Raw genomic sequence first — 44,820 nt, 5'->3', positions numbered from 1 at the left:
CCCTACAACCCCAACGCCCAGCACCATGGCCGCACCCCAGCATGTTCCGTTTGTGACGGTGGAAGACGAAGACGACTGGGTTATCTCGTTCGCCCTGGGCCCCCGAGGGGCCGACCGCCTCACCCTGGTGCGCACCCCCCACCTCGAATTCATGCTGCGGCCCGAGCAGCGCGGCGTGTCGGTAGGTGCCGAGGCTGGCCAGCGCCCCGCCCTGCTGGTCGCGGTGCAATGGGGCCACAAATGTGTGGACGTAGTGTCCACCGCCAAGCGCTACAGCCTGGACATCAGCAAGGTGGACAACGCCACCCGCAACGCGGCGCTGCGCGTGCTGGGCAAGATGAACTTTGACCAGCGGTTTCAGCTGGCAGAAGCTTGAGGACCGAGGGTTTAATCGTTCAAAGCGACGACACGCCAAGTACCCCTGCCCCACGCTACCGCCACCGCGCCAAGCGTTCGCGGCTCGCGCACGGAAATCAGCGCATCATCTGAAAAAGCGCCGTGGTGATGGCCACCTGCGATTCATCCAGCGAAGTCACTGTGGTGGACCCAAATGCCATCCGGTCATCAATGGGCCAGGCTTGGCCATTGAGTTCAGCGATGGAGTTGGCGAAGGAGATATCGCGCCAGCGCCCAAAACGCGCGTCACTGCGTCCGTCGATCTGCTGGTCCAACGCAGCCGCCAAGGAAAACGTCACACCACGGACCACCATGATGTTGCGCTTGCGAGATACAAACACGCCCCCTGTGGCGCCAGGCTCAGCCCAGTCACGGCTTTGAAAACACACCCGCACTTCCTGCGGGTTCCCATTGCTGTCCAGATACACATAGCGGTCCTGCTGGCCCTCGGTACGGCCCGTGGGCAGGCGAATACCGGCGGCCAGAAATGCATTGATCATGTCCGCACCACACAGCTCTGTACCAGGCGTGGCAGCGTTTCCATTGACCTGCCCTGTGGGCGCGGTCGGGTTGTCACCGGGTGGGTAACCCACACCGTTGAAGAAACCTTCATAAGCGAGTTGCCAGCCCTGGATGAAGTCGGTGGAAAGCCGCTGATTGGCGGCAGAACGCTGCAAATCACGACCAACAGCAACGGCACCCAGCAACAAGCCGATCACGATCAGAACGACGCTCAGCTCGAGAAGCGAAAAACCACGTTGTCGACGCGAGGCAGCGCCGTGAGGGTGAATGTGAAATGGGGTCATGGTGCGTCACTCAGTAAACGTCGGTCATCAAATTCATCAGTGGCCAATGGCGTCAGCCCTCAACGCGTTGGTATTAATGTCTCGTGACAATTCGGTCATTGCCGTCGTGCGTGTCGCGAAGCCATCAAAAACATCCTCAGCTTCTGCAAGAGAAAGCGCAGCATCCACCACAGCGGCCGCAGCCGCAATATCGCTGGCCACGGCCAATCCGATGCCCACAGCCGCCAGTGCTATCTGAAACGCACGAGCGCCCACAGACATGGTGGTATCTGCCACGGCGGACACCATCTCCTTCGCGGCATCTAACGACCCAGCAGCTGCAGAAAGCGCTCCGGCCGCCGCCGCGGCAACATCAGCACGAGCCAGTACCACAGCGATGTAGAGTTGATCACGGTAGTCGTACATGGCACGCTCCATCACAAAAGCTCCCGTGGCTACGTTGAAATGAGCGTGTGAAATGGCGGACAACGCTGCCCCACATTGCAACTCTGCAAACAGCTCGGTATGACTCGCGGCCAGCACGATGTCATCGTACTGTTCGGTTACAGCCTGACTGGGCGAAGCGAAAGTGGGGTCAGCGTTGGATGCAGTGGCATTGGCGCCATCAAACGCCTGGCCATTGCCTTGGGCGTCCAACAGACCTGGCGCGGCGATCACGAAAGCGGCGGTGCGCCGGGTTGCTCCAACCTGGGTGGCCAACCGGCCAGAAGGAGCCACCAAAGCATCGCTGGCGGTGTTCAGCGCCAGGCAAATGTCAATGAGATTGACCGCATTGACTACACCCAATGGACAGGCCGGGTCACCGGCAGCATCGCAGGCTGGGTTCAGTGGTGCCGCATCGTTGCCAGACTGGGTAACTCCCAACACGCTGTTCAAGCTGGACAGCACTTCCGGAATGGGAGGCGCGTTTGGGTTGGGGGCCGCTGTGTGGTTCTGGGGTTTGGGAGATGGGGTGCGTACACGCAGCGGGTTCATCCGGTCGCGAGCCACCGCAAGGTCCCGGTCCGAAGGAGCTGCAGCCATCGTAGCGCCTGAAGGCTCGCGGTATACGCCGTACCGCAAACGTCCCGCCTCAGGGCGCGGAAGGTTCAACGTACGCCAAGGGAGATAGCCCACCTGGCGAATCGCTGCCCCATCCGTGCAGGACTCCACGCCATTAGCATCCGCAGCCGGGCATGGCAACCTGTAATGAGAATGCAGATAACCCAGCAGTGCCTGGCGCGACTGCTGTTGCGCGTCCATTTGCACAGCCGCCACGCGATGCCGCTCAGACAACTGCCAGAAGATGACTGCACCAGGCAATATCAGACCCAGAGCCAACAACACCAGCGACAGCTCGACCAGTGTGAAACCCAGCATGCGGTGTCTCATGGGTTAAGCCCTTTCTCATCCAGCCGGTTCGCCGCCGTCAGCGCTTGGGTAAAAGTTTCAAACACCTCGATCACATAAGCCCGCGACGCGAGTTCCTTGTCTTTGGAGTCTTGCAGCGCCTTCTCGGCCTCACGGAGATCGTCCGCCGCAAAACCCAACTCAACAGCTGCAGCTGCTACATTGGCCACGGACAAAACCAGCCCGAAAATCGTGATCCCTTCGGTGTTGGCAGCGGAAGCGATGGCCAGTGCCGCGCTGCCAGCAGCGAGAGCAGCGTTCATGGTCGCCATGATGACGCCCGTTTGTGCGGCCTCCAGGGCTGACTGTGCCTGCTCAATATCGAACACTCGCAAAGACCAGTATTCCTGCACCACTCGCACGTTGTCATAAGCGGTGTAGGCCCCCTGCGCGGCAGCCTGCATAGCCCCCAGACGCGACACGCACCCAATGCGGGACGCAAGGTCGCCCGCGCCAACAGCCACGGACAGATCATCGAAATTGCTGTCCTGCGCGCGTCCGGGCATGTCGAATCTGAACCCCGCTGCACCTCCCGGCACATTGCTGCCCTCAAACACGCCATTCACCCCCGGGTGCGCGATCACAAACGCGACCGGAATACTTGCGGTGAGATTGCCCGCAGTGAGGACACCCGCCGCCGTGGGATTGGCCGCAAGACGGCGCACCACACGGCACCAGTCAAGGCCATTGATAACGGCGCGCCTGCCATTTGCTGCCGTGATGGTGCCCGTCAACGCGGCTGCAGCAGCGTTGACGCCCGCATCGGTTGACAAAGCCAGCACCGGAATAGCGGGGGTGTAATTGATGTTGAGATCAGGGGAAGCGGAGGCCGTCGGCGCACTGGCGAGATCCAGCGAAGCACCGCGATTGACGCCATAGTGCAACTGACCCAAGCGACTGGGTAACCCCAGAGTGCGCCACGGCAGCAGGACCGCAGCAGCGCTGGTGTTGCCACAGTCTTCTGTGCCATTGGTGCCGGATGCGGCGCAGGGCAGCCGATGATTGGCGAGCACAAAGCCTTCCACCGCTGCTTGGGCTTCAGTCAGCTGCCCCATGATGGCAGTGCGATCCATAGGAGCACGCGTGTCGGCCACCCATCGCCACGTGATGATGCCAATCACCCCGACGATTGCCATGGCAACGCCCAGCTCCACCAGTGACAACCCTGTCTGGCGCAGGCGCGAAGGTAATTGCGCGTCCGCTCTCATGAACATCATCGCGTCCCTCCCTTGCGATCTACATCCGCCAAGATGGACTCGGCTTGCTCGGGTGTCATGGGCACTACGGCCGAGCCCGTGGCGTTGCAGGGCGGCGGGTTATTGACACGGTTTTGCGCCTCCAGCAACCGGGCATCGGCCGTGGCCTTGCGATCTTGCGCTGCCGCCAGACGTTGATTCAAAGCATCCAGCTCTTTTTGCAGCTTGACGGGTTTAAGGTACTTGGCGTCGGTGCTCGGGCTGGTCATCGCGCCCAGTCCAAAAAGGTCGACCAGCGCGGAGCCCAGTTGGCCCACGCTGTTGATATTGACGTCGCCAGCCTGACAGGCGGTCGTGCATCCATAGGCAACCACGGCCCCGCTGCTGTTGTAGATGTTGTAGCGGGCCGTGCCGTTGACAAAGTTTGAAATGGCACTTTGGTAGCTCGTCTGCGCCGTGGAATAGGCAGCGCTGGCAGCCGTTTGCGCAGCAACGGCGTTGTCCAGTGCCGTCTGTGCGCTGGCCAGTTCAGCCACAGCTTTGTCTCGCACGGCCGTCAGGCCGGCTACATCACCAGCCAATTTGCGCTCCGCATCCTTGCCGTCACGCTCATTCTGAAGGTCTGTCTTGTTGGGCGGATTGGTGGCAATGAGCAAGTCCAGTGCAGCAATCTCGCTATTCAATCGGGCGAGAGTGCCCGGTATGTCTGCCAGCATTGCGTTGTACTTGGCGACCTCGGCCGCCCAGCGATCACGCAGCTGCGTAGCCTGCGTGACCTTGGAATCGGCGGCAGCGCTGGCGTACGATGTACTGCCCCAGGTACCGGCAGCAGCCAGCAAGGTGTTGAGCAATCCGTCGATCTGCGAACTGGCTTGGCCATTTCGAATCAGGCTGGTCAGACTGGTGACGGCGGCAGTTCGCTGCGCGATGGCGGTATTGAGTTCTGCCGTCTTGTTGTTGACAGCCGTAGTCGCGGCGGCCAGTTCGGCATTGGCATCCGTCACCTCCTGCTGCGCGATGGACAGCATGAGGTTGTTCACCGCCGGATCCATGGGAGGGCATATATCGTTAGCCGTGGCACTACTATCGGCCAGCGTCAAAGCTGTACCGGCAATGCCAGCCGCCACTGCATTGGCAACCACGGCAAGACCGTTGGCGATGATGACGCCCCCCGCCAGCCCAATCGCTACCGTGTGCTGGGGTGCGGCCGCACAGGCATTGACCGCCAACCCCAGCGACGCCGCACAGATGGCCCACTCTGCGGCGGCGTTGCCAGCATCAGAAGCCCCCTCTGCCACGGCCAGGGCAATCTCCAGAGACGTCATGATGGCCGCCAAAGTGCTGAAGGCAACCGAACGACGGGCAGACGAGATGTTGTCGGCACGCATCTCAGCTACGTCTCCGGCCACATCGTGGGCCAGAGCTACTGTGTTGATGGAATCGATCAAAGGGCGGCAATGAAAAGCCGACAGCAGGCTGTCGTAAGACCGCTCCAGCACGATGTCGTTGTACCCCGCCAGGAGCGAACGCCGGTTCGGGTCTTCCATGCGGTTGACATTGGCTGCGGCATTGGAATTGGCGCCGTCAAATAGATCACCGTCACCATCCGCATCGTTGTTTCCCGGATGGGCCAGCGCATAGGCGATGGCGCGCGGGGTCGGTGCATTGACTTGAGCCATGGTGGGTAACATCGTCGCCCTGCGGCCGGTGTCAAGCCTTTGGCACAGGTCGGTCAACGTGAGGATGTCCGCTGGGTAAGGAGCTCCGCGCATGGCGAAAAAGCCGTCGGCTCCGTCGCTGTACTCGAGAGGAGTCCACGTGTCCGTCAGCATCGTGAGGTCGTTGGCACCACCTTGGCGCTGAACGAGGTAGCGCAACTGCCCCACGTCCACTCCGGGGTCAACGCCTGCCATGCGAAGGGTCGCCGTTGGCAGCCATCCCTTTTGGGTAGCCGGTGCACCGCAATCCTGCAAACCGTCTCGATCAACGTCTGGACACGGCAAGCTGCGGGCTACAGTGGCATAGGCAATCAACGCCTGATCAGCCTGTGCCAGGGCCTGACGTTCCTGGCGGGACGAATCCAACGCGGAACGTTCGCGCCATTGAAGGTAGCCCATCGTAGCAAGTCCGGACATTACTGCGATGAGCAGCATCACTTGCAGCAGGCCAAATCCGCCTGCGCGGCGTGCAGCGCTTCGGAGCGGCAAGGAGAGACAGGTCGTAGACATCGGCAGCATGAAAGTGAAGGAGGGGATTGCCGTCAAGGCAGGCTCTTGCGCAACCACCCTGCCAACTGCGCAGGTGACTCCGCGATCACCACGTCATCCGACGCAAACCGCAGCGGCGCTGAAGGGCTCGCTGCGCACAAACTGGTGAGAGTGTGAGGGGCATCCAGGCGGTTCCCGTCGCCATCTTTGTCCTGAAGTGGCACCACCACCCAGTACGCTACAACCATTACACGATTGGCAGCGCAATCAATGGCTCCCGCCGCACCGCCGTCACCTGTGAGATACGTGCGCGCTGACGACACTGGCTTAGTAGACGCATTGTTCAAAGCAACGATCAAGTCGGTGATGTCCCGATGCGTGGGCGCACCCAGCGAATCACCCGTTCGCTCCAACTCCACAGCCAGATCTGCGTCTTGCGCAGGCACGGCGAGGTTCGCTTCTCGGAAAATCGAATAGCGGGCACGCAGTCGATCCGTGGGCAATTCGAGACCGACGCTCACATAAGGAAACCAACCCAGCTGGACCCCTGATGCACACACTCCACTGCTCAGCGCCTCATATCCGTCAGGCGTGCTCGCAGGACATGGAAGCCGCCCATTGCGCAGCGCAAATGCCCGCAGAATCGACTGCAATTGCTCTGCCTCGGCTCGGCCACGTTCGATTTCCTGTTGTTCGGATACCGTCACGTACCCACTGAAAGCCGCCCAAGTCATTAGCCCCGCTACCACGAGCGCGATCGCCCCTTCGACCAGGGAAAACCCCCTCTGCGTGGCACGCTTGTGCAATGCGCCAGAGTAAGAACCACTGGAACTCATGGAGCTTTTACCTCAGGCGTGGGCTTGGGCATGAAGGCCTGCATGGCCTTTGCTTCCGCAGCCACGCGCTCGCCTATTGCACGCATTTCGGCGAGGATGGCTTCCTGTCGCGCTGCATCCTTGGGGGCCTTGCTTTTGGTGAGGACTTGCAGTTCTGCGTTGAGTTGCTGCAGTTTTGCGTTCTGGTCCAGCATCGTCCGCAGCGACTGGAAATAACGCGGATCGAAGCTGGGGCCGGACAAGGCCTCCAATTCATCCACCAACGCCCGCATTTTCTGCGGCGATGCCTGCGCCCCTTGAGCACTCAGCGCCCTGAATTCCGCGCGCACTTCCGCCAGGCGGCGGCGGCGGTCCTGCCTTGCCAGGTCTGCCTGTGGAATGCTCTGTGCTGTGTCCGGAGCCATGGAAGCCGCTGGGGCTGACGGCACGATCCGGGGGCTCGTCGTGCGAGGTGGTATTCCACCGACAACTGGCTCGGGATGCTTATCAGTTATCCATACACCGACGGCGATCGCGACCAACAGCAGCAGTCCTAGACTCGCACCTACCAAAACGGGCTTACGCATTCAGTCTCCTGCCCAGCAGAACGGGCAGGCCTCACCAGCGTGAAAACTCTCAAACAAACCTATGCCAGAAACAGGGGTTGGAATGTCTGCGCGAAGTGACAACAAAGAACGTGACATCAGCCGCCTCCCATACTTTGAGTGACCGACTGCCGCACCAGGTCGTAAACAGGCAACAACAGCGCAACGATCAGAAAAAGAAACAAGCCCCCTGCAACCAGGATGATCAGAGGCTTGAGGATTTCCGCGAGCGACTTGACCAACACCTCGAGGCGCTTGCGATAGTCCGCTGCAAGGTGAGAGAGCTGCTGATCCAGGCTACCGGACTCTTCCCCCACTGAAATCATGCGCACTGCCATGGCGGGAAAACCGCCTACGCGCCGCATCGATGAGGACACGGACTCCCCGCGCGAAACCGATTCCGCCACATGGATGAGACGGGTGCGGTAGTAGCGGTTCTTGGTGGCCCGCCCCAGAACGCGCAGGCTGGACACCATGTCTACCCCCGCACGTACGAGGATCGAGAGATGCTCGGTGATATGTGCCATGCCGGAAGACACCAGCAACGTACGAGCAATCGGCAAACGGTGCATGAAGGTATAGGTTGCAAGCTGGAATCGCTCGGACCGCCTGAAGGCAATGACGCCGATCGACACCACGATGACCGTGACCAGCAGCACCCAGGGCAGATGGGTGGACAGCAAGTTCGCAAAGGCCACCAGCCCTTCTGTGATGGGTGGCAGTTTCGCCTGCAGCTGCTTGAACAGGCGCGCCATGTTGGGCACAACGTAGTAGATCCAGAAGATGGCGACGCCAATGATGGAGGCGAACACAAACGCCGGATAGATCAGAGCAGTCTTGATATCGCGCCGGATATTGATCATGCGCTCCACGTGCTCCGCGGCTTCGCCCAGCATGCGGTCCAGAGTACCTGTCTGGTCCCCGATGGAGATGAGGTTACGCACCGTCTCAGGGAACACATTGGGGTGCCGGTTGAAAGCTTCGGTCATGCCCACACCCGCGTTCAGGTCGTCCAGCATGTTGCGTGCAACGGACGCCATGGCAGGGTTGCCAACACTATGGCTTTCTTCCACCAGGGTGGTCAGCGCATCGAGGGCGGGAACGCCTGCGCGCATCATGAGGCCCAGGTCGCGAAGGAAGCCCGCAAGGTCTTCGCCACGCACTTGCTTTCGGAACAGATGCAACAGCGCATCGGCCACCACTGCAAGCCAGGCAGGAAAACGCCAGAGGCTGATCACCGTGCCGTCAGTGTCGGCCTCCAGCCGCATGCGAGCCGATAAGTCGCGCTTGACTGCCAGGCGCAACAGACCCGAGCGCACCCCGCCATGGGGCAGCAGTACGCGGTAGTAATAAGTGTTGAGATTGGCCATGCAATGCTTCCGCCAAAGCGGCTCAGTCCTCGCCCACGGTGCGGAGGATTTCCTCCATCGTGGTCTCACCTGCCAACACGCGGTGTCGCGCCAACGTCAAGATGGGGCGCATGCCCGCTGCCAGTGCGCGTTGCCGCATTTCGGCCCGCGTGGCATCAGAGGCGATGGCGTCCGCCAGATCACGGTTGACCACCAGCATTTCGTACACCGGCAGGCGGCCCAGATACCCCGTGTCGCGGCAGTGATGGCAGCCGGCACCATGGAACACCTGCAGCATTTCGCCCGCAGCGCCCTGCCCCAGCCAGCGGCGCTCATCGTCAGTCGCAAGACGTGGCTTGGCGCAGTGTGGACAAATGCGGCGCACAAGGCGCTGGTTGATCACTGCCACCAGGTTTTCGGCAATCGTTTCCGTGTCCACGCCCAGCAGCTTGAGGCGAGGCATCACCCCAAAAATGCTGCCCACGTGCAAGGTCGACAACACCAGGTGACCTGTAGAGGAAGCGTCCAACGCAGCACGAGCAGTCTCAGAGTCCCGGATTTCGCCCACCAGGATGATGTCGGGGTCATGCCGAAGAAAGTGCCGCATGGCATTGGCGAACTCATAGCCCGCACGGCGGTTCACTTCGGTCTGGCAGGCGACCGGGACGCGGTACTCCACCGGGTCCTCCACGGTCAGCACATTGCGCTCAATCAAGGGCTGCATGCGCAGCGCGGCATGCAGCGTCGTGCTCTTGCCTGAGCCGGTAGGGCCCGTGATCAGGATGAGGCCGTGCGGACGCGAGAACGCCTTGGCCATGACAGCAACATCCTCCTCCAGAAAACCGAGGTCTGCCAGCTTGTCCAGGTTGCTGCGTTCGGGCAAAAGGCGCAGCACCATGCGCTCGCCAAATTCAGAGATCAAGGTGGAGACACGGATGGTGAAGTTGTGCTCCATCACCTGTGCCGTAAAGCTACCGTCCTGGGGCAGGCGCTGTTCGCTGGCATCCATGTCGGCCTGCAGCTTGACGTAGACCACCAGGCGGTCCAGGGCCGGCGAGAGCGCGAACACCGGACGCAAAACACCGTCTACGCGCAGCAGCACCGAACGGCTACGCGCCGTGGGCGCCAGATGGATATCCGTCGCCCGTTCGCGCACCGCCAGGTGGAGCATGTGTTCCAGCAAACGGGCGGGGCTGTAAGCACGATCTACGTCGGCTTCAAGCTTGCGGACCTCGCTCTCTATCAGGCGTGCCGGCGGGTGCTCTGCGAAGTAATAGTGCTGCTGGATGGCCTGGGCAACACTATCGAATTCACCTTGGAAAAAATGGCATCCCTTGCCCAGCTTGCGCTGCACAAGTTCGGTCACCGTATCAGGCTGTGCGTCGCCAAGCACTACCTCGATCAGGCCCTCGTCGTTTTCCCGCACAGGCAGGAAGCCATAAGTCAGGCACAACGATCGGTTAAAGATGCCGGCTACGGCCGTATCGGGCTCCGGCATTTCATCGGCGTTGACAAAGCGCAGTCCGCGCTGGCCAGCAAGCTGGCGTGCGACCTCGTTGGCACTTGCGAAACCCAGCTCCACCAGAAGGTTGCCCATAGGCACCTTCTCGATCTTCTGTTTTTGCAACACATAGTCGATGGCGACTGCAGACACAAGGCCGGCATTGACCAATGCAGCGCCCAGGGAAGGACTCTTGTCACGCAGCACCGCCAGGCGATCCTCGGCCGTAGGGCCTGCGGGCTGCAACTGGCCCGAGGCCTCTAGCAATGATTCAGCGGGGGGATGCATCCTGATGCTCCAGAAGTAAGAAGGTCAGTTCGTCGGGCTTGCCAGTCGGCGGCAGACCCTGCTGCAGTTGAAAGCGGGCGAACGCCTCTCCAGTCTTCGAACCAAAAAAACCGTCGTCAGGCTCACGCTTGTCCAGAAGGCCCATGCCCTTGAGCTTGCCCTGCACCTTGCGCGTGACCTGCTCGGCGGCCTCGATATTGCGCGTGTTGTTGCGACTCAGCCATGCGACCCAGGACTCCTTGTCCACATTGAAGCGGCACAGGCGAGTCGACGGTTTCAGGCTGTCGGCCATGCCATCGGGCAGGCGGTAAACATGCACCACCTCGTCAGCAGCAGCTGCCGCCTTGAGCTGGTTTTCACAGGCTTGGCGAGCAGGTACCGCAGCCGCAGGCTGCGCCTTGGGTGTCGGTGCAGTCGCCACGAAGGCGGTCGCAGAGCTGCCATTGGGCGGTAATGCTGAGGCCTCGCCCGACACCGTTGGCCGAACTACCTCGGGGGCGGGAGCTGCCACCACGGGGGCTGCTGGCGATACATGCTCGCTGGGTTGGGTAGCCAACCCCCAGCTGGCCAACGCGACTGTTGCTGTCGTGCCCGCCAGCAGGCCAGCGAGCACCCAGGCCTTGCGACCGCGATGGCCACCAGTCACCTTGGCCATCGCTGCGGCTTCATCCCCCAATGCAGGCAGATCGGCCACCGCACGCTGAACCAGGGGCTCGGTCACCACAGATGCCCTGGTACTCGCCAAACCGTACAGACAACGGTCCAGCACCAAGTGAATGCGTCGCAGGTTTCCCTGCGTGGCGCGGTGCAAAACGTCCGCTGCGGCAGGTTCGATGGAGAGACGCCCCTCTGCGCCCGCAGCGTTCACACGAAAATCGAAGTAACGGGTGACTTCATCCTTTTGCAGACCCGACAGCCGAGCGTGTTTGATGATGCGACTCTTGAGCTGACGCAACTCCGGCGTCGCCAGGGTTTCCTCCAGCTCGGGCTGTCCGACCAGCAGGATCTGCAACAGCTTTTCCTGGCCGGTTTCCAGATTGCACAACAAGCGCACCAGCTCGAGCGATTCCACACTGAGGTTCTGCGCATCATCGATCACCAGCAAGCTGATCTCGCCTGCCTGGTGCCCCGCGATCAGGAACTCGGTCAGTCGCGCCAGCCCCTGCTCTACGGAGTCCGAAGGCGGCAAACCGAAGTCAGACTGTATGGCAGACAACAGAGCACTGTCTTGCAAAAAGGTGTTCAGGATCAGCGCGGAGTGGCAGTTCTTGCCACTGAGGGTGTCCAGCAGGCGCCGCACCAGAGTGCTCTTGCCCAGCCCCACTTCTCCTGTCAGAAGAACAAAGCCCTTGCGCGCCTCGATGCAGTGCACGATCTCCGCGAAATCCTCCTCCAGCCGAGGCGTGAAGAAGTACGAACCCGCATCCGGCGTCGGCGGAAACGGGTTGCGTGACAACCCCAGCGTGGCATAGATGGAATTGGCCGTCATTGGCGTGCAGCAGGGGTGAACTGGGCCAATGCGGCCCGCAACGCAGCCGAATCTGGTTGCAGTCGCGATGCGGCATCAAGGGTTGCGCGGGCTTCTTCAGTCTTTTGCTGGCGCGACTGAATGCTGGCCAGGTTGATGGCAGCTTCTTCATCGCCAGGCAGCCGCTCAAGGATGGCGCGATAACCGTCTGCAGCAGCAGCATCGCGGCCGGCGCGCAGGTCAAACCAGGCTTGCGCGCGCAACAGTCCCAAAGACCCTGCCGGCAGACGCTCCTTCAGCGCAGCCAATTCACGTTCAGCATCGGCCGTACGCGACTCTTTCATGGCGGCGACGAAACGGGCAAAGCGCAGCTCCACCGGAGTGTCATCCACGGCCGGGGTCGTCGCCACTGCGGGCGCAGCCGCCGTATTGGAGCGGTTGGCACCATGCGCCTGTCGCATCGCACTGCTGCGGGTCACCGCGGCGGGTGCGGGCGTAGCGACATCACTGCGTGGGCTGGTTGCCACGACCACCTTGGGCGCAGCAACCTCCATGGCAACAGCCGGAGCGGGAGTCGCTGACTGCACGGGCGCAGCTGCGGGAGCAGCCACAGCGACTGCGGGAGCTGGCACGGCAACAGGCGCAGGAACTACCGGTGCAGGAGCAGCAGCCATGGCAGAGTTGGCGGCCGCAGCAGGGTCAGCAGCGGATACCGTCACTGGCGTTGGCGATGCCGCAGCAGGCGCAGCCGTTTCAGCGACGGGCGAAGCGACCGCCACCGGGGCTGGCGTTGCAGCGGGGGCCGGACTTGGCGCAGCAGCCATCGGCGGCGGCAGTGCCTTGGGCTTCATCTGGGTCTGCCAGACAAACCACCCCAGAATCCCCGCCCCCAATACGACGGCGAAAGCCAGCATGGCATCCAGCCATGCAGGACGGCCACGCACCGCCGCCTTGGAAGCCCTTGCCATGGCAGGCTTGGAATCTTGAGGCGCATCCATGGATTTCAGCGCGTCGTGGATGAGGCTCATAGCACACGCACCCGCAAGACGATCACCAGCTCACGGCTTCCGTGCACTTTGTTCTCATTGCCGAACAGCTTACCCAGCAAAGGCACGTCAGACACCCCAGGTGCTCCACGGTCGTTATTGGAGCTGCGCTGGTCGATCAACCCCCCGACCACCACCACGTCGCCATCGCCCACGTTCAAGGTCGTGGTCAGCCCCTTGTAGCTCACCTTGGGAAGGGAGACGAGGTTGTCTCCCCCCACAGCCACCAGTTGCAGGCTGGCAGGGTCGACATCGCTCTGCATGGGATTCAGCAACAGCTCGATGCGGCCATCGTCACGGACCATGGGCAGCACCCCCACCATGACACCGGAGAACACGGTGTCAGTCTGTACGCTGGAAGATGTAGTGGACGCACCGCCACCAGGAACGGTTTGCGTGGATGCGGACTGCGACACGTAGCGCGAGCTAGTGCCCACGGACAGCAATGCAGGCGTGCCGTTGCGCACTTGCACGTTGGGATTGGACAGTACCTTCAGATTTCCGTAGGAGCGCAGTGCGTTGATCACAATGCCATAGTTGCTGCCTTGGTAAGACATGCCCAGTGCAGGCCCAGCCACGCTACCGATCAGCGCTGCGGGGATGGAAATGGCCCGCGAAGGGTAGCCCGTGCCGGCATTCGGCAACGTACCCGAGCTGCCACCCAGCTGCATGGGCGACGAACCAAAGCCTGCCGCCAGACGGCTGCGCAAGGACGTCCAGTCCACACCGAACTCGAAGTTGTCAGACAGCTGTACATCGATCAGCTGCGCCTCGACATACACCTGCTTGCCCAGCACCTTGTGCACCTGGGCCAACATCTTCTCGACGGCGCGCATCTTGGAGGGACGGGCTTTTACGTACAGCGTGCCAGTCATCTTGTTCAATGTGAAGCCGCTGTCTTCATTCATCGTGGCCAAGGGCGCTTGCGGCAACTGGGCGGGACGTGTTGGGTTGGCCCCACTCCCAATCCAAGGCGACGAGGACGAGCCCGGGGTCGTCATGGTCAGGTTCTGCTGCTGCATTTGCTGCTGCTGGGCCAGGCGGTCTTGGTGCGAGTCACCCAATACCGACTTGAGGGCGGTTTCGATTTCCAGGTACGGATCCGTACTTCCGCCGCCAGAGCCCGACATGGTCAGGCTGCCCTGTTGGGCACCCGATCCGCCGCCCCCGCTGCTTCCACTCCCGCTTCCGCCCCCGCCGCCCGAATTGGAGCTGCCGAAAACGTTACCGCCAGAGCCCATCTGGATGCTGGTCTTGGTGTTGAGAAAGTTCAATGAAAAGAACTTCTCCTCGGTAAGGTTCACGCGCAGCGTATTGCCACGGAATTCGCCAGCCACGTCATAGGTGCGCAGCACTTCGTTGAAGCCTTCACGCAGTGTCACCTGGCGCAAGTGCATGTCGGCAAGCTGCCCGCCCTTCAGCACATTGGGATCAACGATCAAGTTCAGGTTTCCTGCGTCGGCAAACGCACTCAAGATCTGGCTGATGCTGGCTCGGGACATGGCCACATTGATCAGCTTGCCTTCCAGCGGATCAAACACCGGGGCCACCGGAGCGATGACCGGTGCCGCTGCCGTCTTGTTGATTTCGGCCAGCAACATCTGCTGATGTACCAGCAAACGCTGGGCCTCTTGCGCAGCGTGCTCGCGCATCTGGTCTGCTGCAGTGGTATCTGGCGGCGGGAGGCTGGAAGCGCTGCGGGGCGAAGGGCTGGCGCAACCAGCCAGCACCAGGGCGGCACATACCAGCGCCAATGGCTTGAAAAATGGAGGATTGTTCATGTCGCTGTCCTTGGCGCTACTAGCGTGATTTCTTGAAATGGTCATGAGGAGAAGCCAACGGGAGCCCACAACGCGATGCACACGTCGAACCGCGAGTCACGTTGTCTGTCTGCTGCCGGCGGGCCTTCGTGGTCATGGCAAGCTCTTGATAGGGCCAGGTTGTCCGCCCGGCAGACCCGAGCGGAACTCCTGGGTATTAATGCTTGCCAGCGATCCGTCGGGCCAGCGCAGTGTTCCCACCCGCAGTTCCCCCTGAGGCAGCGTCAAAGTCTGACGACCCAGCCGCTCGGTAACCACCGCCTCGCTGGGGCGCACCTGCACAACACGCCCACCGCCCTCCAGCCGTGCACCCTGGCGTGCCAGTTGGCCGTCAATCACCACAGACTGCCGCTCAGAGGCCAGATCGTCCAAATGCAATGACAGGGAGCGGCGCGGCATTTGCACACTGCCCACCACATCACTGCCAGGCACTGGCAGCGCGATCAGACGCTGCGGATCGGTGCCTGCCGCCATCGTCTGCGCCTGGATGCGAGACATGGCGCCAAAGGCCTCGGTCACGCGCTCCTGATCCGTGCGCAAAGCGGCTGGCAAGGGCGCCAGCTCCACGGTCATGGGACGCATCGACGGAGTGCGCGCTTGAGTGAGCTGAAACACGCCATAGAGCCCCCAGCCGAGCAAAAGAATGGCAAGCCCATTGAGAAGTAAAGCCGCGTATTTCATGGTTTCACATTTCCTGGAGCAGCTGCATTGGCCACCAGCTCATACGAGAAAGAACCTGGCAGCGTGAAGGTGGGATCCACTGCCCGGAGCGTCCAGCCAGCCGCTGCCATCTGGGAGACCCAGCGTGTCACAGAAGCCGAGGCACCGGGTGCGACCACGCCGTCTACACGGAAGGCTTTTTTACCGGGTTGTGCACTCCCTAAAGAGCTCGTCGTTTCCAGACGTACTCGCTGAATCCGAATGTCCTTGTTGGAGGCAGCTTTCAACACTGCCATGAACGCCACTGGGTCATGGCGCGCGCCCTCATCCAGCGTGCGCGAGAACTCGGCCACCGGCAGCAGCTTCCCCGGAGCTTCCACCAACGACACCGTCTGGATTCGGCTTTGCAGCGCCTCCAGCTCAGCGCGCTGGTTCATTCCCGCATTGCGCTGCTGATCCGCCAGTTGCCCGACCAGCGCGCCCACGATGGCCAGAACGATGCCGACGAGCGCCGTTACCACGGTGATAGGAGCCACCCAGCGCTCGGCACGCCACGCCACCCGCTCCAGACTAGGATTCAGTGCATGGCGGCCTGCAGCCTTGCGCGCCAATGTCGGCATCACGGTATGTACCCGCTCAGCAGCCAGCGTCATCTCTTGCGCATGCATGATCACTGGCGCCCCGCCCACTACGCTGCGTACAGCTGCGAGGCAGGTGTCTACATCCGCAGGCTGCGTAGACCACAGCGTGCACCACTCCACAGCCTCCGCACCCAGCCGCATCAACAAGGTACTGTGGTTGCTGGTCAGCACCTGGGCCGCACTGGCCATGGCAGATGGCCCAGAACCCAGCGCCTGGGTAGAGCCAAAAACCATGCCTTCTTCGGATTGCACAAAACACATCAGCCGCCGCTGGGACAGCACGACGCGCGCACTGCCAGACGCCACGCCGTCACACAGGAGCCCGCCAGCCATCATCACCAGGCAATGGTCGTCCTGCTCCTTGGCCCATTGCGTGCAACGCTGCCACAGATCCAGCGAAATCGCCGAGAAGAACACCTGAAAGCCGCCCGGCAATTTGACCAGCCGGTGCACCACGACATGGGCCGCGCCTTCGACGAGGCCTTGCGTGCGCACACGCTTTTCAACCAAAGCGGCTGCGTATTCGGTCTTGCCCTCGAAACGCCAGACGTCGGTATAGACGTCGTCCATGTCCAACACCACCAGCGCGCTGTGGGTCAGACGCGGCCATGCAGGAACTTCTTCTACCTGATGCCCGTGGCAGTGCAGCCAGCCGGAACTGGCGACGCGATACACATGTTCAGCACTCATGGAGTCACCTTCGGCGATGGAGAGACAGACGCCGTCTGAAAGTGCAGCGTGCCCGTGACACCCAGCAAAAGCCCTTGGTCGCCGGGCGTCGGGGGTTGGAACAGGCTGGCTTCAGGCGACACAGTAGCGATCTCGAAAACATCAGCCACGAAGATCTGCCCTGCTCCGCCACGGCCCAGTTCACCCAGGAACTGAGCAGCCTCGACCCGCGTCGCGGGGGCTACGGCCCGGCGTAAGCGACGTTCACCCCATTGGGACGGGTCAAAGCCCATGCGTTCCACCTGTTGGGAAACGTCTTTGATAGAACGCACCAGTTGCTCGCGCCGCTGCACTTCAGGCACAAGACTGCGGGCGCTTTCGAGCCCCTGTTGCAACTGAGCGAATTGCTGGCGCTCCCAAGCCAGTTGCTTGAGACCGCGCTGCGCCAACCAGGCTCCACCGCCGAGCAGGGCAGTGGCCAGTGCCAGACAGGCCAGCTTGAGCGTACGGGTGCCGTTCAATTACTGCTCCATGATCCAGTGGGCGGTCAGCAAGATGACCTGGTCTTCGTCGAAGGTGCGGCCCCCGGCCGTGCCTCCCGCGTTACCAGCGGCATTGACTACGGGCGAGCGCGCATCACTGGTGTTCATCTGGGTGCTGTTGCCGCCCACATTGATGGCAACGCCCTGCGTGTTGTTGGCCTCCCACTGGGTGCCGGGTGCATTGGCTTCGGTGGATGCCGTCTGCTGTGGGCGGCCCTGGATGCGGAAGCGGCCTTCGCGGGAATCCGGCTTGCCATCGATCACCTGGTCCATGAAACGCGCAAGATCGGGCGTCAGTCCACGAATCACCATGACGTTCCCCGCCCCGCTTGCGACGCCCGCGTTGTTGAACTGGAAGCAAACTTGCAGCTCAGCCGGGTTGCCATTGGAGTCGATGTAGAGGAAGCGGTCTTCGTGTCCTTCACCACGGCCAGGGGGCATACGCACACCAGCACGGGTCATCAGTTCGCGCAGGTTCAGTGTTGCCAGCGTAGTGTCGCCAGCACCGACCGTGTCTGCAGCGTAGCCCTGGCCAGAGCAGATTTTGCGACCACGGTCTGTGAAGCTGGCTGGAATGCCGGGAACAGCCATGGAACCCGCACGCGTACAAGCGTTGCCGCCGTTGATAGAGGTTTCAGAGCCATCCACCATGTAGGTTGGCGCCTGCTGGCAATCACCCACCACCACGCCGGTTCGCTGGTAGTACTGGTCGTAGGCCATCTTCCACTGATAGGCAAACTTGTTGACGGCCTTCTGGTATTCAGCATTGCGCTGGACGTCCTTGGCGATGGCCACGGCACCGATGATCAGGCCGATGACGGCCAGCACGATAGCCAGCTCAACCAGAGTAAAACCTTGCTGGACCTTGCGGCCCAGCCCACGAAACGAATGCATCTTTTTCATTGAAACCTCCGACGAGGGGAATAAGTTGTGTAAAGGGTCAAGGGTGGAAGGGCTCAAGCCACATCACTGATTCATGCGATAGATGGCCGTGACGATGGCGATCTGGTCTTCGTCAAAAGCGCGATCATTGGTCGTGCCGATCTGGTCACGGTTGGAGGCTTGCCACTCCTGCCCCGGCGCATTGGGATTGGTGCCACCAGCGTTGTTCAGCACGCCCTGGCGACGGAAACGGCCTTCACGCTCGTCCGGCTTGCCGTCGATCATTTGATCCAGCGCGCGTGCCAGGTCAGGCGTCAGGCCGGTGATGACCATCACGTTGCCCATGCCATCACCCGCTGCATTCGCGGCTGAGCCATTACCGAGCGGCACGTTCCACTGGAAGCACACCTGGACTTCTTGCGGGTTGCCATTGGTGTCCAGATAGACATAGCGGTCTTCCAGACCTTCCGCACGGCCGGGAGGCATGCGGATACCGGCACGCGTCATCAGGGCGCGCAGGTCAGGATCCGTACCAGCGGTGAATCCTCGCGTCATGCCCTGCCCTGCTGCCGCACGGCAAATGGCGTTGGGCGGGGTGACACCGGTCATGTCGCGGCCAGAGCGTGTACCAGCTGCCAGAAAACGCTCGCCGTTGACCATGTTCTGAGGTGCAGTCTGGTTGTCTCCCAGCACGACGCCCGTGCGCTGGTAATACTGGTTGTACGCCTGCTCCCACTGGTCAATGAACTTGTTCTTGATCTTGGTGTACTCGGCGTTGCGCTGCACATCCTTGCCGATGGCCACGGCACCGATGATGAGACCGATAACTGCCAGCACAACCGCCAGCTCGACCAGCGTGAAACCCTGCTGACGCGTTGATGGCGAGCGGCGGGCCAGGTTCTTGAATACTTGGTTCATGATGTTGTTTTCCTCGCCCTGATTACTGGTTCATCTTGTAGATGGCGGTCAGGGTGATGACCTGCTCTTCGTCACGGGTGTTGCCCGCGCCGGTGGCCGTGGTGGCGCCTGCGCCGCGGCCGAAGGAGTTATTGGCAGACCATTCCACACCAGGCCCATTCGGCGTGCCGTTGGCAATTCCCCGCAGGCGGAAGCGACCTTCTTGCGCGTCAGGCTTGCCATCAATCATCTGGTCCAGCATGCGTGCCAGGTCGGGAGTCAGGCCAGAGATGACCATGACATTGCCCGAGCCCTCGGGTGTCGTGGGTCGGTTCCACTGAAAGCACACCTGGATTTCCTGCGGCGAGCCGTTGGTATCGGTGTAGACATACAGGTCTTCCTGCCCCTCTGCACGACCAGGCGGCATGCGGATGCCTGCGCGCGTCATGTAGGCACGAAGGTCATTCACATTGACCGTAAAAGGAGAGTCTGAGCGCATGGTCCCGGCTTCAGGATTGCGCGAGCAAACGGGGACTGGCTCGGAGCCAACTGCGACCAGTGCAGCCATGTCACCACCCGAAGTGGGAGAACCCGCTGCTGCCACATAAGCAGTCCCGTTCACCATGATGCGGGGCGCCGTCTGGCTATCGCCCACCACCACGCCGGTGCGCTGGTAGTACTGGTTGTACGCCTGCTCCCACTGGTCAATGAACTTGTTCTTGATCTTCGTGTACTCGGCATTGCGCTGCACATCCTTGCCGATGGCCACGGCGCCGATGATCAAGCCGATGACGGCCAGCACAACAGCCAATTCCACCAGGGTAAAACCACCCTGCGTCGCTCGGGAACCGGGAGAACAGTGTGCGCGCCGAGCAGGCAGGACGGAGAAAAGTGATCGCATGATTTCCTCAGGCGTTGAAAGAAGAGTGAGCGCGGAGATTACTAAACGTAACGAAAGTAAACAATTAAAAATTGGCGTCAGCGATCCACGCGTTTTGCATCCCTCAACTGCCTTGCGGCACTGCTGGCAACGCTTGCTTGGTGGCGTCCGACCCGCATCCCATCCATCCATTTTTTTGATATGAATCAATGGCTTACTGCCACTCTTTGTTTAATCACCAACTTCAAAAGATGGTGCGCAAGCATCGCGCAAGTGCCCTCGCTTAGCCATAGTGCGTATGTATTAGTGACACAACAGCAACAAAAACAAACAATTAGTCACCATTTCCAATAGCTCAGAGCTATTGGAAAAATAAGGGTTTTCCTGGCTCGGAAATTGAGGACATTCGGAGCTTGACGCTAGCCTTGGCATGGGGACTGGTCGAGCACAGACAGGTGTACGAAGCCGCTCCGCAACGTAAGCTTGATTCAGCCAACCCAGAAGACTCCGCCGAAGGTCGGGATGGCGGTTATCGCGGCAACCCAACCTTCGGAGGGATACGCGACGAGCGCCCTCCGTCCAGGGCTGCGGCCCGTGCAGCCTAAATCAGAGTCGCATGCGAGTTGTGACCCTTATCAACGCTGTTTCATCGCTTTGATCGCAGGGCTACAGCTTCCATGCGCCGCGACGCGAGCGTTGCTCAGCGCAATGACGTCCACTTCTGCTCACTGGCAGCAGAGGCCAACACCCGCTCGATAAATTGCACCCCACGCGCCCCGTCTTCCACACGCGGGTAGTCGGCGTGCAGCGAGTCGGCCGCCGTGCCGGCCTGCCGCGCGCGGATGTCGGCAGCAACACCCAGGTAGACGTTGGCAAAGGCTTCGATGAACGCCTCGGGGTGCCCCGCAGGGATGCGCCCGGCGCGCCGCGCCGATTCGCACAGCCACGGTGAGCCGCGCGTGAGGATGCGGCGCGGGCCGTCCACCGGCGAATGCACCAGCTGGTTCGGCTCTTCCTGCCGCCAGGTGATGGTGCCCAGCGTGCCGGACACCTGCAGGCGCAGGTCGTTCTCCAGCCCGGCTGCCACTTGCGATGCCACGATGAAGCCGCGCGCGCCGCTGTCGTAGCGCAGCAGCAGCTGGGCGTCGTCGTCCAGCCTGCGCCCGGCGCCAAAGGTGGTGAGGTCGGCGCACACCCAGGCGGGGTGCTGTGCGGTGACGGTGGCGGCCAGGTTTTCGGCGTGTGATCCGATGTCGCCCAGCGTGCCTGCGCTGCCGCTGCGCGCCGGGTCCAGCCGCCAGTCGGCCTGCTTGTTGGCGCCGCCCTCTTCCACGGCTGTGGCCAACCAGCCCTGGTTGTATTCGACGGTGATCTTGCGGAGCAGGCCCAGCGCACCGCTTTGCACCAGGTGGCGCGCCTCGCGCACCATGGGATAGCCGGTGTAGTTGTAGGTCACGCCGAACACGGTGCCGGCTTTCTTCACGGCGGCCACCAGCTCGTCGGCCTGCGCGCGGGTGTGCACCAGCGGCTTGTCGCACACCACATGGAAGCCCGCCTGCACAAACGCCAGCGCCACCGGGTGATGCACATGGTTGGGGGTGACGATGCTCACCAAGTCGATGCGCTCATGCGCCGGGCGGCGCAGTTCGTCGGCCAGCAGGTCCTGCCAGCTGCCGTGGTTGCGGGCGTCCGCCAGGCCCAATTCGGCGCCGGATGCGCGGGCCCGCTCGGGCGATGACGACAGCGCGCCCGCCACCAGTTCAAACTGGCCGTCGAGCGCCATCGCCTTGCGATGCACCGCACCGATGAACGCGCCGTGGCCGCCGCCGACCATGGCGTAGCGGAGCTTTTGGGGACTGGACATACGAAACGCCTTTGCTCGCTGTGTGTTGTTGTTATCGGTTTTATGGACGGAGCGCGGCTAGGCCTGCTTGTCCCGCGCAAACACGGCGTCAAACGCACCCGCCGCCGGCTTGAAATCCAGCCGCTTACAGAACGCCGCGCTCTCCGTGGCGCCGTGCACGCGGTCCATGCGGCTGTCCTCCCACTCCACCGAGAGCGGGCCCTGGTAACCAATGTCGTTGAGCGCAACGATGATGGATTCGAAATCGATCATCCCGCGCCCCACGCTGCGAAAGTCCCAGTTCCGCCGCGCATCGCCAAAGCTGGTGTGGCCGCCGAAGGTGCCCACCGTGCCGTCGCCCTTGCCCCACCACACGTCCTTCATGTGGGCGTTGTAGATGCGGTCGGCAAACTGGCGGATGAACTTGATGTAGTCCACGCCCTGGTAGGCCAGGTGGCTGGGGTCGTAGTTGAAGCCGAAGCGCTTGTTGCCGCCCACGGCTGCAATCGCGCGCTCGGCCGAGGCGATGTCGAACGCGATCTCGGTGGGGTGCACCTCCAGCGCGAAGTTGATGTCGTGCGCTTCGAACACATCGAGGATGGGGCCGAAGCGCTTGGCGAAATCAGCAAAGCCCTTGTCCCAGTACGCCTGCGTCGTGGGAGGGAACGCATAGATCGAATGCCACACCGACGAGCCGGTGAAGCCCGTCACCGTCTTCACGCCAAACTTCGCGGCAGCGCGCGCCGTGTCTGCCAGCTCGCTAGAAGCGCGCTGGCGCACACCCTCGGGCTCGCCATCGCCCCACACATGGGGCGGCAGGATGGACTGGTGGCGCTCGTCGATCAGGTCACACACTGCCTGGCCCACCAGGTGGTTGCCGATGGCAAAACACTGCAGGCCGTGCTGGGCCAGCAGTGCGTGTTTGTCTTTGACGTACTGGGGCGACGACAGCGCCTCCTGCACGTTGAAATGGTCGCCCCAGCAGGCCAGCTCCAGGCCGTCGTAGCCCATGCTTTTGGCCAGGGGCGCGAGTTGCGCCAAAGGCAGGTCGGCCCACTGGCCGGTGAAGAGGGTGACGGGTCTTGGCATGGCGGCTCCAAGGGGCGGGGGTTGCAGATGCATGGCGGCAAGCAGCTATTATTTCGATAGCTGCTTGCGCTTTATGAATAGGCGCTAGCTGCCTATTTGGTTCAAAAAAACCATCAGAATGGAGAGTCGGGGAAGTAGAAGTCCTTCGCCGTTTCCTTGGTGATCAGCACCGACGGAATGATGGTGTTGGCGGGCAGCTTTTCGCCCTTGATCCGCGCCTCGGCCGTGAGCTTGATCGAGTCGTAGATGAACTTGGGGCTGTACGACACGTTGGCCTGGATGAGCGGGTTGCTGCCGTCCATCAGCGTCTTGATCATGCCCTTGGCACCCGCGCCGCCGAACACCAGCTTGATGTCCTTGCGCTTGGCCTGCTCGATGGCCTTGAGCACGCCCACGGCCATGTCGTCGTCGGCGGCCCACACAGCGTCGATCTGCGGAAAGCGCGTCAGGTAGTCCTGCATCACCTTGAAGGCGTCGTCGCGGTTCCAGTTGGCGTACTTGGCGTCCAGCAGCTTGATGCCGGGGTGGTTCTTCAGCACGCTGTTGAACGCGTCCATGCGCTCGTTGTCCAGCGTGGTCGCAATGCCGCGCATGGCCACCACGTTGCCCTTGCCACCCAGCGCTTTGGCGATGTACTCGGCCGGAATCTTTCCGAACGCGGTGTTGTCACCGGCCACATACGCGTCCTGCGCGCTGGTGTCGGTCAGGCCGCGGTCCACCACCGTCACGTACACACCCTTGGCCTTGACCTGGGCCACGGGCTTGGTCAGCGCAGCCGATTCAAACGGGAAGATGACCAGTGCATTGATCTTGTTGACCGTGACCAGATCCTGCAGCTGGTTGGCCTGCTCGGGCGCGCCACCTGCTGTCTTGACGATCACCTGCAGGCCGGGGTGCGCCTTCTCCAGGTCTTTCTTGGCCTGGTTGGCCCAGTACACGATGCCGCCGGTAAAGCCGTGCGTGGCCGAGGGAATGGCCACGCCCACCACCGTCTTGTTGGCCTGCGCCATCGCGGGGGCGGCCAATGCGAAGGCGGCGGCGCCCACGGCCGTGAGGGCCAGGCGGCGGGTGAAAGAAAGTTGGCTGTTCATGCGTTGTCTCCTGTTGCTTTGGAATATGGCCAAGAAAGCTGGCCGGCTGGGGAACACGAAAGTCAAACGACCTACCGAGAAAACCAATCCAGAAAATCCATCACCGTTTTCCGCGCTGCATGAACGCTACGGCAATGATCACGAAGCCCTGCACCGCCGCATTCAGGTACACGCTGATGATGCTGGTGAGGTTGAGGATGTTGCTGATGACCGAGAGCAGGATGGCGCCCACCACCGTGCCGGTGATGCTGCCCGCCCCGCCCTTCAACACCGTGCCGCCCACGATGACGGCGGCAATCGCCTCCAGCTCCCACAGAAGCCCAGTGGTGGGCGATGCGGAGCCCAGGCGCGGCACATAGAGCAGCGTGGCAATGCCCACGCACACGCCCAGCAGCATGTACGTGAGGATCTTGATCTTGTGCACATCCACCGCCGCGTACTGCGCCACCTGCTCGTTGGAGCCGATGGCCTGCACATAGCGGCCATAGGCCGTGCGGTTCAGGATGACGCCCCCGACCACTGCCACCAGCAGGAAGATCCACACGGGGATCGGCACGCCCAGCAGATTGGCGTAGTACACCGGGCTGTAGATGTCCGACAGATCGTTCTCCAGCGTGATGGCCCCGCCGTTCGAAAAGTACGTGAGGTACGCGCGGAAGATGCCCAGCGTGCCCAGCGTCACGATGAAGGGCTCGATGCGCCCCTTGGTGATGAGCAGGCCGTGCACCAGCCCGAATACCGCGCCCAGCACCACCGCCAGCAGCATGCCTACCACCACGGCCGCCATCGGCGAGCCCAGCACGGGGGCCATCGCGTTCATGAACAAGATGACCGAGCCTGCGATCAGCGCCGCCATCGACCCCACAGACAGGTCGATGCCGCCCGAGATGATGACGAAGCACATGCCCACCGCGATGATGCCGATGAAGGCCGTGCGCGTGAGCACATTCATCACGTTGTCGTAGGTGGCGAAGTTGCTGTTGAGCAGCGTGCCCGCAATGCACAGCAGCACCAGGCCGATGACCGGGCCCAGGCCGTGCAGCTTGCCCCACCAGGCACTGACACCGGTGGCTCCCGCCGCAGTGGCTGCAGCGTGGCGGGAGCCGCCTGCCTGCGGGGCTGCGGCGTTTTCCGCCGGAACGTTAACGGGTGCCTGTGGCATGGGCGATCAACTCCTCTTCGGTCAAATCTGGCGCTTGCAGCGTGGTCTGCAGCCGCCCGGCGCGCATCACCGCCACGCGGTGGCACAGGCCGATCAGCTCCATCAATTCAGACGAAATCACCACCACCGCAAGCCCCTGCTCTGCCAGGCGCTGCACCAGGTGATAAATCTCGCGCTTGGCGCCCACGTCCACGCCGCGCGTGGGCTCGTCGAGCACCACCACGCTGGGGCCGGGGTGCAGCACCTTGGCCAGCGCCAGCTTTTGCTGGTTGCCGCCCGAAAGCGACGACGCGCGCACATCGATTGAGCCTGTGCGGATGCCGAACTCTTGCACCGCATCCCGCAGCGCTGCCTGCTCGGCGGCCGGGTCGAGCCAGGGCTTGGCATAGCGCTCCAGCGCCATCAGCGTCAGGTTGGGCCGCAGGCCAAAGTGCACATGCAGGCCCTTGCCCTTGCGGTCTTCGCTCAGATAGGTCAGGCCATGGCGCGCCGCATCGCGCGGGCTTTTGAGCTGTACGGGCTTGCCAGCAATCTCCACCGTGCCAGCAGTGCGGGGGCGCAGGCCCAGCAGGCCTTCAAACAGCTCCGTACGCCCAGCGCCCACCAGCCCGGCAAAGCCCAGAATCTCGCCGCGCCGCACCTCAAAGTCCACGCCTTCGGCCCAGCCCGGCACCGTGAGGCCGCGCACCTGGATGGCCGGTGCAGCACCCTCCGGCGCAGGCAGCTTGGGCGGGAACAAATCCGCCAGCTCGCGGCCCACCATCAGGTTGGCCATCTGCCGCCGCGTCACGCTGGCTGTGGGCTCGCGCGCCACCAGCAGGCCGTCGCGCATCACCACCACCTCGTCGGTGGTGCGCTCCACTTCGTCAAGCTTGTGCGATATGTAGATGATGGTCACGCCCGCCGCCTTGAGCCCCGCCATCAGCGCAAACAGGCGCTCCGTCTCGCCCGGGGTCAGCGTGGCGGTGGGCTCGTCCATGATGAGCAGGCGCGCATTGCGGGCCAGCGCGCGGGCAATCTCCACCAGCTGCTTTTCGGCCACGATGAGCTTCTTCACGCGCGTGTCGGGGTCCAGCGGCAGACCCACCTGCGCCAAGGCAGCGCGCGTCTTCTCGCGCATCGCCTTGTCGTCGAGGAAGAGTCCTTTACGGATCTCGTGCCCCAAGAAGATGTTCTGCGCAATCGTCAGGTCGTCCGCCAGATTGAACTCTTGGTGGATGAGCACAATGCCCTGCGCCTCGGCCGCGCGCGATCCGCCACCCGGGGCGCGCACCGCGCCGTCCACCACCACCTCGCCAGTGATCGGGCTCTCGTAGCCCGCCAGAATCTTCATCAGCGTGGACTTGCCCGCGCCGTTCTCGCCCAGCAGGCCATAGACGCGGCCCGGCTGCAGCGCAAAGTCCACCCCGTGCAGCACGCGCACGGGGCCGAACTCTTTGGTGACGTTGCGAAAGGCGACGGCCACACTCATCGCACAGCCCCTGCGCTAACGCCCGAACCCGTCACTGAGCCCGCGCGCGACAGGCTCTCTTGCATCGCCAGCACCCCCGCACCCACCACACCGGCATCGTCGGCCAGCGGCGCGTATTGAATCTCCAGGTGCCGCGTCGACAGCGCCAGCGACCGGTGGTACACGCTCTGCCGCACCGACGCCAGGAACAGCGGCCCCATGTCCGTCACCCGCCCTGCAATGAACACATGCGACGGGTTGAAGAAGTTGACGATGGACGCCAGCATCTGCCCCACCAGGCTGCCCGCGCGCTGGATGATCGCGTTGGCCGCCACATCGCCCGCCCGGCTGGCCTGGGCCACGTCCTCGGTGGTCAGCGTGCCGGTGGCCTGCAGGCGCTCGGCCAGCATCGCGCTCTCGCCACGCTCCACGGCCTCCATCGCCATGCGCGCCATGGCGGGTGCGGCGGCCATCGCCTCCACACAGCCCTGGTTGCCGCAGTGGCAGCGCGGCCCGCTCTGGTCCACGCAGATGTGGCCCACGTCACCGGCCGACCCGTTGGCGCCCCGGTAAACCTGCCCGTGGCACACAATGCCGCAGCCAATGCCCGTTCCCACCTTGATCACCAAAAAGTTGGGCAGATTGCGCTGCAGCCGCCACAGCTCGCCCAGCGCCATCAGGTTCACGTCGTTGTCCACAAACACCGGCGCGGCAAACGCCTCGCGCAGGTAGTCGCGGATCGAGAAGCCGTCCCAGTCGGGCATCAGCGGCGGGTTGACGAGCTGGCCGCTTTCAAAATCCACCGGCCCCGGCACGCCCATGCCAATGGCAATCACCTGGTTCGGTGCCAGCCCGCAGCGCGCCAGCAGCTCCCGCATCAGCCCCCGCACCCGCGCCAGAATCACGCCCGGCCCCTGGCGCACATCAATGGGCTCGCGGTGCCGCGCCAGCACCGTCATGTCGGGCCGCATCACCGCGATTTGCATGCTGGTGGCGCCCAGGTCGGCGCCGATGACCACGCCCAGGGTTTCGCTCAATCGAAGGGTTTCGGCCCGCCGGCCGCCAGAAGATTCCTGCAGGCCCACCTCATCGAGCAGGCCTTCGTCCAGCAACGCCGCCACCATGGCGTTGGCCTTGCTCTTGGAATAGGCCAGGCGCTGCGCCAGCGCATTGCGCGACGCGCCTGCGGACCAGAAGATGGTCTGCAAGACGTCCAGGTCTTCGGTGCCGCAGTGACTCCAGCGGGTGGATGGCAAGGCTTGTCTCCTGTCATGTTCTTGTGCAGCACCTCATGGGGGTGGGTGCTTGACAGGGATGCTATGCGGCCTACTTTGGCCGGGCAAGACTTAACTTTGACCTAAATTGGATCAAACAAGATAGCGCGACGCCGACTGCGATGCATTTAGCCAAGCGTTACCGCAGCCACTGTTGATTATTATTTTAGTTACTCGCACAAGTCCGAGCTATAGTCTCAAACAACTCTGGCACGACTGTCAGCGCTCATGACCAAAAACTCCATATTGACACCTAATGGCGATAACAACTGAATTTCTTCATTTAGCGCTGCTCGGCCAAAACTATTTACCTGCCCAGCGCAGGTTTAGGGAAGAGCTACCACCTCTATTTGACTCTAAATCTCTGACACCAGCAGCGGCTACACCGCTTCTTAGCTTGAAACCCAAGCCTAAAATGCGCGGTTTTGATGCTGTGGAATACAGGGCCACCAAGTTCAACTCAGTATCTCGATCATACACAATTCCCCACCCAATAGCGTATGCTCAACTGACGAAGTGCATTGTCGACAACTGGAATTTAATAGAACCATTCCAATTATCTCACGTCAGCATGATTAGGCCGAGACAGCATGCGGATGGGCGTATAATTATTATGGATTATGAAAAATTCGCATCTCGCGCCTCGCGAGTACGCAAACTTGCATTCAACAAGCGATATGCAGTGCGAACTGACATCACTTCCTGTTTCGCGAGCATTTATACACATGCCATTCCATGGGCGGCAGTTGGTATTGCGAAAGCGAAAGCAAGCACCAAAGAGGGCTGGTTCAATGAACTAGACTTTCATACTAGACGATGTGTACGCGATGAAACTCAAGGCATTCCGATTGGGCCAGGGACTTCAAACATCATTGCCGAAATTATTCTCTCTGTTGTAGATGAAAAACTAGCACCGGAGTTTAACTTTGTCCGCGGTAGCACCAAAAATGGAATGTCCCGATTCATCGACGACTATACCTTTTACTGCGATTCTTTTGACGAGGGTGAACGCTTCATTAGGCGTCTTGATGAAGAGCTGGGCACATTCAAAATGCGTCTAAACCCAAGAAAGACATCGATAATTAGTCCCGTAATGCCGTTCGGAGATCGCTGGGCGTCTGAACTGGCCCTCAGGCTACCATTCGGCATCCCGTTGGATCCGTACAGATGCACTAATTATCTTGAGTTTGCATCCTCTCTTGCAAACCAATTCCCCGAAGGGAGTGTTCTCAAGTATGCGGCGAGCGCCTTAGTAAGAGGCGACTTAACCGCCTCTGCGCAAGCAGCCACGCTAGATTACCTCCTTCTACTCTCCGTCACCAATCCAGTTTTACTCCCTCTACTTGAAAAATTGTTCGACTCGACCATGTCTCATGGAGCGATCATGTTTCCAGAGAGAATTTTAGCCATACTGAAGGACGGCGCAGTACGACATCGTTCTGATGCAATGGCATGGACACTGCATTACACGAAAAAGTACAACATTGCAATTCCAGATTTCATTGCCGACGAAATAATTGGCACGAATGATTGCATGGGAATTCTTTGTCTTTTTTTAACGGAACAACATCTGCCTAAAATTCTAGAATGGACTAAATCTCTAGACAAAGGTGATGCTTATTTATTAGACAGATATTGGATACTACTCTACCAGCTGTATTTGAGCGGGCATATAAAAAGTGATTTCTGCTCAGTCCCTGACGCTTTTGAAGCACTAAAAGAAGGGAACGTTACTTTTATTTGTTAATTTCAAATTCATAGTTTCCCACCCGAGTCGGAATACCGAATCATCTAGTCGGTGGAGCCGGAACACGCTCATCCGCGAGCTTCCCCCTAAACGCAAACCCCATGTAAAACATCCGCAACACGCTAAACCCAGCCCCCGCAAAACAGCCGCACCCTCCTTCGGGCGAGCAAAGCCAACTCCGCGGCCACCTTGTCCCGTGCTTTGGCGGGATGCTCCGGCGGCGCGCACCCAGCTCCAGCCGACGCCAACACGCGGTGGTGGAGCATGAGGGATAGGCTCTTATTTTTATAGCTATTAGCGCTTTACCAATAAGCGCTATAGCCTGTTTTCACACCCATTTCTGTGCATCTTGGGCTTGCCTGCACTGTATGAAGTGCCCCGCCCGGCTTGTCTCCCGCACGGCCCTAGCAAAGATCTCGCGGCACCACACCCACCGCTTCGCACCATTTGCGATAGTCCGCCCGCCGATCAGCCGTAGTGATCCGCTGCAGCACCGTGTGATGCGGCCCCAGGTACTCCACGCTCCCCTTGACCACCACATGCACCAGCAGCTCTTCGGTGCCCGTCGCCTCCCACCAGTCCACATTGCCGGCGGGCTCGTGGATGTAGTCGCCCGGCCTCACCACGCGGCCATCGTTCAGGCGGCGCTCGCCCGCCAGCGTGAGGGCGTGCACTTCGCCCGTGTGGCGGTGCAGGCCCAGGCGCGTGCCGGGTGACAGGCGCATCAGTTCCACCCACCCAGCGTCGTCGGGCAAAAACTGGATGGGCAGGGACCACTTGCCTTCGCCTTCAGGAATCCAGTCCGCCAGGCCCGCGCGCTCCAGCGTCTGGGCCACGATCACGTCAGCACGGTGGTTGTTCGTTGTCGTCATCGTCATGTCGGTGCTCCTGGGTAAGTAGCTATTGGTTGATGGCTTGCTTGATTGCTTGATTGCCCGCTCATTGCTCGGGGTGCTGGTGGCGGTATTCCTGCGTGCGGCCGCCAAAGCCGTACGCGGTGGCGCGCACGTCCTGCACGTAGACATAGCTTTCGGGGTGCAGCGCACCCAGCAGGCCCTCAAAGGCTGCGAACGCCTCGGCGATGTAGCGCGCCTTTTCGGCCTTGGTGTTGGTCTCGTCCACCACCTTGACGTCGAAGTAGAAGCTCGACTGTTTCAGGTCGGCCAGCGAACGGCCGGCGACGTACCAGTCGGCGGGGTCGACAAAGGTGATGACCACGGCGGTCAGGTCGCGCCGCTTGCCGAGCACGCGGGTGGTCAGGTCCAGCAGGGTTTCTGCAATGCGGGCAGACAGTTCGGGCGTGCGTTGGGCAGACACTTTGACGTTGAGGATGGGCATGGAGGACTCCTGTTGAATGCGTTGGGTTGAAGGAGCCTTCACTGTAGAAATTGCGCCCCGCCACGGAAACCGCCGGTGGCGATAATGGCTTTTGCTCCGCACGCAAAGGCGCGCACCATGAAACAAGAACCCCGCTCCTTCCTCCCCGACCCGACCGACCTGCGGTGGCTGGTGCGGTCGCTCGACCTGCGCTCGTTTTCTGCGGCGGCGCGCGAAATGGATGTGGCGGTGTCGGTGGTCGCGCGCGGTGTGGACCGGCTGGAGGCAGGCTACGGCGTGCGTTTGCTGCGCCGGTCCACGCACGGCCTGTCGGCCACGCCCGAGGGCGCAGAACTGGCGCAGGAAGCGCGTGCCTTGCTGGCGCAGCTGGAGGACATTGGGGCATCGCTGTCGGACCAGCGCAGCCGCGTAGCGGGCACCTTGCGCCTGGCCTCCAGCCAGGAGATTTGCGAGGCGCTGGTGCTGCCCCACCTGGCGGACCTGCAGCCGCGCTACCCCGCGCTGCGGGTGGAGCTGCTGGCCGATGACCGTGTGGCCGACTTGGTGACGGAGGGCATCGACGTGGCGCTGCGCACCACCGTGGGCCACAGCGATCTGGTGGTGGCGCGCGAGCTGGGCCGGTTTGAGCGGCGCCTGTACGCGGCCCCGGAGTATCTGCGCCTGCACGGCACGCCCGCCGAGCCTAGCGAACTGCAGCAGCACCACACCGTGACGCACACGGCGCAGGGGCCGGCGGTGACCTGGGCCTTTCGCAATGCACAAGGCAAGCCACTGGAGGTGACCGTGCGCTCGCGCCTGGCCGCCAGCAGTTCAGCCCTGGTGCACCACGCGCTGGTGGGCGGCGCGGGGATCGGCATGCTGTCCTGCCCGCTCGCGGCGGCCGATGCGGCGCAAGGCCGGTTGGTGGAGGTGCTGGCGCCTTTTGCGTCCGGCACCGTGCACACGCTGTACGCGGTGTCGTCACCGGGCCGGCGCAATGCGGCCAGGGTGAAGGCGGTGATTGATTTTTTGGTGAAGGCGTCGAAGGACCGGTGGGCGCTGGCGCCTGTGCGTTGAGGGCGTTTTATGCACCACCGGCTGGCTGGCCGGAGGCTGCTGACCCCAGCTGCAAGACAGCCTGGGGGTGAGCAAGGTGCGGGCATGCGGGTCCAATGAGCTGGCCCGCGCTCATTGCTCGCTAGCAGGCCGATGCCACCCAGCCCCTGAATGCAAAGCCCATGTAAAACATCTGCACATCGCTGAATCCGGCCTCGCGAAGGATCGCTTCATCTTCCTGCGGCGTCAGCACCGCCAGCTCTGCCGCAATCTTGTCTCGCGCCCTGGCCGCATGCTCCGGCGGCACACCGGACGCCACCTGAAACGCGGCGTAGCGTGACAGCCATAGGTCGCGCTCCCCTGCCCCGCCCTCACCGCCTGGGCCTGCGCCATCCGCCACGCTCAGATGCGCCACCACCAGCGGCGCCCCAGGCTTGAGCCGCCCCCGGATCTCCGCCGCCATGGCCGCACGCTCCTCACGCGGCACAAAATGAAAGGTCAGCAGGCACGTCGCGCCATCGAACGGCCCGGCCGGTGCGCTCTGCACATAGCCGTGGTGTAGCGCCACGCGGTCGCCGAGCACGCCCGCGCTTTGCAGCCGCTGCGCCGCCAAGTCCAGCATGGGCTGGCTGGGGTCCACGCCGTCGAACCGCCAGCCGGGGTGCGCCCGCGCCATGTCTTCCAGCTCCAGCCCGCCACCTGCGCCCACCACCAGCACGCGGCCGTGAGCGGGCACGCGCTCGGCCAGCAGGATGCGGGACATGCGCAGCAGGCTGTCGTAGCCGGGCACGTTGCGGCGGGGGCCTTCGGCGTAGCGGGCGACGGCGGCGGGGTCGGTGAAGGGGGATGCGGTGGGATGGGTCATGGTGTGGTTTGGTGTGCGGTGGGTGCGACGGTTGGCGATGGGCTGGGTCCGCCGGTTTGCCAAGTCCGCGCAGGGTTTCGGCAGGCTCAACCCGAACGGTTGGGATGGGCAACGTGTCACAGAAATCAAGCCAAATTGGCCTCTAGCGCTTATCCATCAAGCGCTAGCAGCTATCAATTCAGTAGTTATTTGTTCGTACCCAAGCACTGTTCCTGGTTGCATGCTAGCATCACGCAACTTTAAATGTTGCATGAAACGAGATAGCCGACTTTCCAATGTTCTCCACGCGCTGCTGCACATGGCAGAGATGGAGGGGCCCGCCACCTCTGAGGCGATGGCGCAGGCCATGCAGACCAACCCGGTGGTGGTGCGCCGCCTGATGGCGGGGCTGCGGTATGCGGGGTTTGTCTCGTCGGCCAAGGGGCATGGCGGGGGGTGGGTGCTGTCGTGCCCGCTGGCGGACATCACGCTGCGCGACATCTACGAGGCACTGGGCGCGCCCACGCTGCTGGCGGTGGGTAACAGGGTGGAGAGCCCCGGCTGCATCGTCGAGCAGGCGGTGAACCGCGCGCTGACCGATGCCTACCAGGCGGCCGAAGAGGCGCTGCTGGCGCGACTGGGTGCGGTGACGCTGGCACAGCTGTCGGCCGAGTTTCATGAACGCATGGTGGCCGGGTGCCACGGTCACAAAGAGATTGAGCATGGCGAGAGCAGCAATGACAACCACCCAGGCGTATGAGGTGATCGTGATAGGCGGCAGCTTTGCCGGCCTGTCGGCCGCAATGCAGCTGGCGCGGGCCCGGCGGCGCGTCTGCGTGGTGGACGCAGGCCAGCCGCGCAACCGGTTTGCGGCAGCGTCGCACGGCTTCTTCGGGCAAGACGGCGAGCCGCCGCTGGCAATGATCGAGCAGGCGCGGTGCAAGCTGGCGGCCTACCCCACGGTGGGTTTTGTGCAGGGCACGGTGGTATCGGCCACGGCGCAGCAACGGGCGGGGTCACCCGAGAACGGGTTTGAAGTGGTGCTGGACAACGGCACGCACATGGAGGCGCACAAGCTGGTGCTGGCGTTTGGCGTGCAAGACGGCTTGCCTGAGATTGCCCGCCTGCGCGAACGCTGGGGCGCATCGGTTTTGCACTGCCCGTATTGCCATGGTTATGAATTTGCGGGCCAGCGGCTGGGCGTGCTGTACCACTCGACAGGCTCGGCCATGCACGCGCAGTTGATTGCCGACTGGGGCCCGACCACCCTCTTCCTGAATGGCGACACCACGCTGGAAAGCGCCGACCGCGAGCGGCTGCTGGCGCTGGGCATCACCATCGAGCCCGCGCCCATCGCCGCGCTGGAAGGCCCGGGCCAGGCGCTGCAGGGCGTGCGGCTGCAGGCCACAGGCGGCGGCGACGCACGTGTGGTGCCACTAGCTGCGCTGTATGTGGCCGCCAGCACCCGCCCCGCCAGCCCGCTGGCCGAGCAACTGGGCTGCGCGTTCGATGATGGGGCCATGGGCCCTTACCTCCGCACCGATGCCAACAAGATGACCACCGTGCCCGGCGTGTATGCCGCTGGCGACCTGACGCTGATGCGGCACAACGCCACGCTGGCCTCGGCCGAAGGGGTGCTGGCGGGCGTGGGGGCGCACCAGGCGCTGGTGTTTGGGGTGTGACCCTGCTTGCCGGGTGCGCGCAGGGTGTGACTGGGGGACTCAACACGCGGCGCACGGACCAACGGTTGACGCAGCCCGCAGCGGGCACCTACACTGCCCTATCGCGTCCGGCCCCTTGGGCCTGAGCGATCCGCAAAGCCCTCCACCACCGTTGAGGGCTTTTCTTTTTGGTCCATCGCATTGAAGGCTCTCCCTGCTTGCAGAGAGGGCTTTTTGCATTTTTGGAGCCTTTATCTCATGCACACCGCTTCAACCCACACCACCCCCGCAGCCGTTGCAGGCACCGCCCCCCGCATCCACCTGGTCATCGGCCCGGTGGGTGCGGGCAAGTCCACCTTTGTGCGCCAGCTGGTGCAGCAGCACCGCGCCGTGCCGCTGAACCTGGACGACTGGATGGCCACGCTGTTTTCGGCCGACCGGCCCGATGCGGCGGACGTCATGGCCTGGTATGTGCCACGCACGCTGCGTTGCTTGGCACAGATCTGGAAGACGGCCGAGGCCGTGCTGCACGCGGGTGGCGATGTGGTGCTGGAGGTGGGCCTGATCCAACAGCACCAGCGCGATGCGTTTTACGCCCGCATGGGGCCATGGGCCGATGCCATGGTGGTGTATGTGCTGGATGCCCCGCGCGAGGTGCGGCGCGAGCGTGTGTTGCGGCGCAACGCTGAACAGGGCGCAACGTTTTCGATGGTGGTGCCGCCGCACATCTTTGAGCTGGCCAGTGACCTGTGGCAGCCACCGGACGAAGTGGAGTGCGCGAACCACACCGTGGTGTGGGTGCCCGTGGCGGACCACGGGGCTTGAAGACATGGCGCAGGCCTGGCTGCGATTTGCAGTGCGGGCAACGGTGCAGCCCGAGCCGCACCGTCCCAGCCGCGCCGCTCAGGCCTGGGCCACCTGCTGCAGCAATGTGTCGAAGTTGCCGTGCAGGGCCTGGCTGCCCAGCACACGGCGGCGGCCGGTGGCGGCGTCGCCCACTGCCAGTTGTGGCACGCCTTGTGCGCCCAGGGCTTGCATGTCGGCACGGGCGGCGGCCACGCGCTGCAGCATGGCGGCGCGCAGGGCGTCGGTGGGTTCGCGCACCAGCGCTGCAGCAGCATGCAGGCCCAGGGCGCTCAGCACATCGGCCAGCACGGTGGGCGCCGTGGTGTCGCGCCCGTCCACATACCGTGCGTGCTGCAAGGCGTGCAGTGCCTCCAGCTCACGCGCGGGCTCGGTCTGGGCCACGGCGGTGAGGGCCAGCGTGGCAGGGCCCGAGTCAAAACGCCCGGCCGGCTGGCCCAGCACCTGCTCGCGATAGGCCTGGCTGAACGGCTGGCCGGTGAGCTGCGCGATGCGCTGGTCGTTGGACCAGGCGTAGGCGGCAAATTGCGCGTCCATGGGCCGGGCGCCTGCGCCTGCAAACAAGCCCGTGGGTGCCAGCACCACCTGCACGCCGGGCGTGGCTTGCAAGCGGGCCAGCACGGGTGCGGCGGCGTAGCACCAGCCGCACAGGGGGTCGAACAGGTACGTCACGGTGACGGTGGGCGTGGAGGGCATGGATCAGGGTCTCTCTTCAGAATCTTCAGAATCGGACAGCGTGGAGGCGGCTGGCGCCCCTGGGGGCGCAGCCTGGGCAAGCTGGGTAAGGTGTGCGGCCAGTGCGGCCTCAAACGCTGCGATTTCTTCGGCCAGTGTGCCCCGGCTGCGGAAATGGCGGGCGGCGCGGTCGTACCAGTTTTCGGCGTCTTCCAGGTCGCCCTCTTGCAGGTGCAGGATGCCGTGCAGCCAGGCGCCGAGCATCGTGCCGTCGTGCTGCACCAGATCGTGCGCTGCGTTCCAGCGCCCGGCGTGCAGGTGCTGCAGGACCTGGTGAAGGGGGTGGGCGGTGGTCACGATCTGGTTCCTTTCAACAACTTGCTTTGACAGCTTTCAGCACGTCATCTCACCACTTCATCTCGCCCTTGTTGACCTTGGCGCCGATGTCCAGCGACAGGCCCATGGGCGCTGCGGGGTAGGCCTTTTTCATCGCGTCGATGAGTTCGGCGCTGGTCTTGGTGGCGGCGGCGTTCTTCTCAAACGCTTGCAGGTAGCCCTTGGTGTAGCTGATGTTGGCGGCATCCAGCGCGCCACCGGCGGGCATGTGGCCGGGCACCACCACGGTGGGCTGCAGGGCGGCCATTTCGTCGAGCTGGGCCACCCAGGCGCTGCGCTCGGCCACCGTTTGCGTATCGGCCGTCCACACATGGGTGTTGGTGCCAAACACGCCGATGGTGCCCACCACGGCCTTGATGGACGGAATCCACGCATACGGGCGGTGCGCCAGCAGGCCGGTGGTGCCGCGGATCTCGACCGTCTGGCCGTCCACGCTCAGCGTGTTGCCAGCAATCGCCTTGGGCAGCACGGGCGTGCGCGGTGCGTTGGCGCCCATCTTGGGGCCCCAGAAGGCGAGCTTGCCAGCCAGCTTGGCGTTGATCTTCTCCAGCACGGCGGGCGTGGTCACCACGTCGGCCTTGGGGAAAATTTCTTTCAGCGTCTCGACGCCAAAGTAGTAGTCAGGGTCGGCCTGGCTCACGTAGATGGTCTTGAGTTCTTTGCCGGTGTCGAGCACGTTGGCGGCAATGCGCAGCGCGTCGGCACGGGTAAAGCCGGCGTCGATGACCATGGCTTCCTTCTCGCCATAGACCAGCGTGGAGTTGACGTTGAAGCTGTTGCCGTCGGCGTTGTAGACCTTGACCTGCAGCGGCTGGGCGGCCTGGGCGCCGGTGAAGGCAACGGCGAGGGTGGCGGCGATGAGGGTGGTGCGGAACATGGTGGTTTCTCCGGTGTGTTGAGCGGTGGTGCAGATGACGGAATGAAGTTTATTTGCGCCAATCGATCCAATAAACGCGATAATTCGCGCATATTTGTTTCACCAATCGATCAAATAACCCCTTATGGACCGCCTGACCGCCATGCATGTGTTTGCCGAAGTTGCCACCAGCGGCAGCTTCAGCGCCACGGCCGACAAACTGGAGATGTCGCGGGCCATGGTCACGCGCTACGTGGGCGAGATGGAGCAGTGGCTGCAGGCCCGCCTGCTGCAGCGCACCACCCGCAGCGTGACGCTGACCGACGCGGGCGAACACGCGCTGCGCCGCTGCCAGCAGATGCTGGCGCTGTCGCAAGACCTGGAAGAAGAAACCGCCACCACCACCGAGGGCGCATTGCGCGGGCAGCTGCGGCTGACCTGCAGCGTCTCGTTTGCGTTTGCGCAGATGGGTGCGGCGATTGCGGACTTTCTGGCGCAACACCCGCAGCTCAAGATCGACCTAGACGCGAGCGAAGGATCGTTGAACCTGGTGGAAAAGCGCATCGACCTGGCCATCCGCATCAGCGCCGAGCCCGACCCGTTGCTCATCGGCCGGCCGCTGGCGAGGTGTGATTCGGCCCTGGTGGCATCCCCCGCCTACCTGGCCGCCCACGGCGTGCCGCAGCAACCTGCCGACCTGGCGCAGCACCGGTGCCTGAGCTACGCCAACTTTGGCAAAAGCGTGTGGCAGCTGACGCGCGGCGAGGTGGAGGAGCGTGTAGGCGTGAGCGGCCATTTCAGCGCCAACGAGGCCACCACGCTGATGCGCGCCGCGCTGGCGGGCGGCGGCATTGCGATGCAGCCGACGTATCTGGTCAACCCCTACCTGCACAGCGGCGAGCTGCAGGCCGTGTTGCCGGGCTGGGACTTGCCGGTGATGACGATCTATGCGCTGTACCCGTCGCGCCGGCACTTGTCGCCTGCGGTGCGGGCGTTGCTGGATTTTTTGGTGGCCCGGTTTGCGGGGGTGCCGTGGTGAGGGCGGCAGAACGGCCAGCAACCGCTACGGTTTTGATAGCTACTTAGACATATTCCACTGGCGCATCAGGCCACTTGGGCTAAAAAAATGCCCCCAACCCTCTTGCGAGAGGGTTTAGGGGCCTGCAGGGGACAGCACGGCACGGGACCGTGCGGGTCGTCACGTCACCTCAGTGCAGCACGGCTGCGGCCTTGGCGCGCGCAATCTGCAGGTCCGCATCGCGCGGCAGCAGCAGGCGCTGGGCCACCAGGTCGTTGGCGGCCTGCGTCACCGCAGCAACATAGCCATCCTGCGTGCCATACAGCTCTTCCAGCGAGGGGCGTGCATCGCCCGCCGCCAGCCGCGCGGCGCGCGTCTTGTGGAAGGGGATGAAGCTGCCTGTGAGGTTGGCCAGGTCGGTGATGCCGGGCGTGGCCACGTAGTTGAACTCAATGCTGGTGCCCAGCGGCGCACGCGCCTCCACGCTGCGGATGCCAGCGCGGGTGAGGCCCGTGGAGGCATCGACCTGCGGCACCAGGATGGCGTAGTCGCGGCCCAGGTTGCGCGGTGGCAGCACGGTGGCAATGCCAGCCTCGTCCTGCGGGATGTACTGCGGGCCAAAGTCGAACAGCGGGAAGTTGTTGTACAGGCCCCGGTAGCTGAAGTCCGGGATGGGTGTCTGCACGCCGCCCACCGCCCAGGTCAGCCCCTTCATGGCCGGGAAGGCCAGCGCCTCGGGCCGCACCAGCGTGCCGTCGGCCAGCTTGGGCACCTGGCTGGCGGGCGGCAACGTGCCGCGCACCACCCAGTCTTCGAGGTTCAGGAACAGCGCGCGGAAGGTGTCGTTGAACTGCACCACCGTGCCCGTGGGGTACGTGGCGCGCGTGGGTGCATAGGCAATGCTGGCGGTGCCCCCTGCCCCGCCGTGCTGGGTGCTGGCGTAGTAGTAGATGCGGGCGTTGTCGGGCTGCGCCAGGTCCTTGGTGCCGTTGGCGTCGGTCAGCACGGGCGAGCCCTGCAGCTGCCAGAACTCTGTGCCCGACAGGCCCAGGAAGAACTTGGGGCAGGTGCTGGTGGCAGCGCAGCGCTTCATCACGCCGCCCTGGCGGCCGCTGATGTCGTCCTGGTAATCCTTGTCCAGCCCGCGCGGTGCCGTCTGGCCGAAGGCGGTGTGGTCGGTACGCAGGCCACCGCCGCCACCGGGCACGGCAAAGCGGGTGTTGATGTTGGTTTGGCGCGCCGCCACGTGGGCGTACATGCCGTCAAACACCTTGCCGCCGTCCAGCGCCTGGTTGAAGCCCAGGTGCAGGAAGGTCTTCATGGCATTGCCTGACTGCGAGGTTCCCTGCCCCAGCGTGTGCGTGATGCGACCTGCGAGCGGGTTGGGGGTGCCGGTGGAATCGGCCGCCTTGCTGCGAAAGAAGCTCACGGTGTCGCGCAGCGCAGCCAAGCCCACGCCCATCACCTTGGGGTCTTTGGCGACATAGACCAGCTCGTACAGATAGGCCGGGTCAAACCCGCCCTTCAGGCACACGCTGGTGGGGCTGGGCGTGCCGGGGAAGGCGTTGGTGCCCGTGTCGCAGGTGGCGAACTTCCAGTCGCTGGCGGGCACGGGCACGCGTGCATCCGTCTCGTTGGCACGGCGCGTGAGCGAGTAGCCGGGCTGGGTGTTGTCCAGGCTGGCGGGTTCGTACGGAATCATGGTGCCGTTGAACACGCCGCCGGGCAGCGTCATTGCGGGGCTGGCGGCGGTGGGCACCAGCTCGGCGCGGTAGGGGCCGGTGATGCTGCTGCCGTCCTTGTTCTTGGCCACGGGCACCGTCACCGTCAGGCGCGCGGCGGTGCTCTTGGGCACATCGCCCTGCCAGGCCGAATACAGCATCACATAGCCGCGCTCCAGGTACACCGCATCGCTGGGCGTGGCCGTGGGGTTGAGCATGGTGAGGATGTTGCCGCGATTGGGTGCGTCGTAGCGCAGCACGCCGCTGGCCTTGGCCATGTTCTTGGGCTTGAGCATGACGAAGTCGGCCTGGTACTCGACCATGCCGTTGGCATTGGTGGGCGCCAGGGCCAGGTCCTGGATGACGGCGTTCTTGGGGTCCTTGGGGTCCACCTCGCCGCTGATGGTGCCGGTCACGCGCTCATATTCGCCCACGTCGCCATAGGTGCCCGGGAAGGCCTCGGTGGCGGTGATGGCCAGCTTGAGCGCGGGGCCCTTGGGCGCATCGTTGCTGGAGCCCCCGCAGGCCGTGATGGCGGCTGCAGCGGCGGCCGTGAGCGCGAGTTTTCCGAATGCACGAAGAGGTTTCATGGTGTCTGTCTCCTTGGATGGATGGTGGTGCGGGCCGCTGGAACGGCTCTGGAACAAAAACGGCAGCGTCTGTTGCGCTGCGCGCGGGCAAGGCTTCGCCCAGACCTGCCAGCAAAGGCAGGCTGCGAGAAGCGCGAAAGGGGTTGAGACGGCCCGGCGGATGGGCCAGTGGCTTATTCGGCCTCGATACCTGCGGCCTTGATCACCTTGCCCCACTTCTGGGTTTCGGCGGCCTGGAACTTGGCGAGTTCATCGGGCGTGGTGGTCCAGGCTTCCGAGCCGGCGTTGTCATAGAAGCTCTTGGCCGCAGCGCTCTTGGTGGCGGCCGTGAGCAGCTCGTTCAGGCGCGCCACCACCGGCGCGGGCGTGCCTGCTGGCACGTAGGCCGCGAACCAGTAGCCCATGTCGTAGCCCTTCACGCCGGCTTCGTCGATGGTGGGCACGTCGGGCAGCTGGGTGCTGCGCTTTTGCGTGGAGTAGCCCAGGGCGCGCAGCTTGCCCGCCTTGACCTGGGGCACGCCGGTGGAGGTGTCGGTGATCATCAGGTCGATCTGCCCGCCCAGCAGGTCGGTGATGGCCAGCGGATTGCTCTTGTAGGGCACGTGCAGGATGTCCACGGCCGCCAGCTGCTTGAGCATTTCGCCCGCCATGCGGCTCGATGAGCTGCCGCTGCCAAAGCTGAGCTTGCCGGGGTTCTTCTTGGCAAAGGCCAGCAGCTCGCCCACGTTTTTGTAGGGTGCGCTGGCGTTGACCACCAGCACCTGCCCCCCTTTGCCCAGGCCGGTGACGGGGGCGAAGTCCTTCACCGGGTCGTACGAGAGCTTTTTGTACAGGTGCTCGTTGGCGGCGTGTGTGGTGTTGGTGGTGATGAGCACGCTGTAGCCATCGGCCGCTGACTTGGCCACGGCCGACGCGGCGATCATGCCGCTGGCGCCCGCCTTGTTGTCGATGACCACGGGCTGCTTGGTGTCGTTGGTGATGGACTGCCCCAGCGCGCGCGCCAGCTGGTCGGTGGCGCTGCCTGCGGCAAAGGGCACGACAAAGGTGATGGCCTTGGCCGGGTAAGCACTGGCGGCCTGGGCCAGGGCGGCGGGGGCGTGCAGTGTGCCCAGCGCCAGTACGGCAGCAGCGGCGAGCAGAGCGCGGCGGGGGGATGAAGGGGTCATTTTGTCTCCTGGTGTTGGTATGGATGGAAAAGCGAAATGGAAGGTCTAGGCCGTGGGGCCGCCGAAGTGCGGCGCCAGATCGGCGGGCACGGTGATAGGCATATCGAGCAGCAAATAGCTCAGGGCCTTGCCGTGGCTGTCGAGGTTGAGTGAATCGTTTACACCGCCGTCAAGCACATCGTCCAGCACGATGTTCATGGCCTGCAGCTGGGGCAGCAGGTAGCGGGTGACCTGGCGCGGGCGGCGCTGCGCAAACTGCTGTGCCACGGCGGCTTCGGTAACCTGATCGACCAGCACATCCCACAGCGCGGGGTGCCAGGCGATGACGCTGATGTTGGAGCGGTTGCCTTTGTCGCCGGTGCGGCTGTGGGCCAAGCGATACAAAGGAACAGTCACAGTGTGGTGTGTTGTGGTCATAGTTTGAGTCCTCAATCCACCATCTCAAAACGCACGGCCACGGCATCGCGCGGCACCAGGCACGACACGGTGCCCAGGCGGGGCCGCATGGCGGTGCGCACGCCGCCGCCGCCTGCGGGGCCGCAGGTGTAGAGCGCGGTCACCTCGCGCACCAGGCGCTGGGCGATGGCGTGGTCGCGGTGCTGCAGGGCCACGCGCAGGCGCACATCGCGGGTGTCATTGTGGGCATCGCCCGCTGCGGGGTCGTCCAGCCAGCGGCTGGTGTCGTCGCCAAAGATGCTGGTCACGCCGATCAGGTCGATGCGCAGCGGGCCCAGGCCCTGCAGGCGCTCGCGCAGCACCTCGCCCGCCAGGCGGGCACGGGCCTCTGCGCGCGGGCCGGCGTAGGAGATTTCGCCCTCGGCAAACCAGCCCGATTCAAAACACACGTTGACCTTGAGCGTGGCGGGCCGCGCGTGGCCCTGCACACCCTCCAGCCGCACCGCGTCAGCGCCCACCGTGGTCACGCGGGCGGTGGTGATGTCGGCCACCACATCGGGCGTGAGGTACGCCGCCGGGTCGTGCAGCTCGTACAGCAGCTGTTCCTTCAACGTGCGCTCGGTAATGCAGCCCCCAGTGCCCGGGGGCTTGGTGATGGTGCAGTGGCCGTCGGCGTCGATCTCGGCGATGGGGTAGCCCAGTTGCGCCAGGCCCGCCACGTCTTTGTAGCCAGGGTCGGCAAAGTAGCCGCCCGTGACCTGTGCGCCGCATTCCAGCAGATGCCCGGCCATGGTGGCGCGCGCCAGCCGGTCCCAATCGTCCAGCGCCCAGCTGTAGTGCGCGAGCGCTGGGCCCAGCACCAGCGAAGGGTCGGCCACACGGCCGCAGACCACGATCTCGGCGCCTGCGCGCAGCGCGTCGGCAATGGCCTGCGCGCCGATGTAGGCGTTGGCGCTGACGATGGGCTCGATGGGCATCGCGCTGCCCAGCGCGCCCTGCAGCAGCGCACGGTGTTCAGGGCCGCTCAGGTCGTCGCCTTGCAGCACGGCAATGCGCGGGCGGGCCAGGCCCAGCTCGGCCGCCAGCGCGTGGATGCGGCGCGCGGCACCGTGCGGGTTGGCCGCGCCAAAGTTGCTGACGATGCGCACACCGTGCGCCAGGCACTGCGCCAGCACGGGGCGCAGCAGGTCCACCAGCAGGGGTTCATACCCCGCATCGGGGTCGGTGCGGCGCGCCAGCTGGGCGAGCGCCAGCGTGCGCTCGGCCAGGGTCTCGAAGATGAGCACCGCAGGCTGGCCGCTGGCGATGAGCGCCTGCACCACGGGCAGGGCCGCGTCGGTGCGGTCGCCCGAGAAGCCGGCGGCGCAGCCCACCAGCAGGTTGGTTTTTTGGTCGTTCGGCATGAATCCGTTGTCTCCTGACCGTGAATGTAGGAACATGGCTGTATTCTGTGAAATCGATTGTTACGATGAATCCATCTGAAAATCAGATGAATCACACCCACCCCGCATGAGCGCCCCCCACCTCTCCAGCCGCCAGCTCGATGCCTTCCTCGCGCTGGCCGAGCAGCGCAGCTTTACGCGCGCCGCCACGTTGTGCCATTTGTCGCAGCCCGCGTTCAGCGCGCTGATCCGCGCGCTGGAGGACGACCTGGGCCTGCGGCTGTTCGACCGCAGCACGCGGCATGTGGACCTCACGCCCGAGGGGCAGAACTTTCTGGAGTCGGCCCGCCGCATCCGCGCCGAAATCACCAGCGCCCTGGCCGCCGTGCGCAGTGCCGCCACGCTGCAGCGCGGGCGTGTGGCCGTGGCGCTGCTGCCGTCACTGGCGGCGGGCTGGCTGCCGGGCGTGCTGGCGCAGTACCGCACCGCTCACCCAGGCATCGAGATCGACATTGCCGATGTGCTGTCCGAGCCCTGCATCGACCGCGTGGCCAGCGGCCATGCCGACTTTGCACTGGCCGCGATCCGCGCCGACACGCCCGCGCTGCAGGCCGAGCCGTTTTGCAGCGACGACTTCTACCTGGTGTGCCCGGCCGACCACCCATTGGCGCGCAGGCGCAAGGCCATCACCGCGCAGGACCTGGCCGCCTGGCCCTTCATCCACCTTGCGCGCACCAGCAGCGTGCGCCAGTACCTGGAGGCCGCCCTGCACCCGCAGGCCATGCACACGCTGATGGAGGTGGAGCAGCTCGCCACCGTGATGGGCATGGTGCGCGCGAGGCTGGGCATCAGCGTGGTGCCAGCGCTCACGCTGTTCCACTTTGACCAGCCGGGGCTGGTGACGCGGCCGCTGTCGCTGCCGGGGCTGACGCGGCAGATCTACCTGGTGCGGCGGCGGGACGAGAGCTTGTCGGTGGCGGCGCAGGCGCTGTATGCGCTGGTGATGGCGCAGCGGCCTTGATTGGCGCAGCGATAAAGCTACATATTTGATAGCTTAAAGCGCTCAATAGACGCGCGGTGAAGGCCGTTTTTGCTTCAAAAAAACTAGCCCATCAGATCGAACTGGCCCCGGTGTTCAAACCGCCCACCCACCACTTGCCCCACC

At 63.5% G+C, this 44,820-nt stretch carries 41 protein-coding genes; 8 read left to right on the top strand and 33 right to left on the bottom strand.

What is annotated here, in order from left to right:
- The coding region (locus AC07X4_RS14220) for a hypothetical protein (RefSeq protein ID WP_494740430.1) at positions 1-376 on the top strand (376 nt) is incomplete at its 5' end.
- 97 nt (positions 377-473) lie between these two features.
- Here AC07X4_RS14220 and AC07X4_RS14215 read toward each other — a convergent pair.
- From AC07X4_RS14215 to AC07X4_RS14105, 23 genes are all read right to left on the bottom strand, one after another.
- Positions 474-1,202, bottom strand: coding sequence for a prepilin-type N-terminal cleavage/methylation domain-containing protein (locus tag AC07X4_RS14215; protein ID WP_099730532.1), 729 nt, complete (start codon positions 1,200-1,202; stop codon positions 474-476).
- A 36-nt stretch (positions 1,203-1,238) separates the two neighbouring features.
- Positions 1,239-2,561: a prepilin-type cleavage/methylation domain-containing protein gene (locus AC07X4_RS14210; RefSeq protein WP_494740429.1), complete on the bottom strand. Its 1,323-nt coding sequence runs from the start codon at positions 2,559-2,561 to the stop codon at positions 1,239-1,241.
- 8 nt (positions 2,562-2,569) lie between these two features.
- Complete coding sequence (locus AC07X4_RS14205) at positions 2,570-3,808, bottom strand: type II secretion system protein (protein ID WP_494740428.1); 1,239 nt, start codon at positions 3,806-3,808, stop codon at positions 2,570-2,572.
- Positions 3,805-6,051, bottom strand: a complete 2,247-nt coding sequence (locus AC07X4_RS14200) for a coiled-coil domain-containing protein (protein WP_260667432.1) — start codon at positions 6,049-6,051, stop codon at positions 3,805-3,807. The genes AC07X4_RS14205 and AC07X4_RS14200 overlap by 4 nt, the downstream gene beginning before the upstream one ends.
- Positions 6,048-6,830 (bottom strand): type II secretion system protein, encoded by a 783-nt coding sequence (locus AC07X4_RS14195; protein WP_494740427.1) that lies wholly within the window; start codon positions 6,828-6,830, stop codon positions 6,048-6,050. Before AC07X4_RS14195 ends, AC07X4_RS14200 begins: the two co-directional genes overlap by 4 nt.
- A complete protein-coding gene (locus tag AC07X4_RS14190) occupies positions 6,827-7,396 on the bottom strand; it encodes a hypothetical protein (protein WP_494740426.1) in 570 nt (189 codons plus the stop codon). The genes AC07X4_RS14195 and AC07X4_RS14190 overlap by 4 nt, the downstream gene beginning before the upstream one ends.
- A gap of 116 nt (positions 7,397-7,512) precedes the next feature.
- Entirely contained in the window at positions 7,513-8,784 is a 1,272-nt protein-coding gene (locus AC07X4_RS14185; RefSeq protein WP_056063918.1) for a type II secretion system F family protein, read from the bottom strand.
- A gap of 22 nt (positions 8,785-8,806) precedes the next feature.
- Positions 8,807-10,552, bottom strand: a complete 1,746-nt coding sequence (locus AC07X4_RS14180) for a GspE/PulE family protein (protein WP_099730536.1) — start codon at positions 10,550-10,552, stop codon at positions 8,807-8,809.
- The gene (locus tag AC07X4_RS14175; RefSeq protein ID WP_494740425.1) at positions 10,536-12,041 is read right to left on the bottom strand and encodes an ExeA family protein; all 1,506 of its coding nucleotides are present in this window, start codon (positions 12,039-12,041) and stop codon (positions 10,536-10,538) included. Before AC07X4_RS14175 ends, AC07X4_RS14180 begins: the two co-directional genes overlap by 17 nt.
- A complete protein-coding gene (locus AC07X4_RS14170) occupies positions 12,038-13,048 on the bottom strand; it encodes a tetratricopeptide repeat protein (RefSeq protein WP_494740424.1) in 1,011 nt (336 codons plus the stop codon). The genes AC07X4_RS14175 and AC07X4_RS14170 overlap by 4 nt, the downstream gene beginning before the upstream one ends.
- Complete coding sequence (gene mshL / locus AC07X4_RS14165) at positions 13,045-14,847, bottom strand: pilus (MSHA type) biogenesis protein MshL (protein ID WP_099730539.1); 1,803 nt, start codon at positions 14,845-14,847, stop codon at positions 13,045-13,047. The genes AC07X4_RS14170 and mshL overlap by 4 nt, the downstream gene beginning before the upstream one ends.
- A gap of 132 nt (positions 14,848-14,979) precedes the next feature.
- Positions 14,980-15,567, bottom strand: coding sequence for a hypothetical protein (locus tag AC07X4_RS14160; RefSeq protein WP_099730540.1), 588 nt, complete (start codon positions 15,565-15,567; stop codon positions 14,980-14,982).
- Positions 15,564-16,877 (bottom strand): hypothetical protein, encoded by a 1,314-nt coding sequence (locus tag AC07X4_RS14155; RefSeq protein ID WP_494740423.1) that lies wholly within the window; start codon positions 16,875-16,877, stop codon positions 15,564-15,566. Before AC07X4_RS14155 ends, AC07X4_RS14160 begins: the two co-directional genes overlap by 4 nt.
- Complete coding sequence (locus tag AC07X4_RS14150; RefSeq protein WP_494740422.1) at positions 16,874-17,377, bottom strand: hypothetical protein; 504 nt, start codon at positions 17,375-17,377, stop codon at positions 16,874-16,876. Before AC07X4_RS14150 ends, AC07X4_RS14155 begins: the two co-directional genes overlap by 4 nt.
- Positions 17,378-18,301 (bottom strand): type II secretion system protein, encoded by a 924-nt coding sequence (locus tag AC07X4_RS14145; RefSeq protein ID WP_056063940.1) that lies wholly within the window; start codon positions 18,299-18,301, stop codon positions 17,378-17,380.
- Positions 18,302-18,364: 63 nt separating this feature from the next.
- A complete protein-coding gene (locus AC07X4_RS14140) occupies positions 18,365-19,198 on the bottom strand; it encodes a type II secretion system protein (protein WP_494740421.1) in 834 nt (277 codons plus the stop codon).
- Positions 19,199-19,220: 22 nt separating this feature from the next.
- Entirely contained in the window at positions 19,221-20,078 is an 858-nt protein-coding gene (locus AC07X4_RS14135; protein WP_099730542.1) for a type II secretion system protein, read from the bottom strand.
- Positions 20,079-20,757: 679 nt separating this feature from the next.
- Positions 20,758-21,921, bottom strand: coding sequence for a Gfo/Idh/MocA family protein (locus AC07X4_RS14130; RefSeq protein WP_494740420.1), 1,164 nt, complete (start codon positions 21,919-21,921; stop codon positions 20,758-20,760).
- Positions 21,922-21,978: 57 nt separating this feature from the next.
- Positions 21,979-22,989 (bottom strand): sugar phosphate isomerase/epimerase family protein, encoded by a 1,011-nt coding sequence (locus AC07X4_RS14125; protein ID WP_494740419.1) that lies wholly within the window; start codon positions 22,987-22,989, stop codon positions 21,979-21,981.
- 113 nt (positions 22,990-23,102) lie between these two features.
- A complete protein-coding gene (locus tag AC07X4_RS14120; RefSeq protein WP_056063953.1) occupies positions 23,103-24,080 on the bottom strand; it encodes a substrate-binding domain-containing protein in 978 nt (325 codons plus the stop codon).
- 100 nt (positions 24,081-24,180) lie between these two features.
- Positions 24,181-25,242, bottom strand: coding sequence for an ABC transporter permease (locus AC07X4_RS14115; protein WP_171012153.1), 1,062 nt, complete (start codon positions 25,240-25,242; stop codon positions 24,181-24,183).
- Positions 25,223-26,713 (bottom strand): sugar ABC transporter ATP-binding protein, encoded by a 1,491-nt coding sequence (locus tag AC07X4_RS14110; protein WP_494740418.1) that lies wholly within the window; start codon positions 26,711-26,713, stop codon positions 25,223-25,225. The genes AC07X4_RS14115 and AC07X4_RS14110 overlap by 20 nt, the downstream gene beginning before the upstream one ends.
- A complete protein-coding gene (locus tag AC07X4_RS14105; protein ID WP_494740417.1) occupies positions 26,710-27,948 on the bottom strand; it encodes an ROK family transcriptional regulator in 1,239 nt (412 codons plus the stop codon). Before AC07X4_RS14105 ends, AC07X4_RS14110 begins: the two co-directional genes overlap by 4 nt.
- A 274-nt stretch (positions 27,949-28,222) precedes the next feature.
- On the opposite strand from AC07X4_RS14105, the gene drt4 reads away from it, so the two are divergent.
- On the top strand, positions 28,223-29,713 hold the full coding sequence (gene drt4 / locus AC07X4_RS14100) for an antiviral reverse transcriptase Drt4 (protein WP_494740416.1): 1,491 nt from the start codon (positions 28,223-28,225) through the stop codon (positions 29,711-29,713).
- Positions 29,714-30,117: 404 nt separating this feature from the next.
- Here drt4 and AC07X4_RS14095 read toward each other — a convergent pair whose 3' ends face one another.
- Positions 30,118-30,591, bottom strand: coding sequence for a cupin domain-containing protein (locus AC07X4_RS14095; RefSeq protein ID WP_494740415.1), 474 nt, complete (start codon positions 30,589-30,591; stop codon positions 30,118-30,120).
- A gap of 61 nt (positions 30,592-30,652) precedes the next feature.
- Positions 30,653-31,051: a tautomerase family protein gene (locus AC07X4_RS14090; protein WP_056063965.1), complete on the bottom strand. Its 399-nt coding sequence runs from the start codon at positions 31,049-31,051 to the stop codon at positions 30,653-30,655.
- A gap of 117 nt (positions 31,052-31,168) precedes the next feature.
- Between AC07X4_RS14090 and AC07X4_RS14085 the strand changes: the two genes are divergently transcribed.
- Positions 31,169-32,107 (top strand): LysR family transcriptional regulator, encoded by a 939-nt coding sequence (locus AC07X4_RS14085; protein ID WP_494740414.1) that lies wholly within the window; start codon positions 31,169-31,171, stop codon positions 32,105-32,107.
- Positions 32,108-32,228: 121 nt separating this feature from the next.
- Here AC07X4_RS14085 and AC07X4_RS14080 read toward each other — a convergent pair whose 3' ends face one another.
- On the bottom strand, positions 32,229-32,951 hold the full coding sequence (locus AC07X4_RS14080) for a class I SAM-dependent methyltransferase (protein ID WP_494740413.1): 723 nt from the start codon (positions 32,949-32,951) through the stop codon (positions 32,229-32,231).
- A 250-nt stretch (positions 32,952-33,201) separates the two neighbouring features.
- Here AC07X4_RS14080 and AC07X4_RS14075 point away from each other — a divergent pair, with 250 nt between their 5' ends.
- The 3 genes from AC07X4_RS14075 (at position 33,202) to AC07X4_RS14065 (ending at position 35,416) form a co-directional block, all read left to right on the top strand.
- The gene (locus AC07X4_RS14075; RefSeq protein WP_494740412.1) at positions 33,202-33,690 is read left to right on the top strand and encodes an Rrf2 family transcriptional regulator; all 489 of its coding nucleotides are present in this window, start codon (positions 33,202-33,204) and stop codon (positions 33,688-33,690) included.
- The gene (locus AC07X4_RS14070) at positions 33,668-34,612 is read left to right on the top strand and encodes an NAD(P)/FAD-dependent oxidoreductase (protein ID WP_494740411.1); all 945 of its coding nucleotides are present in this window, start codon (positions 33,668-33,670) and stop codon (positions 34,610-34,612) included. The genes AC07X4_RS14075 and AC07X4_RS14070 overlap by 23 nt, the downstream gene beginning before the upstream one ends.
- Before the next feature lie 237 nt (positions 34,613-34,849).
- A complete protein-coding gene (locus tag AC07X4_RS14065; protein WP_494740410.1) occupies positions 34,850-35,416 on the top strand; it encodes a P-loop nucleotide/nucleoside kinase family protein in 567 nt (188 codons plus the stop codon).
- A gap of 78 nt (positions 35,417-35,494) precedes the next feature.
- Here AC07X4_RS14065 and AC07X4_RS14060 read toward each other — a convergent pair whose 3' ends face one another.
- The 3 genes from AC07X4_RS14060 to AC07X4_RS14050 are packed head-to-tail and all read right to left on the bottom strand — an operon-like array spanning position 35,495 to position 37,403.
- Positions 35,495-36,151 (bottom strand): DsbA family protein, encoded by a 657-nt coding sequence (locus tag AC07X4_RS14060; protein ID WP_494740409.1) that lies wholly within the window; start codon positions 36,149-36,151, stop codon positions 35,495-35,497.
- A 3-nt stretch (positions 36,152-36,154) separates the two neighbouring features.
- Entirely contained in the window at positions 36,155-36,490 is a 336-nt protein-coding gene (locus AC07X4_RS14055) for a hypothetical protein (RefSeq protein WP_494740431.1), read from the bottom strand.
- Positions 36,491-36,536: 46 nt separating this feature from the next.
- Positions 36,537-37,403: an MBL fold metallo-hydrolase gene (locus AC07X4_RS14050; protein WP_228894821.1), complete on the bottom strand. Its 867-nt coding sequence runs from the start codon at positions 37,401-37,403 to the stop codon at positions 36,537-36,539.
- A 124-nt stretch (positions 37,404-37,527) separates the two neighbouring features.
- Between AC07X4_RS14050 and AC07X4_RS14045 the strand changes: the two genes are divergently transcribed.
- The gene (locus tag AC07X4_RS14045; RefSeq protein ID WP_494740408.1) at positions 37,528-38,421 is read left to right on the top strand and encodes a LysR family transcriptional regulator; all 894 of its coding nucleotides are present in this window, start codon (positions 37,528-37,530) and stop codon (positions 38,419-38,421) included.
- 169 nt (positions 38,422-38,590) lie between these two features.
- On the opposite strand, the gene AC07X4_RS14040 is transcribed toward AC07X4_RS14045, so the two are convergent.
- The 4 genes from AC07X4_RS14040 to AC07X4_RS14025 all read right to left on the bottom strand — a co-directional run bounded on the left by AC07X4_RS14040 (position 38,591) and on the right by AC07X4_RS14025 (position 43,676).
- A complete protein-coding gene (locus AC07X4_RS14040; RefSeq protein WP_494740407.1) occupies positions 38,591-40,711 on the bottom strand; it encodes an alpha/beta hydrolase domain-containing protein in 2,121 nt (706 codons plus the stop codon).
- Between the two features lie 173 nt (positions 40,712-40,884).
- Positions 40,885-41,877, bottom strand: coding sequence for a Bug family tripartite tricarboxylate transporter substrate binding protein (locus AC07X4_RS14035; RefSeq protein ID WP_494740406.1), 993 nt, complete (start codon positions 41,875-41,877; stop codon positions 40,885-40,887).
- 45 nt (positions 41,878-41,922) lie between these two features.
- Positions 41,923-42,294: an AtuA-related protein gene (locus AC07X4_RS14030; protein WP_440596966.1), complete on the bottom strand. Its 372-nt coding sequence runs from the start codon at positions 42,292-42,294 to the stop codon at positions 41,923-41,925.
- Between the two features lie 11 nt (positions 42,295-42,305).
- The gene (locus tag AC07X4_RS14025; protein WP_494740405.1) at positions 42,306-43,676 is read right to left on the bottom strand and encodes an acyclic terpene utilization AtuA family protein; all 1,371 of its coding nucleotides are present in this window, start codon (positions 43,674-43,676) and stop codon (positions 42,306-42,308) included.
- A gap of 106 nt (positions 43,677-43,782) precedes the next feature.
- On the opposite strand from AC07X4_RS14025, the gene AC07X4_RS14020 reads away from it, so the two are divergent.
- On the top strand, positions 43,783-44,676 hold the full coding sequence (locus AC07X4_RS14020; protein WP_494740404.1) for a LysR family transcriptional regulator: 894 nt from the start codon (positions 43,783-43,785) through the stop codon (positions 44,674-44,676).
- Positions 44,677-44,820 lie beyond the last annotated feature (144 nt).

This window comes from Acidovorax sp. GW460-11-11-14-LB4 (assembly GCF_059423685.1).
This window is presented reverse-complemented; position numbering and strand designations above follow the sequence as displayed.

Coding starts and splice junctions, on each gene's coding strand:
- AC07X4_RS14215 (WP_099730532.1), bottom strand. CDS start 1,202: ATGACCCCATTTCACATTCACCCTCACGGCGCTGCCTCGCGTCGACAA.
- AC07X4_RS14210 (WP_494740429.1), bottom strand. CDS start 2,561: ATGCTGGGTTTCACACTGGTCGAGCTGTCGCTGGTGTTGTTGGCTCTG.
- AC07X4_RS14205 (WP_494740428.1), bottom strand. CDS start 3,808: ATGATGTTCATGAGAGCGGACGCGCAATTACCTTCGCGCCTGCGCCAG.
- AC07X4_RS14195 (WP_494740427.1), bottom strand. CDS start 6,830: ATGAGTTCCAGTGGTTCTTACTCTGGCGCATTGCACAAGCGTGCCACG.
- AC07X4_RS14190 (WP_494740426.1), bottom strand. CDS start 7,396: ATGCGTAAGCCCGTTTTGGTAGGTGCGAGTCTAGGACTGCTGCTGTTG.
- AC07X4_RS14185 (WP_056063918.1), bottom strand. CDS start 8,784: ATGGCCAATCTCAACACTTATTACTACCGCGTACTGCTGCCCCATGGC.
- AC07X4_RS14180 (WP_099730536.1), bottom strand. CDS start 10,552: ATGCATCCCCCCGCTGAATCATTGCTAGAGGCCTCGGGCCAGTTGCAG.
- AC07X4_RS14175 (WP_494740425.1), bottom strand. CDS start 12,041: ATGACGGCCAATTCCATCTATGCCACGCTGGGGTTGTCACGCAACCCG.
- AC07X4_RS14170 (WP_494740424.1), bottom strand. CDS start 13,048: ATGAGCCTCATCCACGACGCGCTGAAATCCATGGATGCGCCTCAAGAT.
- mshL (WP_099730539.1), bottom strand. CDS start 14,847: ATGAACAATCCTCCATTTTTCAAGCCATTGGCGCTGGTATGTGCCGCC.
- AC07X4_RS14160 (WP_099730540.1), bottom strand. CDS start 15,567: ATGAAATACGCGGCTTTACTTCTCAATGGGCTTGCCATTCTTTTGCTC.
- AC07X4_RS14155 (WP_494740423.1), bottom strand. CDS start 16,877: ATGAGTGCTGAACATGTGTATCGCGTCGCCAGTTCCGGCTGGCTGCAC.
- AC07X4_RS14145 (WP_056063940.1), bottom strand. CDS start 18,301: ATGAAAAAGATGCATTCGTTTCGTGGGCTGGGCCGCAAGGTCCAGCAA.
- AC07X4_RS14140 (WP_494740421.1), bottom strand. CDS start 19,198: ATGAACCAAGTATTCAAGAACCTGGCCCGCCGCTCGCCATCAACGCGT.
- AC07X4_RS14135 (WP_099730542.1), bottom strand. CDS start 20,078: ATGCGATCACTTTTCTCCGTCCTGCCTGCTCGGCGCGCACACTGTTCT.
- AC07X4_RS14130 (WP_494740420.1), bottom strand. CDS start 21,921: ATGTCCAGTCCCCAAAAGCTCCGCTACGCCATGGTCGGCGGCGGCCAC.
- AC07X4_RS14125 (WP_494740419.1), bottom strand. CDS start 22,989: ATGCCAAGACCCGTCACCCTCTTCACCGGCCAGTGGGCCGACCTGCCT.
- AC07X4_RS14120 (WP_056063953.1), bottom strand. CDS start 24,080: ATGAACAGCCAACTTTCTTTCACCCGCCGCCTGGCCCTCACGGCCGTG.
- AC07X4_RS14115 (WP_171012153.1), bottom strand. CDS start 25,242: ATGCCACAGGCACCCGTTAACGTTCCGGCGGAAAACGCCGCAGCCCCG.
- AC07X4_RS14110 (WP_494740418.1), bottom strand. CDS start 26,713: ATGAGTGTGGCCGTCGCCTTTCGCAACGTCACCAAAGAGTTCGGCCCC.
- drt4 (WP_494740416.1), top strand. CDS start 28,223: ATGGCGATAACAACTGAATTTCTTCATTTAGCGCTGCTCGGCCAAAAC.
- AC07X4_RS14095 (WP_494740415.1), bottom strand. CDS start 30,591: ATGACGATGACGACAACGAACAACCACCGTGCTGACGTGATCGTGGCC.
- AC07X4_RS14090 (WP_056063965.1), bottom strand. CDS start 31,051: ATGCCCATCCTCAACGTCAAAGTGTCTGCCCAACGCACGCCCGAACTG.
- AC07X4_RS14085 (WP_494740414.1), top strand. CDS start 31,169: ATGAAACAAGAACCCCGCTCCTTCCTCCCCGACCCGACCGACCTGCGG.
- AC07X4_RS14080 (WP_494740413.1), bottom strand. CDS start 32,951: ATGACCCATCCCACCGCATCCCCCTTCACCGACCCCGCCGCCGTCGCC.
- AC07X4_RS14075 (WP_494740412.1), top strand. CDS start 33,202: ATGAAACGAGATAGCCGACTTTCCAATGTTCTCCACGCGCTGCTGCAC.
- AC07X4_RS14070 (WP_494740411.1), top strand. CDS start 33,668: ATGACAACCACCCAGGCGTATGAGGTGATCGTGATAGGCGGCAGCTTT.
- AC07X4_RS14065 (WP_494740410.1), top strand. CDS start 34,850: ATGCACACCGCTTCAACCCACACCACCCCCGCAGCCGTTGCAGGCACC.
- AC07X4_RS14060 (WP_494740409.1), bottom strand. CDS start 36,151: ATGCCCTCCACGCCCACCGTCACCGTGACGTACCTGTTCGACCCCCTG.
- AC07X4_RS14050 (WP_228894821.1), bottom strand. CDS start 37,403: ATGTTCCGCACCACCCTCATCGCCGCCACCCTCGCCGTTGCCTTCACC.
- AC07X4_RS14045 (WP_494740408.1), top strand. CDS start 37,528: ATGGACCGCCTGACCGCCATGCATGTGTTTGCCGAAGTTGCCACCAGC.
- AC07X4_RS14040 (WP_494740407.1), bottom strand. CDS start 40,711: ATGAAACCTCTTCGTGCATTCGGAAAACTCGCGCTCACGGCCGCCGCT.
- AC07X4_RS14035 (WP_494740406.1), bottom strand. CDS start 41,877: ATGACCCCTTCATCCCCCCGCCGCGCTCTGCTCGCCGCTGCTGCCGTA.
- AC07X4_RS14030 (WP_440596966.1), bottom strand. CDS start 42,294: ATGACCACAACACACCACACTGTGACTGTTCCTTTGTATCGCTTGGCC.
- AC07X4_RS14025 (WP_494740405.1), bottom strand. CDS start 43,676: ATGCCGAACGACCAAAAAACCAACCTGCTGGTGGGCTGCGCCGCCGGC.
- AC07X4_RS14020 (WP_494740404.1), top strand. CDS start 43,783: ATGAGCGCCCCCCACCTCTCCAGCCGCCAGCTCGATGCCTTCCTCGCG.